The 57,671-nt window shown below is 53.1% G+C and carries 54 protein-coding genes and 2 tRNA genes (2 of these 56 cut by a window edge); 35 read left to right on the plus strand and 21 right to left on the minus strand.

What is annotated here, in order from left to right:
* From codB to gltB, 3 genes are all read right to left on the minus strand, one after another.
* A protein-coding gene (codB, locus tag OGV77_RS05300; protein ID WP_043017806.1) for a cytosine permease crosses the window boundary here: on the minus strand, positions 1–622 show its 5' portion. It extends 629 nt beyond the left edge of the window; only the first 622 of its 1,251 coding nucleotides appear in the window; its start codon is at positions 620–622; its stop codon lies beyond the left edge, outside the window.
* A gap of 271 nt (positions 623–893) precedes the next feature.
* Positions 894–2,312, minus strand: a complete 1,419-nt coding sequence (locus OGV77_RS05305; protein WP_003828781.1) for a glutamate synthase small subunit — start codon at positions 2,310–2,312, stop codon at positions 894–896.
* Positions 2,313–2,324: 12 nt separating this feature from the next.
* Positions 2,325–6,785 carry a glutamate synthase large subunit gene (gene gltB / locus OGV77_RS05310; protein ID WP_123915741.1) on the minus strand — a complete coding sequence of 1,487 codons (4,461 nt, stop codon included), beginning with the start codon at positions 6,783–6,785 and terminating at the stop codon, positions 2,325–2,327.
* Positions 6,786–7,469: 684 nt separating this feature from the next.
* On the opposite strand from gltB, the gene mnmL reads away from it, so the two are divergent.
* From mnmL to mtgA, 4 genes are all read left to right on the plus strand, one after another.
* Complete coding sequence (gene mnmL / locus OGV77_RS05315) at positions 7,470–8,399, plus strand: tRNA modification radical SAM protein MnmL/YtqA (RefSeq protein ID WP_100194892.1); 930 nt, start codon at positions 7,470–7,472, stop codon at positions 8,397–8,399.
* Positions 8,400–8,602: 203 nt separating this feature from the next.
* Entirely contained in the window at positions 8,603–10,939 is a 2,337-nt protein-coding gene (gene arcB / locus OGV77_RS05320; protein ID WP_043017804.1) for an aerobic respiration two-component sensor histidine kinase ArcB, read from the plus strand.
* Between the two features lie 230 nt (positions 10,940–11,169).
* Positions 11,170–11,823 (plus strand): isoprenoid biosynthesis glyoxalase ElbB, encoded by a 654-nt coding sequence (gene elbB, locus OGV77_RS05325; protein WP_043017803.1) that lies wholly within the window; start codon positions 11,170–11,172, stop codon positions 11,821–11,823.
* The gene (mtgA, locus tag OGV77_RS05330; protein WP_087051120.1) at positions 11,820–12,539 is read left to right on the plus strand and encodes a monofunctional biosynthetic peptidoglycan transglycosylase; all 720 of its coding nucleotides are present in this window, start codon (positions 11,820–11,822) and stop codon (positions 12,537–12,539) included. The genes elbB and mtgA overlap by 4 nt, the downstream gene beginning before the upstream one ends.
* A 66-nt stretch (positions 12,540–12,605) precedes the next feature.
* Here mtgA and npr read toward each other — a convergent pair whose 3' ends face one another.
* The 11 genes from npr to OGV77_RS05385 form a co-directional block, all read right to left on the minus strand.
* The gene (gene npr / locus OGV77_RS05335; RefSeq protein ID WP_003828770.1) at positions 12,606–12,878 is read right to left on the minus strand and encodes a PTS phosphocarrier protein NPr; all 273 of its coding nucleotides are present in this window, start codon (positions 12,876–12,878) and stop codon (positions 12,606–12,608) included.
* Complete coding sequence (rapZ, locus tag OGV77_RS05340) at positions 12,875–13,729, minus strand: RNase adapter RapZ (protein ID WP_003025085.1); 855 nt, start codon at positions 13,727–13,729, stop codon at positions 12,875–12,877. The genes npr and rapZ overlap by 4 nt, the downstream gene beginning before the upstream one ends.
* A gap of 45 nt (positions 13,730–13,774) precedes the next feature.
* Positions 13,775–14,266 (minus strand): PTS IIA-like nitrogen regulatory protein PtsN, encoded by a 492-nt coding sequence (gene ptsN / locus OGV77_RS05345; protein WP_006687857.1) that lies wholly within the window; start codon positions 14,264–14,266, stop codon positions 13,775–13,777.
* An 83-nt stretch (positions 14,267–14,349) separates the two neighbouring features.
* On the minus strand, positions 14,350–14,637 hold the full coding sequence (gene hpf / locus OGV77_RS05350; protein ID WP_003025078.1) for a ribosome hibernation promoting factor: 288 nt from the start codon (positions 14,635–14,637) through the stop codon (positions 14,350–14,352).
* 22 nt (positions 14,638–14,659) lie between these two features.
* Positions 14,660–16,093 (minus strand): RNA polymerase factor sigma-54, encoded by a 1,434-nt coding sequence (rpoN, locus tag OGV77_RS05355; RefSeq protein WP_043017801.1) that lies wholly within the window; start codon positions 16,091–16,093, stop codon positions 14,660–14,662.
* Positions 16,094–16,139: 46 nt separating this feature from the next.
* On the minus strand, positions 16,140–16,865 hold the full coding sequence (gene lptB, locus OGV77_RS05360) for an LPS export ABC transporter ATP-binding protein (protein ID WP_003828761.1): 726 nt from the start codon (positions 16,863–16,865) through the stop codon (positions 16,140–16,142).
* Positions 16,866–16,871: 6 nt separating this feature from the next.
* The gene (gene lptA / locus OGV77_RS05365; protein ID WP_032945118.1) at positions 16,872–17,420 is read right to left on the minus strand and encodes a lipopolysaccharide ABC transporter substrate-binding protein LptA; all 549 of its coding nucleotides are present in this window, start codon (positions 17,418–17,420) and stop codon (positions 16,872–16,874) included.
* Positions 17,389–17,964, minus strand: coding sequence for an LPS export ABC transporter periplasmic protein LptC (gene lptC, locus OGV77_RS05370; RefSeq protein ID WP_043017800.1), 576 nt, complete (start codon positions 17,962–17,964; stop codon positions 17,389–17,391). Before lptC ends, lptA begins: the two co-directional genes overlap by 32 nt.
* The gene (gene kdsC, locus OGV77_RS05375; protein ID WP_047408330.1) at positions 17,961–18,527 is read right to left on the minus strand and encodes a 3-deoxy-manno-octulosonate-8-phosphatase KdsC; all 567 of its coding nucleotides are present in this window, start codon (positions 18,525–18,527) and stop codon (positions 17,961–17,963) included. The genes lptC and kdsC overlap by 4 nt, the downstream gene beginning before the upstream one ends.
* A 20-nt stretch (positions 18,528–18,547) precedes the next feature.
* Entirely contained in the window at positions 18,548–19,534 is a 987-nt protein-coding gene (kdsD, locus tag OGV77_RS05380) for an arabinose-5-phosphate isomerase KdsD (protein WP_043017798.1), read from the minus strand.
* Between the two features lie 13 nt (positions 19,535–19,547).
* On the minus strand, positions 19,548–20,525 hold the full coding sequence (locus OGV77_RS05385; protein ID WP_043017797.1) for a calcium/sodium antiporter: 978 nt from the start codon (positions 20,523–20,525) through the stop codon (positions 19,548–19,550).
* A gap of 214 nt (positions 20,526–20,739) precedes the next feature.
* Here OGV77_RS05385 and mlaF point away from each other — a divergent pair, with 214 nt between their 5' ends.
* The 7 genes from mlaF (at position 20,740) to murA (ending at position 25,588) form a co-directional block, all read left to right on the plus strand.
* Positions 20,740–21,552 carry a phospholipid ABC transporter ATP-binding protein MlaF gene (mlaF, locus tag OGV77_RS05390; protein ID WP_006687865.1) on the plus strand — a complete coding sequence of 271 codons (813 nt, stop codon included), beginning with the start codon at positions 20,740–20,742 and terminating at the stop codon, positions 21,550–21,552.
* Positions 21,553–21,559: 7 nt separating this feature from the next.
* Complete coding sequence (gene mlaE, locus OGV77_RS05395) at positions 21,560–22,342, plus strand: lipid asymmetry maintenance ABC transporter permease subunit MlaE (protein ID WP_003025053.1); 783 nt, start codon at positions 21,560–21,562, stop codon at positions 22,340–22,342.
* Positions 22,343–22,346: 4 nt separating this feature from the next.
* Positions 22,347–22,904, plus strand: coding sequence for an outer membrane lipid asymmetry maintenance protein MlaD (mlaD, locus tag OGV77_RS05400; protein ID WP_003025050.1), 558 nt, complete (start codon positions 22,347–22,349; stop codon positions 22,902–22,904).
* Between the two features lie 18 nt (positions 22,905–22,922).
* The gene (gene mlaC, locus OGV77_RS05405) at positions 22,923–23,558 is read left to right on the plus strand and encodes a phospholipid-binding protein MlaC (protein ID WP_043017796.1); all 636 of its coding nucleotides are present in this window, start codon (positions 22,923–22,925) and stop codon (positions 23,556–23,558) included.
* Entirely contained in the window at positions 23,558–23,851 is a 294-nt protein-coding gene (gene mlaB / locus OGV77_RS05410) for a lipid asymmetry maintenance protein MlaB (protein ID WP_005121315.1), read from the plus strand. Before mlaC ends, mlaB begins: the two co-directional genes overlap by 1 nt.
* A 169-nt stretch (positions 23,852–24,020) precedes the next feature.
* Positions 24,021–24,275 (plus strand): BolA family iron metabolism protein IbaG, encoded by a 255-nt coding sequence (ibaG, locus tag OGV77_RS05415; RefSeq protein ID WP_003025040.1) that lies wholly within the window; start codon positions 24,021–24,023, stop codon positions 24,273–24,275.
* 53 nt (positions 24,276–24,328) lie between these two features.
* Positions 24,329–25,588, plus strand: a complete 1,260-nt coding sequence (gene murA / locus OGV77_RS05420) for a UDP-N-acetylglucosamine 1-carboxyvinyltransferase (protein WP_003839949.1) — start codon at positions 24,329–24,331, stop codon at positions 25,586–25,588.
* 59 nt (positions 25,589–25,647) lie between these two features.
* On the opposite strand, the gene sfsB is transcribed toward murA, so the two are convergent.
* Both sfsB and ispB read right to left on the minus strand, forming a co-directional pair.
* Complete coding sequence (gene sfsB / locus OGV77_RS05425) at positions 25,648–25,932, minus strand: DNA-binding transcriptional regulator SfsB (protein WP_043017795.1); 285 nt, start codon at positions 25,930–25,932, stop codon at positions 25,648–25,650.
* Positions 25,933–26,153: 221 nt separating this feature from the next.
* A complete protein-coding gene (ispB, locus tag OGV77_RS05430) occupies positions 26,154–27,125 on the minus strand; it encodes an octaprenyl diphosphate synthase (protein ID WP_043017794.1) in 972 nt (323 codons plus the stop codon).
* A 258-nt stretch (positions 27,126–27,383) separates the two neighbouring features.
* On the opposite strand from ispB, the gene rplU reads away from it, so the two are divergent.
* From rplU to cgtA, 4 genes are all read left to right on the plus strand, one after another.
* Positions 27,384–27,695 (plus strand): 50S ribosomal protein L21, encoded by a 312-nt coding sequence (gene rplU / locus OGV77_RS05435; protein ID WP_042325074.1) that lies wholly within the window; start codon positions 27,384–27,386, stop codon positions 27,693–27,695.
* Between the two features lie 19 nt (positions 27,696–27,714).
* The gene (gene rpmA, locus OGV77_RS05440; protein WP_003025030.1) at positions 27,715–27,972 is read left to right on the plus strand and encodes a 50S ribosomal protein L27; all 258 of its coding nucleotides are present in this window, start codon (positions 27,715–27,717) and stop codon (positions 27,970–27,972) included.
* Between the two features lie 127 nt (positions 27,973–28,099).
* Entirely contained in the window at positions 28,100–29,065 is a 966-nt protein-coding gene (locus OGV77_RS05445; RefSeq protein ID WP_043017793.1) for a DMT family transporter, read from the plus strand.
* A gap of 15 nt (positions 29,066–29,080) precedes the next feature.
* Positions 29,081–30,253, plus strand: a complete 1,173-nt coding sequence (gene cgtA, locus OGV77_RS05450) for an Obg family GTPase CgtA (RefSeq protein ID WP_043017792.1) — start codon at positions 29,081–29,083, stop codon at positions 30,251–30,253.
* A gap of 105 nt (positions 30,254–30,358) precedes the next feature.
* On the opposite strand, the gene dacB is transcribed toward cgtA, so the two are convergent.
* Complete coding sequence (gene dacB, locus OGV77_RS05455; RefSeq protein WP_087051123.1) at positions 30,359–31,792, minus strand: serine-type D-Ala-D-Ala carboxypeptidase; 1,434 nt, start codon at positions 31,790–31,792, stop codon at positions 30,359–30,361.
* Positions 31,793–32,040: 248 nt separating this feature from the next.
* On the opposite strand from dacB, the gene greA reads away from it, so the two are divergent.
* On the plus strand, positions 32,041–32,517 hold the full coding sequence (gene greA / locus OGV77_RS05460; RefSeq protein ID WP_016154674.1) for a transcription elongation factor GreA: 477 nt from the start codon (positions 32,041–32,043) through the stop codon (positions 32,515–32,517).
* 153 nt (positions 32,518–32,670) lie between these two features.
* Here greA and yhbY read toward each other — a convergent pair whose 3' ends face one another.
* Positions 32,671–32,964: a ribosome assembly RNA-binding protein YhbY gene (yhbY, locus tag OGV77_RS05465; protein ID WP_003025016.1), complete on the minus strand. Its 294-nt coding sequence runs from the start codon at positions 32,962–32,964 to the stop codon at positions 32,671–32,673.
* 125 nt (positions 32,965–33,089) lie between these two features.
* On the opposite strand from yhbY, the gene rlmE reads away from it, so the two are divergent.
* The 4 genes from rlmE (at position 33,090) to glmM (ending at position 38,030) form a co-directional block, all read left to right on the plus strand.
* Positions 33,090–33,719: a 23S rRNA (uridine(2552)-2'-O)-methyltransferase RlmE gene (gene rlmE / locus OGV77_RS05470; RefSeq protein ID WP_003025015.1), complete on the plus strand. Its 630-nt coding sequence runs from the start codon at positions 33,090–33,092 to the stop codon at positions 33,717–33,719.
* Between the two features lie 99 nt (positions 33,720–33,818).
* Entirely contained in the window at positions 33,819–35,753 is a 1,935-nt protein-coding gene (gene ftsH, locus OGV77_RS05475; RefSeq protein ID WP_043017790.1) for an ATP-dependent zinc metalloprotease FtsH, read from the plus strand.
* A 98-nt stretch (positions 35,754–35,851) separates the two neighbouring features.
* Positions 35,852–36,700, plus strand: a complete 849-nt coding sequence (gene folP, locus OGV77_RS05480) for a dihydropteroate synthase (RefSeq protein WP_005121305.1) — start codon at positions 35,852–35,854, stop codon at positions 36,698–36,700.
* Positions 36,693–38,030: a phosphoglucosamine mutase gene (gene glmM, locus OGV77_RS05485; RefSeq protein ID WP_043017789.1), complete on the plus strand. Its 1,338-nt coding sequence runs from the start codon at positions 36,693–36,695 to the stop codon at positions 38,028–38,030. The genes folP and glmM overlap by 8 nt, the downstream gene beginning before the upstream one ends.
* A 45-nt stretch (positions 38,031–38,075) precedes the next feature.
* Here the strand turns inward: glmM and dcuC are convergent, their stop codons facing one another.
* A complete protein-coding gene (gene dcuC, locus OGV77_RS05490) occupies positions 38,076–39,542 on the minus strand; it encodes a C4-dicarboxylate transporter DcuC (protein WP_043017788.1) in 1,467 nt (488 codons plus the stop codon).
* Positions 39,543–39,552: 10 nt separating this feature from the next.
* Positions 39,553–40,686, minus strand: a complete 1,134-nt coding sequence (gene iadA, locus OGV77_RS05495; protein ID WP_087051125.1) for a beta-aspartyl-peptidase — start codon at positions 40,684–40,686, stop codon at positions 39,553–39,555.
* Positions 40,687–40,834: 148 nt separating this feature from the next.
* Here iadA and OGV77_RS05500 point away from each other — a divergent pair, with 148 nt between their 5' ends.
* The 3 genes from OGV77_RS05500 to OGV77_RS05510 all read left to right on the plus strand — a co-directional run bounded on the left by OGV77_RS05500 (position 40,835) and on the right by OGV77_RS05510 (position 42,324).
* Positions 40,835–41,728, plus strand: coding sequence for a LysR family transcriptional regulator (locus OGV77_RS05500; protein ID WP_043017786.1), 894 nt, complete (start codon positions 40,835–40,837; stop codon positions 41,726–41,728).
* Between the two features lie 167 nt (positions 41,729–41,895).
* A complete protein-coding gene (gene secG / locus OGV77_RS05505) occupies positions 41,896–42,228 on the plus strand; it encodes a preprotein translocase subunit SecG (protein ID WP_003025000.1) in 333 nt (110 codons plus the stop codon).
* Positions 42,229–42,237: 9 nt separating this feature from the next.
* Positions 42,238–42,324: transfer RNA gene (locus tag OGV77_RS05510), tRNA-Leu, on the plus strand.
* A 197-nt stretch (positions 42,325–42,521) separates the two neighbouring features.
* On the opposite strand, the gene argG is transcribed toward OGV77_RS05510, so the two are convergent.
* Positions 42,522–43,865: an argininosuccinate synthase gene (gene argG, locus OGV77_RS05515; RefSeq protein WP_003024998.1), complete on the minus strand. Its 1,344-nt coding sequence runs from the start codon at positions 43,863–43,865 to the stop codon at positions 42,522–42,524.
* Between the two features lie 334 nt (positions 43,866–44,199).
* On the opposite strand from argG, the gene OGV77_RS05520 reads away from it, so the two are divergent.
* The 12 genes from OGV77_RS05520 to mtr form a co-directional block, all read left to right on the plus strand.
* A tRNA-Met gene (locus tag OGV77_RS05520) sits at positions 44,200–44,276 on the plus strand.
* Between the two features lie 207 nt (positions 44,277–44,483).
* Positions 44,484–44,936, plus strand: a complete 453-nt coding sequence (rimP, locus tag OGV77_RS05525; protein ID WP_003024996.1) for a ribosome maturation factor RimP — start codon at positions 44,484–44,486, stop codon at positions 44,934–44,936.
* Positions 44,937–44,964: 28 nt separating this feature from the next.
* Complete coding sequence (gene nusA, locus OGV77_RS05530) at positions 44,965–46,452, plus strand: transcription termination factor NusA (protein ID WP_043017784.1); 1,488 nt, start codon at positions 44,965–44,967, stop codon at positions 46,450–46,452.
* Between the two features lie 24 nt (positions 46,453–46,476).
* Complete coding sequence (infB, locus tag OGV77_RS05535; protein ID WP_032945099.1) at positions 46,477–49,167, plus strand: translation initiation factor IF-2; 2,691 nt, start codon at positions 46,477–46,479, stop codon at positions 49,165–49,167.
* A gap of 146 nt (positions 49,168–49,313) precedes the next feature.
* Positions 49,314–49,718 (plus strand): 30S ribosome-binding factor RbfA, encoded by a 405-nt coding sequence (gene rbfA, locus OGV77_RS05540; protein ID WP_003024988.1) that lies wholly within the window; start codon positions 49,314–49,316, stop codon positions 49,716–49,718.
* Complete coding sequence (truB, locus tag OGV77_RS05545) at positions 49,718–50,662, plus strand: tRNA pseudouridine(55) synthase TruB (RefSeq protein ID WP_087051126.1); 945 nt, start codon at positions 49,718–49,720, stop codon at positions 50,660–50,662. The genes rbfA and truB overlap by 1 nt, the downstream gene beginning before the upstream one ends.
* Before the next feature lie 273 nt (positions 50,663–50,935).
* Complete coding sequence (rpsO, locus tag OGV77_RS05550; RefSeq protein ID WP_000059465.1) at positions 50,936–51,205, plus strand: 30S ribosomal protein S15; 270 nt, start codon at positions 50,936–50,938, stop codon at positions 51,203–51,205.
* Positions 51,206–51,451: 246 nt separating this feature from the next.
* Positions 51,452–53,584 (plus strand): polyribonucleotide nucleotidyltransferase, encoded by a 2,133-nt coding sequence (gene pnp / locus OGV77_RS05555; protein WP_047408353.1) that lies wholly within the window; start codon positions 51,452–51,454, stop codon positions 53,582–53,584.
* Between the two features lie 109 nt (positions 53,585–53,693).
* Positions 53,694–54,578 carry a lipoprotein NlpI gene (gene nlpI, locus OGV77_RS05560; RefSeq protein ID WP_003024982.1) on the plus strand — a complete coding sequence of 295 codons (885 nt, stop codon included), beginning with the start codon at positions 53,694–53,696 and terminating at the stop codon, positions 54,576–54,578.
* Between the two features lie 106 nt (positions 54,579–54,684).
* Positions 54,685–54,765 carry a protein YrbN gene (yrbN, locus tag OGV77_RS05565; RefSeq protein ID WP_010723222.1) on the plus strand — a complete coding sequence of 27 codons (81 nt, stop codon included), beginning with the start codon at positions 54,685–54,687 and terminating at the stop codon, positions 54,763–54,765.
* Entirely contained in the window at positions 54,758–56,686 is a 1,929-nt protein-coding gene (locus tag OGV77_RS05570; RefSeq protein WP_003828643.1) for a DEAD/DEAH family ATP-dependent RNA helicase, read from the plus strand. Before yrbN ends, OGV77_RS05570 begins: the two co-directional genes overlap by 8 nt.
* A gap of 269 nt (positions 56,687–56,955) precedes the next feature.
* Positions 56,956–57,671, plus strand: the 5' portion of a protein-coding gene (gene mtr / locus OGV77_RS05575) for a tryptophan permease (RefSeq protein ID WP_043017782.1). It continues 529 nt past the right edge of the window; only the first 716 of its 1,245 coding nucleotides appear in the window; it begins with the start codon at positions 56,956–56,958; its stop codon lies off the right edge, out of view.

Raw genomic sequence — 57,671 nt, forward strand, 5'->3', positions numbered from 1 at the left:
CTGCGCTGACAAACGAGCCGACCACCAGCGCCAGCGCGGTGGAGAAATTAAGCGGTGTCTGCGGCACTATCGCTTTTAAATGATCTAAACCGCCAACATCGCTCACCGCCAGCCAGACGGAGTAGCTGCCAAGAATGACGATGGCAGGTACGGCGATGATAGATAAAACGGTCAGGGCCGAAATACCAAAAAAGATGGTCAGGGTCATCAACAGACCGGAAACCGCAATCAGGATATTGACGTCAAGCCCCGTCGCTTTGCCGACCGGGATAGCAAACATGGCTACACCCACGCCAAACCAGCCCACCTGTGTGCCGCCTAACAGCAGTGAAGGAAGCCATGAACCTTTCAAACCAAATGAGTAACGCGCCAGAAGGTGGGTTGAGAGCCCTGTTTTTGCGCCGATAAAGCCGAGAAATGCAGTGTAAATACCGAGGAGAAGATTACCGAAGAGAACTGCCAGGAAGAAATCATTATAAGAAAGACCGGTACCGAGTGTGCCACCGGTCCACATACTGGCTGAAAAAAATGTGAGCCCCAACATGACAAACGTTAGTGGAATCACGCCTTTCCGCGCCGCCAGAGGGACGGGGCCCTGGCTATAATTGTTGTCCTGCGACACAACGCCTCCATGAATTTTGCCCAAAAAATCCGCCGCATAATATACAGTTCTCAGAATAAAGCAAACGTTTACGTGTGGTATTTTCTTGATAATTATTCGTGGGGTTAATGGTTCGCTGGTTTTTCTCCGTCGTCAGTGAACCACCGCGTGCGAGTTGAGTTTCCAGTATGGTTTGCGAGCGGTTTTCGAAGAATGATTCCGCATGTATTTTGCAGAGAAATATTGGCTCCCCATCCATCAGCGTCAGGCTGTGGCAGGGGAGCCAGAAGTATTACACTTCCAGGTAGTTCAGGATACCGTCCGCCGCTTTTCGACCTTCGGCAATCGCGGTAACTACCAGATCCGAACCACGCACGATGTCGCCACCGGCGAAGATTTTCGGGTTGCTGGTCTGGAAGGCGTTATCGCTGCGTTCCGGCGCAATAATACGACCCTGAGAATCCAGTTCGACGCTGTGCTCTTTCAGCCACTCCATACTGTGCGGGCGGAAGCCAAACGCCAGTAGCACCGCATCAGCCGGAACAACGTGCTCGGAACCGGCGACGATCTCCGCGCGGCGACGGCCCTTCGCATCCGGTTCGCCCATTTCGGTACGCGCCATTTTCACGCCGCATACTTTACCGTTGGCATTCACTTCCACGCCTAACGGCTGGACGTTGAACTGGAACTCCACACCTTCTTCGCGCGCGTTTTTCACTTCGCGCTTAGAACCCGGCATGTTTTCTTCGTCACGACGATAGGCGCAGATGACGTGTGCTGCGTTCTGGCGAACCGAGGTCCGCACGCAGTCCATCGCGGTATCGCCACCGCCGAGAACGACGACGCGTTTGCCTTCCATGCTGATGTACGGCTCATCGCTGCTTTCGCCAAAGCCCATCAACTGTTTAGTATTGGCGATCAGGAACGGCAGGGCATCAAATACGCCGGAAGCGTCTTCGTTTTCCAGCCCACCGCGCATCGACTGATAGGTACCTACGCCAAGGAACACGGCGTCGTAATCCTTCAGCAGGGAGTCGAGCTGCACATCGCGGCCCACTTCCACGTTCAGTTTGAACTCGATGCCCATGTCGGTGAAGATTTCACGACGACGGGTCATGACCTCTTTTTCCAGCTTGAAGGCCGGGATACCGAAGGTCAGCAGGCCGCCGATTTCCGGGTGACGGTCAAATACCACCGCCTTCACGCCGTTGCGGGTCAACACGTCGGCACAGGCCAGACCCGCCGGACCCGCACCGATGATCGCTACGCGCTTGTCAGTCTGGCGCACGCCGGTCATATCCGGACGCCAGCCCATTTCGAACGCTTTATCGTTGATATAGCGCTCGATGTTGCCGATGGTCACTGCGCCGAACTCATCGTTCAGCGTACAGGATCCTTCGCACAGTCGGTCCTGCGGGCACACACGACCACAGACTTCCGGCAGGGTGTTGGTCTGGTGCGACAGTTCTGCCGCTTCAAAGATACGTCCCTCATTTGCCAGCTTCAGCCAGTTTGGGATGTAGTTATGCACCGGGCATTTCCACTCGCAGTACGGGTTGCCGCAAGACAGGCAGCGGTCTGCCTGTGCTTTGGCCTGACCTTCAGAAAAAGGCTCGTAGATCTCGATAAATTCGATCTTACGGATCTTCAGCGGCTTCTTCGGCGGATCAACACGCTGCAGGTCGATAAATTGGTATACGTTCTGACTCATTGCTGCTACCCCTTACTGCGCCTGCACACGCAGCTCTGCTGCGCTACGACTACGGTGACCCAACAGTGCTTTCACATCACTGGATTTTGGTTTTACCAGCGCGAATTTCGCAGAGAATGCTGGCCAGTTAGCCAGGATCTCTTCGCCGTGTGAAGAGCCGGTATGCTGGACGTGCTCGGTAATCAGACCGCGCAGGTGTTCCTCGTGAATAGCCAGCGAGTCCACGCTCAGCACTTCTACCAGTTCCGGGTTCACGCGTTTGCGGAATTCACCGTCTTCGTCGAGCACGTAGGCGAATCCGCCCGTCATACCCGCCCCGAAGTTGACGCCCGTTTTGCCGAGAATACAGACGATGCCGCCGGTCATATATTCGCAGCCGTTGTCGCCAATACCTTCAACCACGGTGATAGCCCCGGAGTTACGTACTGCAAAGCGCTCACCCGCACGACCCGCGGCAAACAGGCGGCCACCGGTGGCACCGTACAGACAGGTGTTACCAATGATGCTCGCCTCATGGCTACGGAAAGCGGAGCCAACCGGAGGACGCACTGCCAGCAGGCCGCCCGCCATGCCTTTACCGACATAGTCGTTGGCATCGCCGGTCAGATACAGCTCCACGCCGCCTGCGTTCCACACGCCGAAGCTCTGGCCTGCGGTACCGCTGAAGTGCGCTTTGATCGGGTCAGATGCCAGCCCCTGATCGCCATGCGTTTGAGCGATATAGCCCGACAGCGACGCGCCAACTGAACGGTCGGTGTTGCGGATATCGAACCAGAAGGTTTTACTCTGGCGCTCGTCGACATACGGTTTCGCCTGCTGTAACAGTTGGGCGTTCAGTACGCCGTTATCAAACGGCGGGTTGTTCTCGGTGCAATGCAGCGCTTTACCCGGATGTGGTTCAGCGGTTTCCAGCAGACGATACAGCTCCAGCTTCTGCTGTTTGGCGGTAAATCCTTCCAGCTCTTTGAGCAGGTCGGTACGACCAATAAGATCCACCAGACGTTTCACGCCCAGCTCGGCCATCAGCTCGCGCACTTCGCGGGCGATAAATTCAAAGTAGTTGGTCACTTTGAACGGTAGGCCGTGATAGTGGTTCTTACGCAGTTTGTCGTCCTGAGTCGCCACGCCGGTTGCACAGTTGTTCAGGTGGCAAATACGCAGGTATTTACAGCCCAACGCCACCATCGGACCGGTGCCGAAACCGAAGCTTTCCGCACCCAGAATCGCCGCTTTAATGATATCGACGCCGGTTTTCAGACCGCCATCGACCTGCAGACGAATCTTGTGACGCAGGCCGTTAGCCACCAGCGCCTGCTGGGTTTCCACCAGACCCAGTTCCCACGGGCAGCCCGCATATTTCACGGAGGAGAGCGGGCTTGCGCCGGTGCCGCCGTCGTAGCCAGCAATGGTGATAAGGTCCGCATAGGCTTTCGCCACGCCAGTGGCGATGGTGCCAACGCCCGGTTCGGAAACTAGCTTCACCGAGATCATCGCTTTCGGGTTGACCTGTTTGAGGTCGAAAATCAGCTGCGCTAAGTCCTCGATAGAGTAGATATCGTGGTGCGGCGGCGGGGAGATCAGCGTCACCCCCGGCACCGAATAGCGCAGTTTGGCGATGTACGGGGTGACTTTATCACCTGGTAACTGACCGCCTTCGCCAGGCTTCGCGCCCTGAGCGACTTTAATCTGAATAACATCGGCGTTGACCAGATACGCCGGGGTTACGCCAAAGCGACCAGAAGCAACCTGCTTAATCCGCGACACCTTGTTAGTGCCGTAGCGCGCCGGGTCTTCGCCGCCTTCACCGGAGTTCGAGTTACCGCCGATGCTGTTCATAGCTTCGGCCAGCGCTTCGTGTGCTTCCGGGCTTAATGCGCCGATGGACATGGCTGCGGTATCAAAGCGTTTAAACAGTTCGGTTGCAGGTTCGACTTCGTTAATGCTTACGGCTTCATCGCCAGGCGTAATCGCCAGCAGATCGCGCAGCGTGGCCGCTGGACGCTCATTGACCAGCCGGGCATATTCCTGATAGTCGCTGTATTCACCGCTTTGTACCGCCTGTTGCAGCGTGCGTACCACGTCCGGATTGTAGGCGTGGTATTCGCCCCCGTGGACGTATTTCAGCAAACCGCCCTGGCTGATGGGTTTACGCGCCAGCCATGCATGTTTGGAAAGATTCAGCAGATCCTGCTGGAAGTCGGTAAACCCTGCGCCGCTGATGCGGCTGACCACGCCCTGGAAACACAGCGCAACGACATCATCATGCAGACCAACGGCTTCAAACAGCTTCGAGCAGCGGTAAGAGGCGATGGTCGAGATGCCCATCTTGGACATGATTTTGTACAGACCTTTGTTGATGCCGTTACGGTAGTTCAGCATCACGGTCCGGTAATCTTTGGCAATCGCCTGAGTGTCGATCAACCGTCCCAGCGTTTCATACGCGAGATACGGATAAATGGCCGTCGCGCCAAAGCCGAGCAGGACGGCGAAGTGGTGCGGGTCGCGGGCACTGGCGGTTTCAACGATGATGTTGGCATCGCAACGCAGGCTTTGTTCAACCAGACGCGTTTGCACTGCGCCCACGGCCATCGGCGCCGGAACCGGCAGGCGGTTTTTGGCGATGTTACGGTCAGAGAGCACCAGCAGTACGGTGCCGTTACGCACCATCTGTTCGGCTTTATCACACAGGGCTTTGACGGTCTCTTCGAGCGTGGTTTCGGTCACGTCGAAGGTAATATCCAGGCGATCGGCGCGATAATGCTCCTCTTTCATGGTCGTCAGCTGGGTGAAATCGGAGTACAGCAGGATCGGCGATTTAAAGCTCAGGCGGTGTGCCTGACCTTCGGCTTCGCAGAAGACATTCATCTCACGACCGATGCTGGTGGCCAGCGACATAACGTGCGCTTCACGCAGCGGGTCGATCGGCGGGTTAGTCACCTGCGCGAACTGCTGGCGGAAGTAGTCATAAATGATGCGCGGCTGGCTGGAGAGCACGGCAAACGGGGTATCATCACCCATTGAACCGACCGCTTCCTGACCATTTTCGCCGAGCACGCGGATTACGGAATCCAGTTCTTCGGCGCTGTAGTTAAACTGTTTTTGGTAGCTGGCGAGGGTGTCATCGTCCAGTTCACGGCTGCCGACCTGATCGTCAGCCAGATCTTCGAACGGCACCAGACGGCGGACGTTCTTCTCCATCCACTCTTTGTACGGATGGCGACTTTTCAAATCGTCATCGGTTTCGGCAGAGTGCAGAATGCGCCCGCTGCGGGTATCGATAACCATCAGCTCGCCAGGGCCGACACGGCCTTTCTCAACCACTTCATCCGGTTGATAATCCCAGATCCCAACTTCAGAAGCGCAGGTAATCAGCTTGTCTTTGGTGATAACGTAGCGCGCCGGACGCAGGCCGTTTCGGTCGAGGTTACAGGCGGCAAAGCGACCGTCGGACATGACGATGCCAGCCGGGCCATCCCACGGCTCCATGTGCATGGAGTTAAAGTCAAAGAATGCGCGCAGCTCCGGATCCATATCCGGGTTGTTCTGCCAGGCCGGCGGCACCAGTAAGCGCATGGCACGGATGATGTCCATCCCGCCTGCCAGCAGCAGTTCCAGCATGTTATCCATTGAACTTGAGTCGGAGCCGGTTTCGTTAACGAACGGCGCAGCGTCGTGCAGATCCGGGATCAAAGGCGTCTGGAATTTATAGGTACGTGCGCGTGCCCACTGGCGGTTGCCGGTGATGGTGTTGATTTCACCGTTATGCGCCAGGTAGCGGAACGGCTGCGCCAGCGGCCAACGTGGTACGGTGTTAGTGGAGAAACGCTGGTGGAACAGGCAGATGGCCGATTCCAGACGCAGGTCCGCGAGGTCCAGGTAAAAGCGCGGCAGATCCGCCGGCATACACAGACCTTTATAGATATTGACCAGGTTCGACAAGCTACAGACGTAAAAGTCTTTATCTTCCTGGAGACGTTTTTCAATACGACGGCGCGCGATGAACAGGCGGCGTTCCATATCACGCGGGCGCCAGCCCGCAGGGGCGTTGACAAAAATTTGCTCGATACGAGGCAGGGAGGAGAGCGCAATTTCACCGAGAACACCTTCGTTGGTCGGCACGTCGCGCCAGCCGACAATCGACAGGGTCTCCTGCTGTAATTCTTCTTCAACAATGCGACGAGAAGCCGCGGCCAGCTCAGCGTCTTTATTTAAAAAGATCATGCCGACGGCGTAGTTTTTGGCTAAACGCCAGCCGCGCTCTTGCGCCACGATGCGGAAAAAGCGGTCCGGTTTTTGTAACAGCAGGCCGCAACCATCGCCGGTTTTTCCATCGGCAAGAATTGCGCCACGGTGCTGCATACGGGCCAGTGCGTGTATGGCGGTACGCACTACCTTGTGGCTAGGTTCGCCTTCTATGTGGGCGATCAGGCCGAAACCACAGTTATCCCTCTCAAGGGATTTATCGTACAACATATCAGTGAACCTCCCCAGGCTCTGCGGGATTCCCATCTGGACCGTTGCGCACGGGCACACCAAGAGCATGGCGACGGGGTTTGCGTGTCATACGCTTACCTCGCATTCGCCCTCTTTATCCTTTTCGCACAGGTCAAACAAGTTTGAGGACTTGCTTCAGAGGGAATCTCAATTACTGCATAAATATGATGAGCAGACTGCTCATCCAGAAAGCTTCCAGCGGATTTCCAAGTTATCGGGAATCCACACACAGGTCAAATGGCAATCTTATTTATGCAAAAATGTGCTATGGGGTAATTAAATTTATGAATTTATTGAAATAAAAGGGTTTTTTACATTGATTTAACCTGAGGGGAATGCCCTGGGAAGTGTGATCTGTCTCACTGTCAGAAAGGCCGGATATCTCTCGTCCTGCCTTTGTTTATCGAGATGCTTGGCATTTTATGCTGGTTTTTAAAGTTTTGGCGTCTTAAAGATACTGTTTTTACGCTGAGAGTATAAGAAGATAAAAAAAACTGCCGGATATAAGGAAAAGTAATTATATTTCGAGTGAATGAAATTCCGATTATTTTGATTTGTTATGCAATAAATAAAGGCTCGCCAGGGCGATTGATCCAGGTCATCGCCGACTGGGGTAAAAAATGGCAGGCTTTGGCCTCTTTTCAAGGCGCGGTCTACCAGATTATGCAGTTACAGAAATTAGTCAATATGTTTGGTGGGGATCTTTCTCGCCGTTATGGGCAAAAGGTTCATAAACTCACGCTACACGGCGGTTTTAGCTGTCCAAATCGCGATGGCACCATCGGTCGCGGCGGATGCACTTTCTGTAATGTGGCCTCATTTGCTGATGAAGCTCAGCAGCACCATTCCATTGCTGAGCAGCTTGAGCATCAGGCACATCTGGTCAATCGCGCGAAACGCTATTTGGCCTATTTCCAGGCCTATACCAGTACCTTTGCTGAAGTGCAGGTGCTGCGTTCGATGTATCAACAGGCGATCAGCCAGGCCAACATTGTCGGGTTATGCGTTGGCACACGTCCCGACTGCGTGCCGGATGCGGTACTCGACCTGCTTTGCGAGTATAAAGACCTCGGCTATGAGGTTTGGCTGGAGCTCGGTCTGCAAACTGCGCATGACAAAACCCTGCACCGCATTAACCGCGGCCATGATTTCGCTTGCTACCAGAACACCACGCGGCTGGCACGCGAGCGCGGGCTGAAGGTCTGCTCACACTTGATTGTTGGTCTGCCGGGAGAGGGGCAGGCGGAATGTCTGCAAACCATGGAGCGTGTGGTGGAGACGGGCGTTGACGGTATTAAGCTGCATCCGCTGCATATTGTGAAAGGCAGTACGATGGCGAAAGCCTGGGAGGCCGGGCGACTGAACGGAATTGAGCTGGACGACTATACGGTTACCGCCGGGGAGATGATCCGCCATACGCCGCCAGAGGTGATTTATCATCGCATTTCTGCCAGCGCGCGCCGCCCAACGCTGTTGGCGCCTCTCTGGTGCGAAAACCGTTGGACCGGGATGGTCGAACTGGACAAATACCTTAACGAGCATGGCGTGCAAGGCTCGGCGCTGGGTACGCCGTGGGTGCAGCCGGAGAGCTAATCTTCTGTAGGTCGGACGCCGGATAAGGCAAATCCGGCATCCGGCAATCTGCGTCTGCTTGCCTGATGGCGCTTCGCTTATCAGGCCTACGATGAACCACTCCCCGGTCATTTCACCGATAACCTCCGCATTTCTTGCACAATCTTCAACGTCACGCCGAGAATTGAGTATTATTGTGCCAAGTTGTCGTGAAGGAACTCTCTATGAAGCAAATCCGTATGCTGGCGCAATATTACGTCGACCTGATGATGAAGTTGGGTCTGGTGCGCTTTTCGCTGCTATTGGCGCTGGCTCTGGTCGTGTTGGCAATTGTGGTGCAGATGGCTGTCACCATGGTGCTGCATGGCCAGGTAGAAAGCATTGATGTTATCCGCTCTATCTTTTTTGGTCTGTTAATTACTCCCTGGGCCGTCTATTTCCTGTCAGTGGTGGTGGAGCAACTGGAAGAGTCCCGGCAGCGCCTGTCACGACTGGTACAAAAGCTGGAAGAGATGCGCGAGCGCGATCTCAAGCTCAATGTGCAGTTGAAAGACAATATTGCCCAGCTCAATCAGGAAATTGTTGAGCGCGAAAAAGCCGAAGCGGAGCGCCAGGAAACGTTCGAGCAGCTGAAGGTCGAAATTAAAGAGCGTGAGGAAGCGCAGATCCAGCTTGAGCAACAGTCTTCCTTCTTACGCTCTTTCCTCGATGCCTCGCCGGATCTGGTTTTTTATCGTAATGAAGATAAAGAATTTTCCGGCTGTAACCGCGCCATGGAGCTGCTGACCGGCAAAAGCGAAAAGCAATTGGTGAATTTAAAACCTGCTGATGTTTACTCCCCTGAGGCGGCTGAAAAGGTTATTGAAACCGACGAGAAGGTATTCCGTCATAACGTTTCGCTCACCTACGAACAGTGGCTGGACTACCCGGACGGACGCAAAGCCTGCTTTGAAATTCGCAAGGTGCCTTACTATGACCGCGTAGGTAAGCGACATGGCCTGATGGGCTTTGGGCGTGATATTACCGAGCGTAAGCGTTATCAGGACGCGCTTGAGCGCGCCAGCCGCGATAAGACCACCTTCATTTCTACTATCAGTCACGAGCTGCGCACCCCGCTTAACGGCATTGTCGGCTTAAGCCGGATCCTGTTGGATACGGACCTGACCGCTGAGCAGGAAAAATACCTGAAAACTATCCACGTCTCTGCCGTGACGCTGGGGAATATTTTCAACGATATTATCGATATGGATAAGATGGAGCGACGTAAAGTCCAGCTCGATAACCAGCCTGTTGATTTCACCAGTTTTATGGCGGATCTGGAAAACCTCTCTGGCCTGCAGGCGCAGCAAAAAGGGCTGCGTTTTGTGCTTGAACCAACGTTGCCGCTGCCGCATAAGGTCATTACCGACGGCACGCGTTTGCGCCAGATTCTGTGGAATCTTATCAGCAATGCCGTGAAGTTTACCCAGCAGGGGCAGGTGACCGTGCGCGCGCGCTATGACCAGGGGAACATGCTGCATTTCGAGGTTGAAGATTCCGGGATCGGCATTCCGCAGGATGAGCAGGATAAAATCTTCGCCATGTATTATCAGGTTAAGGACAGCAACGGCGGCAAACCGGCAACGGGAACCGGGATTGGGCTGGCCGTATCGAAGCGTCTGGCGAAAAACATGGGCGGTGATATTACGGTCTCAAGCCAGGCTGGCAAAGGTTCCATTTTTACGCTGACCGTGCATGCGCCTGCGGTAGCGGAAGAGATTGAAGACGCTTTTGAAGACGATGACATGCCGCTGCCCGCCCTGAATGTGCTGCTGGTGGAAGACATTGAACTGAACGTTATTGTCGCACGTTCAGTGCTGGAAAAACTGGGCAACAGCGTGGATGTCGCCATGACCGGGAAAGCCGCGCTGGAAATGTTCACGCCGGGCGAATATGACCTGGTGCTGCTGGATATTCAGCTACCGGATATGACCGGCCTGGATATCTCGCGCGAGCTGACGCAAAAATATGCCCGTGAGGACCTGCCGCCGCTGGTTGCGCTTACCGCCAACGTCCTGAAAGATAAGAAAGAGTATCTGGACGCGGGAATGGACGACGTGCTGAGTAAGCCGCTGTCGGTTCCAGCGTTAACCGCCATGATTAAAAAATACTGGGATACCCGAAACAAAGAGGAGAGCACTGTGACATCTGAAGAGAGCAGTAAATCGCAAGCGCTGTTAGATATTCCTATGTTGGAACAATACCTCGAGCTGGTGGGACCGAAGTTAATTACCGACGGGCTGGCGGTGTTTGAGAAGATGATGCCGGGATATTTGAGCGTGCTGGAGTCAAATCTGACCGCTCGGGACAAAAAAGGCGTTGTTGAGGAAGGCCATAAAATTAAAGGCGCGGCAGGTTCTGTTGGGCTGCGCCACCTGCAACAGTTAGGCCAGCAGATCCAGTCGCCGGATCTTCCTGCCTGGGAAGATAATGTTGCTGAATGGATTGAAGAGATGAAGCAGGAGTGGCAGCACGATGTGGCGGTATTGAAGGCCTGGGTGGCGAGCGTGGAAAAAAAATGACCCCGGCTTAACCGGGGTGCGCGAATACTGCGCCAACACCAGGGAAATCGTGGCTGCGCCGTAAATTATTATCATTATTTACAAGGGCGCAGCCCTAATTTTCAGGCCGCACGCAGTTAAGATAGCAAATCTTAAATAATTTGTTACATGAATCAGTTAAATGTGTGAAGCGTAGCATTTAAATCATAATAACTAATATGTTTCAGCCAGCTTAGAAAAGGAGTATCGCGATGAAAAAAGTGGGTGTAGTGCTCAGCGGATGCGGCGTGTATGACGGCGCAGAGATCCATGAAACGGTTCTCACGCTTCTGGCCATTGCCCGCAACGGCGCTCAGGCTGTCTGTTTCGCACCGGATAAACAACAAGCGGATGTGATTAATCATCTGACCGGCGAGCCGATGCAGGAAACGCGTAATGTGCTGATTGAAGCCGCACGTATTACACGCGGCGAGATTCGCCCACTGGCTCAGGCAGTCTCAACAGAACTGGACGCGTTGATAGTGCCTGGCGGGTTTGGCGCGGCTAAAAATCTGAGCAATTTTGCCAGTCAGGGCAGTGAATGCCGGGTTGACAGTGATTTAGCTGCGCTGGCGCTGGCTATGCATCAGGCGGGTAAGCCACTGGGATTTATGTGCATTGCGCCCGCCATGTTACCTAAAATTTTTGACTTTCCGCTGCGTCTGACCATCGGTACTGATATCGATACGGCAGAGGTGCTGGAAGAGATGGGCGCTGAGCATGTGCCTTGTCCGGTTGATGACATTGTCGTCGATGAAGACAACAAAATTGTCACTACGCCTGCCTATATGCTGGCGCAGGATATCGCTCAGGCTGCGAGTGGTATCGATAAACTGGTATCGCGTGTACTGGTGCTGGCTGAATGAGAAAAGGCGTTACCGCTTTTCTGCGGCGTATCTTTCTGCGGGCGGTCGTTGTCCTCGCTGTATTCTGGGGCGGGGGCATCGCACTTTTCAGCGTGATGCCGGTGCCGTTCTCGGCGGTAATGGTCGAGCGGCAACTGGGTGCATGGCTGTCTGGTGATTTCGGTTATGTGGCGCACTCGGACTGGGTGAGCATGGATGAGATCTCTGTGTGGATGGGGCTGGCGGTGATTGCCGCAGAGGACCAGAAGTTTCCCGAGCACTGGGGATTTGATGTCTCCGCCATAGAGAAAGCGCTGGCGCACAACGAACGTAATGAGAACCGTATTCGCGGGGCGTCGACGTTATCGCAACAGACGGCGAAAAACCTCTTTCTGTGGGATGGACGTAGCTGGGTGCGTAAGGGCCTTGAAGCCGGGCTAACGCTGGGTATGGAAACTGTCTGGAGCAAGAAACGTATTCTGACCGTCTATCTGAACGTTGCGGAGTTTGGCGATGGAATTTTTGGCGTGGAGGCCGCTGCGCAGCGCTATTTCCATAAGCCAGCCAGCCGGCTGAGTTTGTCTGAAGCGGCCTTGCTGGCGGCGGTGTTACCCAATCCTATGCGTTTTAAGGCGAATGCGCCTTCTGGTTATGTACGTAGCCGTCAGGCGTGGATTATGCGCCAAATGCGCCAGTTAGGCGGTGAGTCGTTTATGCGGGAACATAAGTTGTATTAGCTGAGTTATTGCCGGATGCGGCGTAAACGCCTTATCCGGCCTACTGGCTACGTTCTGTGTACTCGATTAATCTTCGTCAAAGCCTGAGTTAAACAGGGCAATTACCGCTGCCAGGGCTTCAACTTCCTGTGGACCCGTGGCTTCAACTTCTATCTGACGCCCTTTGGCGGAGTCCAGCATCAGCAGAGCGATAACGCTGTTGGCCTCAGCTTCCGTTCCTTCATCATTACGCAGCAACACTTCTGCTTCGAAGCCCTGCATCAATTCAAACAGTTTCATGGCTGGGCGGGCATGCATACCCAGCTTATTCGTGATTTCAACAGTTTGCTTCACGGTCATGATTTACGTTTTTCCAGCGTGCGATGGCGTGACTGCACGTTTTTACCGCGTGAGCGGAAGTAGTCAGCCAGCTGCTCTGCAATATACACCGAACGGTGCTTCCCGCCGGTACAGCCGATGGCTACGGTGAGGTAGCTGCGGTTGTTGGTCTCCAGCATGGGTAACCATAGCTCAAGATAGCTGCGAGTCTGGTAGATAAAATTGTGTACTTCTGTGTGCCTGTCGAGGAAGGCTGCGACGGGGCGGTCAAGACCGGTCATCGGGCGCAGCTTCGGATCCCAGTGCGGGTTAGGCAGGAAGCGCACGTCAAAGACGTAATCCGCGTCAATCGGGATACCGTGTTTGAAACCAAAGGATTCGAATACCATCGTCAATTCGCGTTCACGCTTGCCCAGCAGTCGGGTACGTAACATTTCCGCCAGTTCGTGCACGGACATTTCGGAGGTATCAACGATCAGGTCAGCACGAGAGCGCAGGGGCTCCAGCAAATCGCTTTCCTTATCGATAGCACTTTCCAGAGATAAGTTCTTGCTGGAAAGCGGATGCAGGCGACGGGTGTCGCTGTAGCGGCGAATCAGGGTGTTGCGATCGGCGTCAAGGAACAGCAACTGCGGTGAGAAGCCTTCAGGCAGGTTGTTCATCGCCTGCTCGAAAATTTCCGGGGACTCAGGCATGTTGCGCACATCAATGCTGACGGCCGCAGAAATCTGGCGATCGGCCAGAGTACGAGCCAGATCGGGCAACAGCACTACGGGAAGGTTATCCACGCAGTAAAAACCCATATCTTCCAGCGCACGCAGGGCGACAGATTTACCTGACCCCGAACGACCGCTGACGATCATCAGTACCATGTACTGTTTCTCCTCACAACGACAAAAAAGGATGCCATTGGGTTGTTATGCCTCATCCTGTCCACCTTCGGTGTCCGTGATGATTTGATACAACTCCTGGTCACTCTGTGCGGCGCGCAGGCGGCGGCAGATGGTTTTATCTGCCAGACGTTTGGCGACCAGTGACAACGTATGCAAATGCGTCTTGGTTTGGTCTGCCGGAACCAGTAGAGCAAAAAGCAGATCGACGGGTTGATTATCAATGGCGTCGAAAGCAATAGGCGTTTCAAGTTGCACAAACACGCCAACCGCGCGCATCGTGTCTTCTTCCAGCTTTCCGTGCGGAATAGCAATACCATTACCGATGCCGGTACTGCCCATTTTTTCACGCGTCAGAATGGCTTCAAATACCACCTGAGAGGGCAAGCTGAGCTGTTTTGCCGCCAGTTCACTGATGATTTCCAGTGCGCGTTTTTTGCTTTGGCAGTGAACGGCCGCGCGTGTACATTCCTGGTTAAGAACATTGCTCAGTTGTAGAGTCGTATCGTTATTTGTCATAATTTCACCTAAGCGCTAACTGTACAAATGGCCTGTTGTGCTACACAACAGGCCGTCCTGCACCCGCTAACTGCCCGGACAAGTTAGTGCTGTTTCAGTTTATCTTTATGTTTTGTTAACTGCCGAGCCAGTTTATCAATTAAACCGTCAATGGCGGCGTACATATCCTGACCTTCCGCGCTGGCATGAATTTCGCCACCGTTCACATGCAGTGTTGCGTCCGAGATATGTGTAACCTTCTCCACTTTCAACACAATATAGACCTGATTAATTCGGTCGAAATATTGTTCAAGCTTGGCGAATTTTGTATTCACAAAATCGCGCAGGGCTTCCGTGATTTCGACGTTGTTTCCAGTGATGTTGAGCTGCATAGTGTCTTCCTTATCGGTTGGGTCAGACCAGCTGTTTGCGCTGGTTAGACGGCGGAATGGATAAAGACTCTCGGTACTTCGCAACGGTGCGGCGTGCCACCATGATACCCTGTTCTGACAGCATAGAGGTTAACTTGCTGTCACTCAGCGGTTTCGCGGGGTTTTCCGCAGCAATTAATTTCTTCACCAGCGCACGGATAGCTGTGGACGAGGCTTCGCCTCCGCCTTCAGTGTTAACGTGACTGGAAAAGAAATACTTCAATTCAAAAATGCCGCGCGGACTGTGCAGATACTTTTGCGTGGTCACTCGGGAAATGGTCGATTCGTGCATCTCGACGGCCTGGGCGATATCCGCCAGCACCATCGGTTTCATAAACTCTTCGCCTTGCTCAAAGAAGGCTTGCTGCTGTTCAACGATGCAGCGACTGACGCGCAGCAGCGTATCATTGCGACTTTCCAGGCTTTTAATCAGCCACTTCGCATCCTGCAGATTGCTACGAATAAACTGGCTGTCAGCATCGTTGCGCGCGCTGTTGCACATGGCGGCGTAATGCTGGTTAATCTGCAGCCGTGGAATACTGTCGCCGTTGAGTTCGACCACCCAGCGATCGTTATGCTTACGCACCAGCACATCCGGGATGACGTATTCCGGTTCGCCGGTTTGGATCGACTGTCCTGGGCGGGGATCGAGCGACTGGATGAGGTTGACGGCTTCTTTCAGCACATCTTCTTTCAGCCGGGTCACGCGCATCAGCGTGCGGAAGTCATGATTGGCTAACAGATCGAGATGATCGCTGATGATCAGGCGCGCTTCTTCCAGCCACGGCGTGGCTTTATCAAACTGTGAAAGTTGAATCAGTAAGCAGTCGCGGAGATCTTTGGCCGCTACACCCACGGGATCAAAACGCTGAACGCGTTTAAGCACGGCTTCGATTTCGTCCATACCGACGTCGTCATCGCCCATGCTTTCGAGAATATCGTCCAGGGTTACGGTGAGATAACCGGTTTCGTCTACCGCATCAACGATGGATGTCGCAATGGCGCGATCGGTATCCGAGAACGGGGTCAGCTCCACTTGCCACATCAGGTAATCCTGCAGCGATTGCGTGGTCTCACCCTGGTACACAGGCAGTTCGTCGTCGATGTAATCTCCGCTGGTGCCAGAAGGCGTACCGGCGGTGTAAATTTCATCCCAACTGGCGTCAAGCGGTAGTTCCTCTGGCATCTCTTTTTGTTCGAGAGCATCTGCGGTGTCGAGGGATTCGCTGTCCTGTTTTTCCTGGGTATCAATTTCGTCGTGAAGATCGGTTTGCTCGAGCAGTGGGTTACTTTCCAGCGCTTGCTGAAGTTCTTGCTGAAGTTCCAGCGTGGACAGCTGCAACAGACGGATAGCCTGTTGTAGCTGAGGCGTCATCGCCAGTTGTTGGCTAAGCCTGAGTTGCAAACCTTGCTTCATGTTCAGAGTTGTTCTCTCCTGCGGTGACGTGAAGTCTTCTACCCTATCAGAGTCTGAAGTCTTCCCCAAGGTATACGCGCTTAACGTGCTCATCCTGCAGTATTTCTGTTGGCGTGCCGTGCGCGATCAGGTGGCCCTGACTCACGATATAGGCGCGCTCACACACTGCCAGCGTTTCGCGAACGTTATGGTCGGTAATCAGCACCCCAAGCCCGCTGTCGCGCAGGTGTTCGATGATCCGTTTGATATCAATAACGGAAATCGGGTCAACACCGGCAAACGGTTCATCCAGCAGGATAAATTTCGGATTAGCCGCCAGTGCCCGGGCGATCTCCACGCGGCGTCGTTCACCACCGGAGAGCGACTGACCTAAGCTGTCGCGCAGGTGTTCGATGTGGAATTCTTCCATCAGCTCGTTAGCGCGATCTTCGCGCTGCTCGCTGGTCAGATCGTCGCGAATTTGCAGCACCGCCATCAGGTTATCAAACACGCTCAGGCGACGGAAAATAGACGCTTCCTGCGGCAAATAGCCGATGCCGCGACGCGCGCGCGCATGCAGAGGCAGCAGGCTGATGTCTTCGTCATCAATGATAATGTTGCCCGCATCGCGCGGGACAATGCCGACTACCATGTAAAAGGTCGTTGTCTTACCCGCACCGTTAGGACCGAGCAAACCGACAATCTCCCCGGAGTTGACGGTCAGACTGACATCTTCCACTACACGGCGGCCCTTATAGGCTTTTGCAAGGTTCTTTGCAGTTAATGTTGCCATAACGAATCAGTTACCTTTTTTCTCTGCCGGAGCCTTGTTTTTGTCCTGCAACTGCGACGGAACCAGAACGGTGGTGACGCGTTTGCCTTTATCGCTGAAGGCCTGCATTTTCTGCTCTTTTACCAGATAGGTGATCTTATCGCCCGTGATGTTGCTATCGAGCTGTTCCAGGTAAGCCTTACCGGTAAGAACGACGAAGTCTTTTGCCAGTTCATAGTGCATGTGTGAGGCGCGGCCTTTCACCGGCTTACCGTTGTCCTGCATCTGGTAAAAGGTGGCGGGATCACCGTAACCATCAATCACTTCTTTACCGTCTTCACCGCCAGGGCGGGTTACGACGACTTTATCGGCGTTAATTTTAATGGTGCCCTGAGTCACAATCACGTTACCAGTAAACGTCACCACGTTGCCCTGCATATCCAGGGACTGCTGGTCCGACTCAATGTGAATCGGCTGCTCGGTATCGCCGGTAACGGCCAATGCCGGGATGCTGGCGGCCAGAAGTGAGCTGGCAAGCACAAGATTAAGGCTGAGTTTGTTTGTTTTGGATTTCATATGAGGTTCTAACCTTTTCAATCAGCTCGGCGTTCTTGCTGCGTAAGTTGCCGCGCATCTTCAGTCCGCTGGAGTTAAATGTTGTGCCATATAACGTGACGAGATCATCGGAAGTGACATCTTGTGTCACCAGGTTAATCTGCGCGTTATCGGTGGTAATTCTGCGTAGTTGAGAGTCGGGCACCAGGGCGTTGACCTCAACATGGCCGTACAGATACAGCATCCGATCGTTGGTCAATTTGGCTTTATCAGCCTTGATCGTCCAGGTCGGTACTTTATCTTTATCAAACGTGGTTAATACTGGTTGAGTAAACCACGAAACCGCTTGCTCCGAATAATATTCAACGTTTTGCGCGATCAAGTGATAGCTCAGTGCGCCTTCCGGACTATACACAACGGTATCAGTATGTTCGCTCTTATAGGTTGGCTCGTTGTTATTGACGACGACCTGAGCGGCGTCGTCTTTGTCAGCCAGATTAATACCAATCATCACAAGGACAGCCAGCGACAGTAGAATGATAACCCAACGTCTGGTTTTGCTCATATCGATTGCCCTTTGGCCTCGTCCAGTTTGCCCTGCGCCAGGAGTAATAAATCGCAGACTTCACGCACCGCGCCACGTCCCCCATCGATGCGGGTAACGTAATCGGCGCGCGGGATCAGCAGGGGATGCGCATCCGCCACCGCCACGCTTAATCCCACTTGCGCCATCACCGGCCAGTCGATCAGGTCATCACCAACGTACGCGACATTTTCAGGCGCGACTGCCAGTTTGCTAAGGAGATCGTTAAAGGCGACCAGTTTGTCTGACTGCCCCTGATACAAATGCGTGATCCCCAATGTGGCACAGCGATCTTCTACAAGTTTAGCCTTTCGTCCGGTAATAATGGCAACCTCGATACCGGAAGTGAGCGCACAGCGAATTCCGTAACCATCGCGGACGTTAAAAGCCTTCAGCTCTTCACCATTGTTGCCCATATAAATCAGACCATCAGACAGTACGCCATCCACATCCAGGATCAGCAAACGGATGTTCTCTGCCCGGGTGATAACGTCTGCGCTGACGGGTCCATAACAGGTCGCAAGCGACGCACCTGCTTTACTCATTTTCGTTATCCTTGAGTTTCTTACACTACACCTGCACGCAGCAGATCATGCATATGTAACACACCGAGTAACTGGTCGCCATCAGCAACCATTACCGAGGTGATATGGCGGGACTGCATTAAGTTCAGGGCATCGACGGCAAGAATACCCGGACGCACGCGAATGCCTCCAGGGGTCATCACATCGGCAATGCCTAACTGGCGTACATCAACGCCCATATCGAAGACGCGACGTAAATCGCCATCGGTGAAAATACCGTCAATCTTCATGGCATCATCGCAAATGACGGTCATGCCGAGATTTTTACGCGTGATCTCAAGTAAGGCGTCACGCAGGCTGGCGCTTTTAGTCACATGCGGGATCTCATCTCCCGTATGCATAATATCGTTAACGCGCAGCAAAAGCTTACGGCCCAGTGCGCCGCCGGGATGAGATAATGCAAAATCTTCCGCGGTAAAACCACGCGCTTTTAATAATGCCACGGCAAGCGCATCGCCCATTACCAGCGTGGCGGTTGTGCTGCTGGTCGGCGCCAGGCCTAACGGACAAGCTTCCTTGGGCACTTTAACACACAGATGCACATCTGCCGCACGCGCCATGCTGCTTTCCGGACGACCGGTCATGCAGATAAGCGGTACATGAAGACGTTTTAATACCGGGATCAACGCTGCTATCTCATTGGATTCACCGGAGTTAGAGATGGCGATAACCACATCCTGCGGCGAGACCATACCCAGATCGCCATGTGCGGCTTCGCCAGGATGTACGAAAAATGAGGGGGTACCGGTACTGGCAAATGTGGCCGCCATCTTCCGTCCTATATGTCCTGATTTCCCCATCCCCATCACCACGACTTTGCCCGGGCAGCTGAATATTTTTTCGCATGCGAGAGTAAAATTTTGGTTGATGTACTGATCAAGCTCCGCCAGGCCTTCACGTTCAATTGCCAGGACTTCCTTGCCTGCTTGCTGAAAGTCAAAACCCGGTTGCAACTCTAAGTGCGACATAATGCGTTTCCAGTTATCCAACGAGAAGTGGCGATAACCAATACAACATCGCCAGCCATATGATAAAACCGCCGGTCAGTAGCGCACCCGCGCCGCGACCAATCTGGCGCGGGCGTCGCCAGCAGAGTAGTGCAAAAATTACGCTCACCAACAGCATGACGCTATAGTCACGGGTGAAGGCCATCGGGTTGACTTCACCCGGCGTAATTAGCGCCGGTAGCCCGAGGACGATAACAATATTAAAAATGTTCGCGCCGATGATGTTTCCGACGGCAATATCGTTCTCACCTTTACGCAGACCCGCAATCGCCGTTGCCAGCTCCGGCAGGCTGGTACCAATGGCGACCACCGTTAGCCCGATGGTGAGTTCGCTCATGGCGAAGTAGTTCGCCAGTACGGTTGCGTTATCTACCACCATACGCGTTGCCATTGGCATAATAATCAGCGCAATGCCCAACCACAAAAATGCGACCGGTAACCCGCCTTCGCGCGGTAACTCCGCAATCTGCTCGCGGGTCAGGCTGTCGTTGCCTTGTCGCTCGGCCAGGCGGGCGATTTTAACAATGAATAGCAGCCATAGCACGGCCAGAAGCAGAAGAAAGAATCCATCGCTGCGGCTCAACTGCCCGTCATACAGGACAGATGCGGCTAAAATACTTACCAGCAACATTAGCGGTAATTCACGACGCAGAACATCAGAATGCACGGTAAAAGGATGAATCAGCGCCGACAGGCCTAAAATAAGCAGGATGTTGGTAATGTTAGAGCCGATGGCGGTACCGACGGCTAAATCGAGTTGTCCATTTATTGATGCGGCAACCGAGACAATTATCTCGGGTAACGATGTCCCCATGCTGACCACGGTCATCCCGATGATAATGGGGGGAATACCGAAGTTTCGACACAAAATGGATGCGGCGAACACCAGACGGTCGGCACCGTAGACCACCAGAAGTAAACCAATTATTAACAGCGCCGTCGCTAAAAGCATCTAAAGTCCTTTCTTCAGGTATACTCGCCGGTCCACTTGAAGGATTTCTGGAAGCCGTAACGAATTCTTAATTTTGACTTTATGCGGCTAAAAAGTAAAACAAATGCCAGCTTTCGCTAACCAGGACAGGCAATAATCTGTAAATATGTTGGGTTCAGGGCTAAATTGAGCGCCAAACTCTTCGATTAACGAGGCAATAGTAAAGGATGAATCAATGGGTCAGTCTGTGGCGAATCTAGTCGATATGCGCGATGTCAGCTTTTCCCGAGGCGACCGCTGCATCTTTGATAATATTTCCCTGACGGTGCCGCGCGGTAAGGTAACGGCGATCATGGGTCCATCAGGCATTGGCAAGACAACGCTGTTGCGTCTGATTGGCGGACAAATCTCCCCGGATAAGGGCGAGATCCTGTTTGACGGCGAAAACGTCCCCGCCATGTCCCGTTCGCGTTTATTTACCGTGCGTAAGCGCATGAGCATGCTGTTTCAGTCCGGTGCGCTGTTTACCGACATGAACGTGTTTGACAACGTCGCATACCCGTTGCGTGAGCATACAACGCTGCCTGCGCCGCTACTGAAAAGCACGGTAATGATGAAGCTTGAGGCCGTGGGCCTGCGGGGCGCGGCTAAATTAATGCCTTCTGAATTATCCGGTGGGATGGCGCGTCGCGCCGCGTTAGCTCGTGCTATCGCGCTGGAGCCAGACCTTATCATGTTTGATGAACCGTTCGTCGGCCAGGATCCCATCACCATGGGCGTGCTGGTGAAGCTGATTTCAGAACTGAACAGCGCGCTGGGCGTCACCTGCGTGGTCGTTTCCCATGACGTGCCAGAGGTGCTGAGTATTGCGGATTACGCCTATATTATGGCGGATAAAAAAATAGTGGCCTACGGTAGTGCTCAGGCGCTGCAAGAAAATGCCGATCCGCGAGTGCGTCAGTTCCTCGATGGTATTGCCGATGGGCCGGTTCCGTTCCGTTATCCGGCGGGCGACTACCACATCGATTTACTCAAAACAGGGAGTTAAGCCACCCATGTTGTTAAATGCGCTGGCATCACTCGGACATCGGGGAATAAAAACCCTCAGGACGTTCGGGCGAGCCGGATTAATGTTGTTCAATGCGGTTGTCGGCAAGCCGGAGTTTCGCAAACATGCGCCGCTGCTGATACGCCAGCTCTATAATGTCGGTGTCTTATCGATGCTGATCATTATAGTTTCTGGCGTGTTCATCGGTATGGTGCTGGGGTTGCAGGGGTACCTGGTGCTGACGACCTACAGCGCGGAAACCAGCCTCGGTATGCTGGTGGCACTGTCATTGTTACGTGAGCTAGGACCGGTTGTTGCGGCGCTGCTGTTTGCCGGGCGGGCGGGGTCGGCCTTAACCGCAGAGATTGGCTTGATGCGGGCGACCGAACAGCTTTCCAGCCTGGAAATGATGGCCGTCGATCCTCTGCGCCGGGTTATCTCCCCGCGTTTTTGGGCCGGTGTCATTTCTTTGCCGCTGCTGACGATTATATTCGTTGCGGTGGGGATCTGGGGTGGTTCGCTGGTTGGCGTAAGCTGGAAAGGTATTGATGCCGGCTTTTTCTGGTCGGCGATGCAAAATGCCGTCGACTGGCGTCTGGATCTGGTCAACTGTCTGATTAAGAGCGTGGTGTTCGCCATTACGGTCACCTGGATTGCATTGTTCAATGGTTATGATGCGATCCCGACCTCTGCCGGGATTAGCCGGGCAACGACACGCACCGTAGTGCACGCCTCTCTTGCCGTTCTGGGGCTGGATTTTGTGCTGACCGCACTGATGTTTGGGAATTGAGTTCATGCAAACGAAAAAAAATGAAATTTGGGTCGGGTTATTCCTGCTGGTTGCGCTGCTGGCTGCGCTGTTTGTCTGCCTGAAGGCGGCGAACGTTACCTCAATGCGTACTGAGCCGACTTATACGATTTATGCGACCTTTGATAATATCGGTGGCCTGAGAGAGCGTTCTCCGGTGCGGATTGGCGGGGTGGTAGTTGGACGCGTATCGGACATCTCGTTAGATCCGAAAACGTACCTGCCGCGCGTGACGCTGGAAATCGAATCGCGTTTTAACCATATTCCTGACACCAGTTCTCTGAGCATTCGTACGTCCGGTCTGCTGGGCGAACAGTATCTGGCGCTGAATGTGGGTTTTGAAGATCCTGAGCTGGGAACGTCTATCCTCAAAGATGGCGGTACGATTCAGGACACGAAATCCGCGATGGTGCTGGAAGACATGATTGGTCAGTTCCTTTACAACAGCAACAGTAAAGGTGATGACAATAAGAATTCTGGCGATGCGCCAGCCGCAACGGAAGGCAATAATGAAGCCACTACGCCTGCGGGCGCAACGAAATAATCTCAGGAGAATCGACGTATGTTTAAACGATTGATGATGGTGGCTATGCTGGTGATTGCCCCACTTAGCGCGGCAACCGCAGCCGACCAGACGAACCCGTACAAACTGATGAATGAGGCGGCGCAGAAGACCTTTGACCGTCTGAAGAACGAGCAACCCAAAATCCGTTCCAATCCGGATTATCTGCGTCAGGTGGTCGATCAGGAACTGCTGCCTTATGTGCAGGTTAAGTATGCCGGTGCGCTGGTGCTCGGCCGTTACTACAAAGATGCGACACCGGCTCAGCGTGACGCCTATTTCGCTGCCTTCCGTGAATATCTGAAGCAGGCTTACGGTCAGGCGCTGGCGATGTACCACGGGCAGACCTATCAGATTGCCCCTGAGCAGCCGCTGGGTGATGCGACCATCGTGCCTATCCGCGTAACCATCATCGATCCAAACGGTCGTCCTCCGGTACGTCTGGATTTCCAGTGGCGTAAAAACTCCCAGACCGGTAACTGGCAGGCGTATGACATGATTGCCGAAGGCGTAAGTATGATCACCACTAAACAGAATGAGTGGAGCGACCTGCTGCGTACGAAAGGTATTGATGGCCTGACGGCACAGCTGAAATCTATTTCTCAGCAGAAAATCACCCTGGAAGAGAAAAAATAATGACGCAGTCACTCACCTGGACGCGTGAAGGCGACAAGCTGGTGTTGGTGGGAGAACTGGATCAGGACGTGTTAAACCCATTATGGGATGCGCGAGTTGAGGCGATGAAAGGGGTATCCTGCATCGACCTGAACCAGGTATCCCGGGTGGACACCGGTGGTCTGGCATTACTGCTGCACCTGATTAACCAGGGCAAGCAGCAGGGGAACAGCGTTTCGCTCGCTGGCGTTAACGATAAAGTGTATACGCTGGCGCAGCTTTACAATTTGCCTGACGACGTTCTTCCGCGTTAATTTTTGTAAGCCGGATAAGGTCTTGTAATGCTATCCGGCAACCCCTTTGCGGGGTATCTGCCACTAAAGCCTTGTCTGATTTATCAGCGGGGCTTTTTGCTTATTTATGACAGCGCCACTTTGCTCTAAGATGTTGGGCTGTTTTCACTATCTGACGAATGAAGATCCCATGGAAAATAATGAAATTCAGAGCGTGCTGATGAATGCACTCTCCCTCCAGGAAGTCCACGTTTCTGGCGACGGCAGTCACTTTCAGGTTATTGCCGTGGGTGAGATGTTTGAAGGCATGAGCCGGGTCAAGAAGCAGCAATCGGTCTATGGCCCGTTGATGGAGTACATTGCGGACAACCGCATTCATGCCGTGTCGATTAAGGCGTTTACCCCAGCGGAATGGGCACGCGATCGCAAACTTAACGGTTTTTGAGCTACGGGTGACGTGCCGGTAGCGAAGATAAATTCTTAACAGAGAACAGAATAATGGATAAATTTCGTGTTCAGGGGCCAACCAAGCTCCAGGGCGAAGTCACAATTTCAGGCGCTAAAAACGCCGCACTGCCGATCCTTTTCGCGGCGCTGCTGGCTGAAGAACCTGTAGAGATCCAAAACGTCCCGAAACTGAAGGACGTTGACACCTCAATGAAGCTGCTGAGCCAGCTGGGTGCGAAAGTTGAGCGTAATGGTTCCGTGCACATTGATGCGCGTGACGTGAACGTCTTCTGTGCGCCGTACGATCTGGTGAAAACCATGCGTGCGTCCATCTGGGCGCTCGGGCCGCTGGTTGCCCGCTTTGGTCAGGGCCAGGTTTCACTGCCGGGTGGCTGTACCATTGGCGCGCGTCCGGTTGACCTGCACATTACCGGTCTGGAGCAGTTAGGCGCGACAATTAAGCTGGAAGAAGGCTATGTGAAGGCGTCCGTTGATGGCCGTCTGAAAGGTGCGCATATCGTCATGGACAAAGTGAGCGTCGGCGCGACGGTCACTATCATGTGCGCAGCAACGCTTGCCGAAGGCACTACCATCATCGAAAACGCCGCGCGCGAGCCGGAGATCGTGGATACCGCGAACTTCCTGATTGCGCTGGGCGCAAAAATCACGGGGCAGGGTACCGATCGTATTACCATCGAAGGCGTTGAGCGCCTCGGCGGCGGTGTCTATCGCGTTCTGCCAGACCGTATCGAAACCGGTACTTTCCTGGTCGCAGCGGCAATTTCTCGCGGTAAAATTATCTGCCGTAATGCACAGCCAGATACGCTGGATGCCGTTCTGGCGAAGCTGCGTGATGCGGGTGCGGATATCGAAGTCGGCGACGACTGGATTAGCCTCGACATGCACGGCAAACGTCCGAAAGCGGTCAATGTGCGCACTGCGCCGCACCCGGCGTTCCCGACCGATATGCAGGCCCAGTTCACGCTGCTGAACCTGGTGGCAGAAGGGACGGGCTTCATCACGGAAACCGTGTTTGAGAACCGCTTTATGCATGTGCCTGAGCTGAGCCGTATGGGCGCTCATGCAGAAATCGAAAGCAATACCGTGATTTGTCACGGTGTGGAAACGCTCTCTGGCGCACAGGTTATGGCGACCGATCTGCGCGCATCCGCAAGCCTGGTGCTGGCAGGGTGTATTGCTGAAGGTACGACGGTAGTCGACCGTATTTATCACATCGATCGCGGCTATGAGCGCATCGAAGATAAACTGCGCGCGCTGGGCGCAAACATTGAGCGCGTGAAAGGCGAGTAACCGTCAACATCGCTTGTAACCCCCAGTTCTGTGGGCTGGGGGTTACTCCTCATCGGTGTTCATTCAGAACTCTGTTTCTCTCTGCGTCCTCGCATCATTCGTGTTCTGTCGATGAATTCATGCGTTTTTGCGTCATGGTAGCGTGACGGCCAAATCACCCAGGGATCGGTTCCCAGCGCCCGGGCGATAATCAATTCCCCTTTTGGCCATGGTCGGGTTAACGCATTGGCCAGCGTTGATGAACTTAATCCATTTTTGCGTGATTCAGCGGCCATTGAGGTCCCTTTCTTGCGTAGTCCGGCGATGATATCGGCCGGATGCCAGTCAATCAGCTTGCTTTCCATACACTCATCTCTCCTTTGGTTAACGACGTACGGTTCCACGATAGGTTGTGGCGACACTATAACGCCCGGAGAACGAATGTTCTAAAATGTTCACGTAAAGTGTTAGTATATTCAGAATATGCCAAGGTTATGGCTTGTTTGTGGGAAATTTGAAAGTTGTTATTGGAGCTTATAAGAACATCCCGTGCAGAGCACGGGATGAGGGAGGACGCTGAAAGGAATTAACGGTCGCGCTGTACGGCGATATGCGCCAGACCAATCAGCGCTTCTCGCCATGGCGTATCAGGCAGCACCTGCAGCGCAGCGATGGCCTTATCAGCCTCTTCTTCTGCACGTTGGCGAGTCCACTCCAGGGAACCACAGGCGTTCATTGCATCCAGAACTGGCTCCAGAAGGTGACGCCCATTACCTTGCTCAATGGCCTGGCGGATCATTTGCGCTTGCTCCGGCGAGCCGTGGCGCATGGCATGCAGCAGCGGCAGCGTTGGTTTACCTTCGTTGAGGTCATCGCCGACGTTTTTACCCAGTTGTTCGCCATCAGCGCTGTAATCCAGCAAATCGTCAATTAACTGGAAAGCGGTACCGAGATAACGGCCATAATCCTGCAACCCTTTCTCTTGTTCTTCGCTGCAACCTGCCAGAATGCCAGAACATTGGGCCGCCGCTTCAAACAAACGCGCGGTCTTACTGTAGATAACGCGCATATAGTTTTCTTCGGTGATGTCCGGATCGTTGACGTTCATCAACTGCAAGACTTCACCTTCGGCGATGACGTTGACCGCTTTCGACATGACTTCCAGTACTTTCAGCGAACCGAGGCTGGTCATCATTTGAAAAGCGCGGGTATAGATAAAATCGCCGACCAGCACGCTGGCCGCATTGCCAAAGGCTGCATTCGCCGTGGCTTTCCCGCGGCGCATGTCGGACTCATCCACAACATCGTCGTGCAACAGGGTCGCGGTGTGGATAAACTCGATGAGAGCCGCAATCGTAACGTGCGCATTATCCTGGTAACCAACGGCACGCGCTGCGAGTACGGCGATCATTGGGCGAATGCGTTTGCCGCCGCCGCTAACGATGTAGTACCCCAGTTGATTGATCAACTGAACGTCGGAATTGAGCTGTTCAAGGATTGTCGCATTGACCCCCGCCATATCTTGCGCGGTTAACTCATTGATTTTTTCTAAATTCATCGCAAAAGCCGGGCTTCTCGCCCCGATTACCTTACTGTATGAGAAGGTAACGTCGGGTTTAGGGTTATAAATATATGCTGATTGTACTGAAAAAACGCCGTAGATAAACGTTACCGTACATGTTGTGTTTTTTTTCTTCATGTATTGACGGTAGCACTTGTCAAAGGCTCGCGTTTTGCGTAATATTCGCGCCCTATTGTGAATATTTATAGCGCACTCTGAATCATCAAAAAGGTGTGCGCGGAAGCGGAGTTTTTTATGTACGCGGTTTTCCAAAGTGGTGGTAAACAACACCGAGTAAGCGAAGGTCAGACCGTTCGCCTGGAAAAGCTGGACATCGCAACTGGCGAATCTATTGAATTCGCTGAAGTTCTGATGATCGCAAACGGTGAAGAAGTCAAAATCGGCGTTCCTTTCGTTGATGGCGGCGTTATCAAAGCTGAAGTTGTTGCTCACGGTCGTGGCGAGAAAGTTAAAATTGTTAAGTTTCGTCGTCGTAAACACTACCGTAAGCAGCAGGGCCATCGTCAGTGGTTCACTGATGTGAAAATCACTGGCATCAGCGCTTAAGTTAAGGGGAGCAGATTAAATGGCACATAAAAAGGCTGGCGGCTCGACTCGTAACGGTCGCGATTCAGAAGCTAAACGTCTGGGCGTAAAACGCTTCGGCGGTGAAACAGTTCTGGCTGGTAGCATCATCGTTCGTCAACGTGGTACTAAATTCCACGCTGGCTCCAACGTTGGTTGCGGCAAAGACCACACTCTGTTTGCTAAAGCAGACGGTAAAGTGAAATTTGAAGTGAAAGGCCCGAAAAACCGTAAGTTCATCAGCATCGTTGCTGAATAAGTTTTTCGCGTCCCGGTAACGGATAAAAGCCCCGCAACACGTTGCGGGGCTTTTTACATTCGACGGCCGGTAAATACGCTCGTCGCGCCGTGACAACCCGGAAACGAGCCCTTGCAGGGAATACGGCATGAAGCAGCAGGCAGGCATTGGTATTCTGTTAGCACTCACAACGGCAGTGTGTTGGGGCGCTTTGCCAATAGCAATGAAGCAAGTGCTGGAGGTGATGGAGCCTCCTACCGTGGTGTTCTACCGTTTTTTAATGGCAAGTATTGGCCTTGGCGCTATTCTTGCGGTTAAAAAAAAGCTCCCTCCGTTGCGTATTTTTCGCAAAGCGCGTTGGTTGATACTGTTGGCTATCGCTACCGGTGGGCTGTTCGGTAACTTCATTCTGTTTAGTTCATCCTTGCAATACTTGAGCCCAACGGCTTCGCAGGTTATCGGTCAGCTGTCACCGGTTGGTATGATGGTAGCCAGCGTCTTTATCCTGAAAGAAAAGATGCGCGGCACGCAGGTTATTGGCGCCGTTATGCTTCTGAGCGGTCTGGTTCTGTTTTTTAATACCAGTCTGATCGAAATTTTTACCCGACTCACCGATTACACCTGGGGCGTTATCTTTGGTGTTGGTGCGGCGATGGTCTGGGTGAGCTATGGGGTCGCGCAAAAGGTGTTATTGCGCCGACTGGCATCACCGCAGATCCTGTTTTTACTGTACACTTTATGTACGATTGCGTTGTTGCCGCTGGCAAAACCCGGTGTCATCACGCAGCTCAGCGACTGGCAGTTGGCATGCCTGGTATTCTGCGGCCTGAATACGCTGGTAGGATACGGCGCTCTCGCGGAAGCGATGGCGCGTTGGCAGGCGGCGCAGGTGAGCGCCATTATCACGCTCACACCGCTGTTTACGTTGTTATTTTCAGATTTATTATCACTGGCCTGGCCCGATTTCTTCGCCAGACCGATGCTAAACCTATTAGGTTATCTCGGTGCGTTTATCGTGGTTGCGGGCGCGATGTATTCCGCCATTGGTCATCGAATTTGGGGCGGTTTACGTAAGCATGAAACGGTGGTTTCGCAACCCCGCTCAGGCGAATGATTTACGGAGAGTAAAATGAAGTTTGTTGATGAAGCATCGATTCTGGTCGTTGCAGGTGATGGCGGTAATGGTTGCGTCAGCTTCCGCCGCGAAAAGTACATCCCAAAAGGCGGTCCGGACGGTGGTGACGGTGGTGATGGTGGTGACGTTTGGCTGGAAGCCGACGAAAACCTGAACACGCTGATCGATTACCGTTTTGAAAAATCATTCCGTGCGGAACGTGGTCAGAATGGCGCAAGCCGTGATTGCACCGGCAAGCGTGGTAAAGACGTCACGATTAAAGTGCCTGTCGGTACGCGTGTTATCGATCAGGGCACGGGCGAAACCATGGGCGACATGACCAAGCACGGTCAGCGTCTGATGGTCGCTAAAGGTGGCTGGCACGGTCTGGGTAACACCCGTTTTAAATCCTCGGTCAACCGTACTCCGCGTCAGAAAACGATGGGTACGCCGGGCGATAAGCGCGATCTGATGCTGGAGCTGATGCTGCTGGCGGACGTGGGTATGCTGGGCATGCCAAACGCCGGTAAATCGACCTTTATTCGTGCAGTGTCCGCGGCGAAGCCGAAAGTCGCTGATTATCCGTTTACCACTCTGGTACCGAGCCTGGGTGTGGTGCGTATGGACAACGAAAAGAGCTTCGTTGTTGCCGACATTCCAGGACTGATTGAAGGCGCGGCTGAAGGCGCAGGCCTGGGTATCCGCTTCCTGAAACACCTGGAACGTTGCCGCGTGCTGCTGCACCTCATTGATATCGATCCGATTGACGGTTCCGATCCGGTAGAAAACGCCCGTATCATTATTGGCGAACTGGAAAAATACAGTCAGGATCTGGCATCTAAACCGCGCTGGTTAGTGTTCAACAAAATTGATTTGCTGGACAAGGCTGAAGCGGAAGAGAAAGCGAAAGCGATCGCCGAAGCGTTGGGTTGGGAAGGTAAATATTACCTGATTTCCGCCGCCAGCCAGTTGGGCGTGAAAGATCTCTGCTGGGATGTGATGACCTTTATCATCGAGAACCCGATTGTTCAGGCTGAAGAAGCGAAGCAGCCAGAGAAAGTTGAGTTTATGTGGGATGATTATCACCGCCAGCAGCTCGCTGAAGTCGAAGACGAAGCGGAAGATGACTGGGATGACGATTGGGATGAAGAAGACGACGAAGGCGTTGAGTTCATCTACAAGCGTTAATCGCATTAAAAACCCCGGCCATGTTGCCGGGGTTGTTGTTTCCAGGTCTCTCTATAGGCCAGATAAGGCACGTTAGTGCCGCCATCCGGCAATCAAACACCCCATCTAATTGTTCTGATAAATATCCTTGTACAACCGGCTCTCGAAGCGTACCAGAGGAATACGGCGATTACGCTGGTCAGCCGGCTCTACCGCATAACCAGACAAATACTGCACAAATGCCATGCGTTGGCCGCTTGCCGTGGTGATGAAGCCAGCAAGGTTATAGACCCCCTGCAGCGAGCCTGTCTTCGCCGATACTTTGCCATCCACACCAGCCTGATGCAGACCCGCACGGTATTGCAGGGAGCCGTCGTGGCCCGCCAGCGGCAGCATAGTGATAAAGTTCAGCTCGTTATCGTGCTGAGCGATGTATTGCAGCACCTGCATCATGGTCGCCGGGGCAATCAGGTTATGGCGGGAGAGACCAGAACCGTCGGCAATAATGGTGTTGCCGATATCAACGCCTGCCTGCTGACGCAAAATCTGGCGCACAGCATCAGAACCTGCTCGCCATGTGCCTGGCACGTTAAATCGCGCATGGCCAATCATACGGAAAACGGTATCGGCAATCATATTGTCCGATTTTTTCAGCATAATCTTAAGCAGATCATGCAGCGGTGCCGACTGCTTACTGGCGACTATGGTTCCCGGCTCGTTCACCAGCGTCTGGCGCAGCAGAGTACCGCTGTAAGTTATACCTGCTTGTTTTAGCTCATCTTTAATAATCGCCCCGGCATAGCTGGCGCCATCCTGAATGGCGAACGCCAGCGGCAGGGGATCGGCACGTTGGGGTAGGCATCCGGTCAGCGTATAGCGGTTGAGATCGCCGGGAACCACATCCAGTTCACAATATTGCGCTTCGGCAGAGCCACGCGCGAGAGTACGCACCTGGCTGAACATGGTGACCGGGTAGTAAGATGCCACGCGGATAAAAGCGAGATCGTTGGGTTTTTGCGCGCTGTAAAGTGACACTGAGAAACAGTTACGATCGACAATGGCCGCTGCGGGCGGTGCGCTAAAACACTGCGTCATGTCGTTCCAGGGCCAACCTGGCGCTTTATCATGACTGGCAAAAATAGAGGTGTCGATCAGAACATTTCCGGCAATTTGCGTCACGCCTGATTTTTTCAGGGTCGCCACCATATTGCGAATATCCTGGCGTTTTAGCGTTGGATCGGCACCAAATCGCGCCACTAAGTCACCTTTCAATACTCCGCCTTCCACGATGCCTTTAGTCTCAAGCGTGGTGATAAAACGAAAGTCAGGCCCGAGCTGAATCAATGCCGCCAGCGCGGTGATCACTTTCTGGGTACTGGCCGGCAGCGCCATCTGCTGGCTATGAAAATCAATAGCGGGTGCAGGTGCGCCAACCTTCTGTACCATAAGGGCGAGGTTGGCCCCGGCAGGGAGCTGATTGATATACTCGTCGACGTTCGCAGCCTGAACGCTGAACGCTATACTGGCAGTTAATCCGATGGTAAATCTGGAAAATCGCATAATCTCGCGCTAACAACCTGGAAACAGGCCGTCATACTACGGCGCAACGCCCCAAAAAGTAAACGATGACCCATAGGGAACTCCAGGGTAAAATGATCATCAAATAGAGAATTGTAGCTGACCTGGGACCCTGAGCCCCGGGTCGGTATTTTTTTGCTTCTGACTCTGGCATGGCGTATGCCAGAGTGGGCTTAGCAGCCGGGGTGAGAGCAACCACCCCCTACAGGAATGTTCAAGAGGTATAACAAATGCAAGCTATCCCGATGACCTTACGTGGTGCTGAAAAACTGCGCGAAGAGCTGGATTTTCTGAAATCTGTGCGCCGTCCTGAAATTATTGCCGCTATCGCAGATGCGCGCGAGCATGGTGACCTGAAAGAAAATGCGGAGTACCACGCGGCGCGCGAACAGCAGGGTTTCTGCGAAGGACGCATTAAAGATATTGAAGCTAAACTGTCCAACGCGCAGGTTATCGACGTCACTAAAATGCCAAACAATGGTCGTGTAGTTTTCGGCGCGACGGTGACCGTGCTGAATCTCGATAACGACGAAGAGCAGACCTGGCGTATTGTCGGTGATGATGAAGCCGATTTTAAACAGAACCTGATTTCGGTGAATTCGCCTATCGCTCGTGGCCTGATCGGTAAAGAGCAGGATGATGTGGTGGTTATTAAAACTCCGGGCGGCGAAGTGGAATATGAAGTAACGAAGGTAGAATACCTGTAATTCGCATCTTGGTTAAGATGTTGATACATTGTAAAGAAAGGAAAAAGGCCGCATAGCGGCCTTTTATCAACGAAGAGAGCGTGGCATTTTGCTCTCCTGCTAGCGGAAAATCCCGCGTTTTACACAAACTTCGTGTGCAACTTTGGGATATTCTTAGCGCGGCAGCGAGATTTTACGTTCTTTAGTCGGGCGATACAGTACCAGCGTTTTGCCGATGACCTGTACATTACAGGCGCCGGTTTCGCGTACGATAGCTTCCACGATCAAGGTTTTAGTATCGCGATCTTCCGAGGCGATTTTCACCTTGATAAGTTCATGGTGCTCTAACGCTTGTTCAATCTCGGCCAGTACCCCTTCGGTCAAACCATTATTGCCAAGCATAACTACAGGCTTGAGCGGATGTGCCAGACCTTTCAGGTGCTGTTTTTGTTTAGTACTCAGATTCATCGTATATTTTTGCTTACGTTGGGATTGAAAACGGGTCATTCTACCGCCATCTCCCATATATCACCAAATAGCTGTGTAGAAATTTACACCATTGGTTACGATGAACTGCCCTTTGGGAATGTGAAATGACAGGTAAAAAGCGTTCTGCCAGCTCGAGTCGCTGGCTTCAGGAACACTTTAGCGATAAATATGTTCAACAGGCGCAGAAAAAGGGGTTACGTTCCCGTGCCTGGTTTAAACTTGATGAAATACAGCAAAGTGACAAAATTTTTAAACCGGGGATGACGATTGTTGATCTCGGTGCTGCACCCGGTGGTTGGTCGCAATATGCGGTTACGCAGATCGGCAACACTGGCCGCATTATCGCTTGCGATCTTTTACCTATGGATCCAATCGTTGGTGTGGACTTCCTTCAGGGCGACTTTCGTGATGAATTAGTCCTGAAAGCGTTACTTGAGCGCGTAGGTGACAGTAAAGTACAAGTTGTCATGTCTGATATGGCGCCAAATATGTGTGGAACACCGGCGGTGGATATTCCCCGGGCCATGTATCTGGTAGAGCTGGCGCTTGGAATGGCTCGTGATGTATTAGCGCCAGGTGGTAGTTTTGTAGTGAAGGTGTTCCAGGGCGAAGGCTTCGATGAGTATCTAAGAGAGATTCGCTCCCTGTTTACGAAGGTCAAAGTTCGTAAGCCGGACTCTTCTCGCGCCCGTTCGCGTGAAGTGTATATTGTAGCGACCGGGCGTAAACCATAACCGGTAGATTTCAAACGAAAGTTTGAAAGAAACTGGATATAGAGTATCCTGACGCTGTTTTTAACACAGTTGTAATATGAGGTTAATCCCTTGAGTGACATGGCGAAAAACCTAATTCTCTGGCTGGTCATTGCCGTTGTGCTGATGTCAGTATTCCAGAGCTTTGGGCCCAGCGAGTCTAATGGCCGTAAGGTTGATTACTCTACCTTCCTGCAAGAGGTCAATCAGGACCAGGTTCGTGAAGCGAAGATCAACGGACGTGAGATTAACGTTACCAAGAAAGATAGTAACCGTTACACGACCTACATTCCGGTTAACGATCCGAAGCTGCTTGATAACCTGCTGACCAAAAACGTCAAGGTTGTTGGCGAGCCGCCTGAAGAGCCGAGCCTGCTGGCTTCTATCTTCATTTCCTGGTTCCCAATGCTGCTGCTGATTGGTGTCTGGATCTTCTTCATGCGTCAAATGCAGGGCGGTGGTGGCAAAGGTGCCATGTCGTTCGGTAAGAGCAAAGCGCGCATGCTGACGGAAGATCAGATCAAAACCACTTTTGCTGACGTCGCCGGTTGCGACGAAGCAAAAGAAGAAGTTGCTGAACTGGTTGAGTATCTTCGCGAACCGAGCCGTTTCCAGAAGCTGGGCGGTAAAATCCCGAAAGGCGTCCTGATGGTCGGTCCTCCGGGTACGGGTAAAACCCTGTTGGCGAAAGCTATTGCAGGTGAAGCGAAGGTTCCTTTCTTCACAATTTCCGGTTCTGATTTCGTGGAAATGTTCGTAGGTGTTGGTGCATCTCGTGTGCGTGACATGTTCGAACAAGCCAAGAAAGCGGCACCGTGCATCATCTTCATCGATGAAATCGACGCCGTAGGCCGCCAGCGTGGCGCTGGTCTGGGTGGTGGTCACGATGAACGTGAGCAAACGCTGAACCAGATGCTGGTTGAGATGGACGGCTTTGAAGGTAACGAAGGTATTATCGTTATCGCAGCAACTAACCGTCCGGACGTTCTTGACCCTGCGCTGTTGCGTCCAGGCCGTTTTGACCGCCAGGTTGTGGTTGGCCTGCCGGACGTTCGCGGTCGTGAACAGATCCTGAAAGTGCATATGCGTCGCGTACCGCTGTCTCCGGATATCGATGCGGCAATCATTGCACGTGGTACGCCTGGCTTCTCCGGTGCGGATCTCGCGAACCTGGTGAACGAAGCGGCGCTGTTTGCTGCTCGCGGCAACAAGCGCGTGGTATCGATGGTTGAGTTTGAGAAGGCGAAAGACAAAATCATGATGGGTGCGGAACGTCGCTCCATGGTGATGACGGAAGCGCAGAAAGAATCTACCGCGTATCACGAAGCAGGCCACGCGATTATCGGTCGCCTGGTGCCGGAACACGATCCGGTGCATAAAGTGACGATTATCCCACGCGGTCGTGCGCTGGGTGTGACCTTCTTCCTGCCTGAAGGCGACGCAATCAGCGCCAGCCGTCAGAAACTGGAAAGTCAGATCTCCACGCTGTACGGCGGTCGTCTGGCTGAAGAGATCATCTACGGTGTTGAACATGTTTCTACCGGTGCGTCGAATGACATTAAAGTCGCGACTAACCTGGCGCGCAACATGGTTACTCAGTGGGGCTTCTCCGAGAAACTCGGTCCGTTGCTGTACGCTGAAGAAGAAGGCGAAGTGTTCCTGGGACGTTCTGTGGCGAAAGCTAAACATATGTCCGACGAAACGGCTCGCATTATCGATCAGGAAGTTAAACTGCTGATTGAGCGTAACTATGATCGTGCACGTCGTCTGCTGAACGAAAACATGGACATTCTGCACTCGATGAAAGATGCGCTCATGAAATATGAGACCATTGATGCGCCGCAGATTGACGATCTGATGGCTCGCCGCGACGTGCGTCCACCTGCGGGTTGGGAAGAACCGGGTTCTTCTAACAACAACTCTGGCAGCACCGGCAAGCCGAGCGCGCCGCGTCCGGTTGATGAACCGCGTGCGCCGGACTCTGGCACCATGTCAGAGCAACTGGGCGACAAATAAGTTATCGTTGATGATGACCGTGTTCTAATTGAAAACCCTGGGGCTTGCTCCGGGGTTTTTCTTATCTGCATATTCAAGATTTTACCAGGGATAAAACTATGAAACTCTTTGCTCAGGGTTCTTCACTGGATCTCAGCCATCCACACGTCATGGGGATTTTGAACGTCACGCCAGACTCTTTTTCCGATGGCGGGGCGCACAACTCTCTGGTTGAGGCGGTAAAACACGCAAACCTGATGATTAACGCCGGGGCGACTATCATTGATGTGGGTGGTGAATCCACGCGCCCAGGCGCGGCCGATGTGAGCGTGGAAGAAGAGTTGCAGCGAGTGATCCCGGTGGTGGAGGCGATTGCTCAGCGCTTTGAAGTGTGGATTTCGGTCGATACCTCAAAACCAGAAGTGATTCGCGAATGCGCGAGAGTCGGCGCACATATCATTAATGACATTCGCTCACTCTCGGAGCCTGGGGCGCTGGAAGCCGCCGCGGAAACCGGACTGCCGGTTTGTCTGATGCATATGCAGGGGCAACCGAAAACCATGCAGGAAGCGCCAAAGTACGAGGATGTGTTCGCTGAGGTAAATCGTTACTTTGTTGAGCAAATAGCACGCTGCGAGCGGGCAGGAATCACAAAAGATAAATTGTTGCTCGACCCCGGATTCGGATTCGGTAAAAATCTCACTCACAACTATACATTACTGGCACGCCTGGCTGAGTTTCATCATTTTAATCTGCCACTGTTGGTTGGGATGTCACGAAAATCAATGGTTGGTCAGTTGCTGAATGTGGGGCCATCCGAACGCCTGAGCGGTAGCCTTGCGTGTGCGGTCATTGCCGCAATGCAGGGGGCGCAGATCGTTCGTGTCCATGACGTCAAAGAAACCGTAGAAGCGATGCGTGTGGTGGAAGCCACATTGTCTGCAAAGGAAAATAAACGCTATGAGTAATCGTAAATATTTTGGCACCGATGGGATCCGTGGTCGCGTAGGCGACGCCCCAATTACCCCTGATTTTGTGCTCAAGCTGGGTTGGGCGGCAGGTAAAGTGCTGGCACGTCATGGTTCACGTAAAATTATTATTGGTAAAGATACGCGTATTTCCGGCTATATGCTGGAGTCCGCGTTGGAAGCGGGTCTGGCTGCAGCCGGACTGTCGGCTTCTTTTACGGGCCCAATGCCAACACCCGCCGTTGCGTATCTGACGCGCGCCTTCCGCGCTGAAGCTGGGATTGTTATCTCCGCCTCGCACAACCCGTACTATGACAATGGGATTAAATTCTTCTCCATCGACGGGACCAAACTGCCGGATGCGGTTGAAGAAGCTATCGAAGCCGAAATGGAAAAAGCGATTACCTGCGTGGACTCGGCGGAACTGGGTAAGGCTACCCGTATCGTTGATGCTGCCGGTCGCTATATCGAGTTTTGCAAAGGCACTTTCCCGAATGAGTTAAGCCTGAGCGAGCTTAAAATCGTAGTGGATTGTGCTAACGGCGCGACCTACCACATTGCGCCAAATGTACTGCGTGAGCTGGGCGCAAACGTGATTGCCATTGGCTGTGAGCCAAACGGCGTGAACATCAATGAAGAAGTCGGCGCCACAGACGTCCGTGCCCTGCAGGCCCGCGTAATCGCAGAAAAAGCCGATCTGGGTATTGCGCTGGACGGCGACGGCGACCGCGTCATTATGGTTGACCACGAAGGCAATAAGGTCGATGGCGATCAGATAATGTACATCATCGCCCGTGAAGCCCTGCGTCAGGGGCAGCTGCGCGGTGGCGCGGTAGGTACGCTGATGAGCAACATGGGCCTCGAGCTGGCGCTGAAACAGCTGGGTATTCCGTTTGCCCGTGCAAAAGTTGGCGACCGCTATGTCCTGGAAAAAATGCAGGAAAAAGGCTGGCGTATCGGTGCCGAAAACTCTGGTCATGTGATCCTGCTGGACAAAACCACCACCGGTGACGGCATCGTGGCAGGTCTGCAGGTACTGGCGGCGATGGTGCGCAATCATATGAGTTTGCACGACCTGTGCAGCGGCATGAAAATGTTCCCACAGCTGTTGGTTAACGTACGTTATACCGCAGGTAGCGGCGATCCGCTGGAACATGAAAACGTGAAGGCGGTGATGGCTGAGGTTGAAGCGGCGCTGGGTAACCGTGGACGCGTTCTGCTGCGTAAGTCTGGTACCGAACCGTTAATTCGCGTGATGGTTGAAGGTGAAGATGAAGCGCAGGTGACTGAATTCGCTCACCGTATTGCCGATGCCGTGAAAGCGGTGTAATCACCTTAGACAGTGAAAGCCGGAGTCTGAGACTCCGGCTTTTTTTTACTGTACGGCAAGCGGCTGTTTACGTCGGCGCTGCCAGACGTAACCGCCGACCATCAGTAGTACAAGGACTGCCAGCCACGGCAGAACCGCCAGCAGATGCCCAGACCGGGCAAAGGTCAGCGCAATCATCAGTAACCAACCGCCCAGCATCGGAATCGCGGTACGCTTAACAATATCCACAGGCGAGACGCCTGCAATTCCCGCGATAGCAATGATGACGCCAGCAATGGGCGATAACGTACGACCAATACCCGCCGAGATCTGGATAGGCAGCATCATGACTGCGATATCGCTTCCGATATGACGACTGATGTCCGGCACCATTGGGGCGAAGGAGAAAAAGGCCGCGTTCCCGGAGCCCATTAGTGCTGAAATTGCAAAGGTGATAAGCGTCATCAGCAAGATAATCGAGGCGGCGCTGAGGCCAAATTCACCGGAAAGCGACAGCAGCGCGTCAACGGCGCCAATGGCTTTCAGTCCGGCGGAAAAGACTTCACCGGCGATAATCAACGTCACGACGGTGGCAAAAACGCTACCCATGCTGTCGAAGACTTTTTGTACGCCAGCCATCACCTCGCGCGCCTTACGATGACGGCAGTATTCACATACAAGGGTAATGGCAAGGCTTATCAGTACGGCGGTATCCAGCGTAATCTTGAGTGAACTGAATACTAAATCACTGCACACCAGCATCAACACCAGCGGCAGCATGGGTAAAAACAGCCAGGCGATAGGTGCGTCGGCTTCATCGGTAGACGTTAATGTCTGCATCTGCTGAGCCACATTGTCACCACTTTCCCGACGGTCGAAAAAGCGTTGCACAACAATATGCAGCAGGGCGATGAACAGAATGACGGGCACGACGATCGGCAATTGATCCTGCACGAAATAGTTCACCACCTCGATACCTGCGGTTTTAGCGGCGAGAACCGAGTTACCAGAACCCGGGCCGAATTCAACCGCACAGGTGCTGGCGATAACGGCGGCAACGGCGGCACGGCTACAGCCAAGGCGGGTTAGCAGCGGGTACAGCGTCGCCATCAACAGCAGACCTAACCCGGTGGCGCTGCTGATAAACAGCGACAGGAATTGCCCCAGCAACAGCGCCAGCCCCAGCAGTAGATACGGTGAGTTCAGGCGTTGCAAAGGGCGAGACGTCACCCGAACCAGCACCTGGCTTGCGCCAATGGCCGACATATACGTGGCGAAACCACCAATCAGCATAATTTGCAGTCCGAGGCCGCCGAGACGCACGCTCAGGGTATCGCGAATAAACTCAAAGACGTCAAAAGGGCCAAATCCGGTGCTCTTTTTCACCAGGCCACTGAGTGAGGTCATCCCGCTAAAATGTGCGATAAGCAACAGCACAATCCCGGTCAATAACAGTACCGATTGGGGGTGATATTTTTTGAGGATCAGACGTCCGGCAAAAATGATGGCGAGTAGCGCCAGTAATAATGACATTTTGGCCCCCTTACTCGAAGTTGCCGGTAACCAGGCATTCGCCATCTCGCAGCAACGGCTTACCCGCAGCAAACAGATGGGCCAGCGAGAGGTCATCATTGAGTACACAGATATCGGCACGTTCCCCGGCGCAGAGCACGCCGCCGGAAATACCCAACGAGCGCGCCACGTTTGCCGTCAACATCGCAATCGCCTGTGGCACCGGAATACCAACATCAATAAGGTGAGGAAGCAGATTAAGGTTACCTGCGACCGGTGCCGCGCTTAGGCCTTCCACAATCCCCTGAGCGTTAAAGCGCGGAACGCTGCCATTACCATCAGAGCTTATCGTGATGCGATCGGCCGGAACCTGGGCTTCCAGGGCGTGGAGGATCGCCTGCTCCTGAGGCATAAAGCGACTACCACCAGACGTAACGTCGATATGGCCCCCACGATGAGCGAAAGCAATTGCCTGTTCGAACAAGGACTCTGTTCTCGCAACGTGGGTCGGTGAAATGTGGTGGATCGGAATGCCTGCATCACACAGCTCAAAAAGCGGCGACATCCCTTCCGGTAGATTCCCCAGGTGGACATGCAGCAACCCTTTTTTCCCTGCCAGCAGGGAAGACACGCGGATATCGCTGACTATTCGCAGCAATTCCTGGAAAGAGGGGTAAGAACCACGGTGATCGGCGAGGGCTATTTTTACGCCAAGGATCGCCGGAATGAAGGCCATATCATCGCGGATGGATCGCGTAATGGTTGGGCTGGGAACGGCGTAGGCTCCCGTATGCATAAACGCGCGCAATCCCTCAAGATTGAGAGACTGCATTTTGGCGTAGAGATCTTTGGGCGAACGAGAGATGGCATCGGTGCCTAATACGCCGACAACTGTAGTAATGCCTGCCTGAATCAGATCGCGCAGTTTGACGGCTGGCGTTCGGCTGGCAAACCCGGCTTCGCCACCGCCACCGGTAAGATGCACATGCTGATCGATGATGCCTGGGATAACCCATTTGCCACGACAATCGATAACCTCGTCGACGCCATCAAACAGAGAAATATCTTTTTCTACCGCCACAATTCGGTCGGCATGAATGAGCAGGGAGCAGAGGCCTAAATCCTCAGGAGAAAAAACACGGGCATTGGTCAATAAAGTAAACATATCGGTCCTGTCAAACGTCGAGGGTGAGAGTCGGCAGGTGAAACGGAATATTGTTGTTATGATGGTCACCATAAAGCCATTACTATAATTATGACTATTACCGATTTGTTATTGGAGGATGCGGTTATGGCATGGTGGAGAATTCAACGTGGATTGTAAGTGGTTGGAGGACTTTCTGGCATTGAGCCAGCATGGAAACTACTCCCTGGCGGCTGCGCAGCGGCATATTACTCAACCAGCACTCAGTCGGCGTATAAAGGCGCTGGAAGAGGTGCTGGGGGTGCCGCTGTTTGACAGGACCACGACCCCCGTTACGCTGACGCGCTATGGTGAACGCTTTGAACCCTATGCCCGACACGTCCTCAGTACGTTAACAGAGGCGCGCCACGAATTATCGGCGATGACGCCAGCAACGGATAACACGCTGGTGATGGTCAGCCTGCATACGCTGTCGGTGAATATCCTGCCGGATATGATCAGCTATCTGCGACAAAGTGAACCGCAGCTAAATTTTACGGTAAATGCCAGTATTCAGGGGATAGACAACCATTTTAACGCCCTGATAGACCGGCAAATCGATCTGCTGGTGACCTACGATTTACCCTCTGCGCAGCCGGGGTTGGAGATAGCCGGAGGGTTGAAACGTTCACTATGGCGGTATGAGCGATTTATACCGGTTATTTCTGCCCAACTGGCTGATGCGCTTACCGATCCGCATGCGCCGATTCCGTGGCTATGCTACAGCGACTACACCTTTGTCAGACGCATTATTGAGACGGCAGAACAACGCGTCCGCCCGCGTCTGAAAAAAGTGTTTGAGAGTGGTTTAAGCGAAACGATACGAGAAATGGTGCTGCGCCATATGGGAATGGCGTGGTTACCCGAATCGATGGTGGCGGAAGAGCTGGTGAACCAGCAAATTATTCATTGCTGGCCAGAAAACACAGACCTGATTTGTGAAATCCCCGTAGTGGTATGGGCGAATCTTGAAGATCAACGTGCCGTTATGCAGAGATGCTGGGAGAAGTTGCTGCGTTTTTGATTGATATGGCGATTTTTTCCGCAGTTGATACAATGCTAACAAATTGCCCTTGCGAAGGTTATTCGCTTTGGTTAGTATTCACACCCGCTTCAGTGGGAAACAGTAAATATTCCCGCTTTAATGGTCGAAGCATTGTACGCGGCAACTCCGCAAGGAACAGGTTGATTATGCACGAAGCTCTTTTAGTAGTTTTCCTTATTGTGGCAATTGGCCTGGTAGGCTTGATCATGCTGCAGCAAGGCAAAGGCGCTGATATGGGAGCCTCTTTTGGCGCAGGCGCTTCTGGTACTCTGTTTGGTTCAAGTGGTTCTGGTAACTTCATGACCCGTATGACAGCTGTATTGGGAACCTTGTTCTTCATCATCAGTCTGGTGCTGGGTAACATGAACAGCAACAAGACCAATAAAGGAAGTGAGTGGGAAAATCTGAGCGCACCGGCAAAAACCGAGCAAACTCAGCCAGCTGCTCCGGCTCAGCCGACCAGCGATATCCCACGCTAAGTATTCTGTACCGAGGTGGTGGAATTGGTAGACACGCTACCTTGAGGTGGTAGTGCCCTAACGGGCTTGTGGGTTCGAGTCCCATCCTCGGTACCAAATTCCAAAAAAAAGACGCTGCAAAGCGTCTTTTTTTTCGTCTGTTATTTGTGGCTATCCTGTAGGTCGGATAAGGCGTTAACGCCGCCATCCGACATTATTACAACGCCTGATGGCGCTACGCTTATCAGGCCTACAGACACCTTATATTCCGCGCATAAAAAAGGCCGCTTTCGCGGCCTTAAAATGGTGAATGTTTACTTCGCTTTGTTTTCCAGATTCTCAACCTGCGGCAGGCCGGTTGTGGAAGAGGCGGTCAGCAGGCCAGACTGCGCATAGCCGAACAGCTTCTCGCGGGTATCGGTAATGTCCAGATTACGCATGGTCAACTGACCGATACGGTCGTCCGGAGAGAATACGGAATCGCCTTTTTCCATCGTCAGACGTTCTGGTTTATAAGTCAGATTGTCAGACACGGTGTTGAGGATTGAGTAGTCATTACCGCGACGCAGTTCCAGCGTCACTTCACCGGTGATCTGGCTGGCAACCCAGCGCTGCAAACCGTCACGCAGCATCAGTGCCTGAGAGTCGAACCAACGGCCCTGATACAGCAGACGACCCAGCTGGCGACCGTGCGCGTGATACTGCTCGATGGTGTCTTCGTTATGAATACCGGTCAGCAGACGCTCATAGGCGATATGCAGCAATGCCATCCCCGGGGCTTCGTAGATGCCACGGCTCTTTGCTTCAATGATACGGTTTTCAATCTGATCGCTCATACCCAAACCGTGACGGCCGCCGATACGGTTGGCTTCCAGCATCATCTCAACGTCGTCGCTGAAGGTTTTACCGTTCAGCGCAACCGGATGACCCTGCTCAAAACGCACGGTAACTTCTTCTGCCGGGATCTTCACGCTCTCATCCCAGAATTTCACGCCCATAATCGGGTTGACGATTTTGACGCTGGAGTTCAGGAACTCGAGGTCTTTAGCTTCGTGGGTCGCGCCGAGCATATTGGAGTCTGTGGAGTACGCTTTCTCAACGGACATTTTGTAGTCGAAACCACAGGCAATCATAAATTCGGACATCTCATGGCGACCGCCGAGTTCATCGATAAAATCGGTATCCAGCCATGGTTTGTAAATCTGCAATTCGGCGTTGGTCAGCAGACCGTAACGATAAAAACGTTCAATATCGTTACCTTTGTAGGTGCTACCGTCACCCCAGATGTTCACGCCATCTTCTTTCATGGCGGCAACCAGCATGGTGCCGGTGACTGCACGGCCCAACGGGGTGGTATTGAAGTAGGTTAGCCCGCCGGTGGTATTGTGGAATGCACCGCACTGAATGGCAGCGATCCCTTCGGCAACCAGCTGCTTACGGCAATCTACCAGGCGAGCATTCTCAGCACCATATTCCATTGCACGGCGAGGAATGGCGTCATAGTCATCCTCATCCGGCTGGCCCAAATTCGCAGTATATGCATATGGGACAGCCCCTTTTTGTCGCATCCACAGCAGTGCTGCACTGGTGTCCAGGCCGCCGGAAAAAGCGATACCAATACGTTGACCTACCGGGAGATGCTTGAGAATCGTCGTCATAAAATAAAACCCTGCTTGATAGACTGGTGAAGAGGTCGGCTTATTATGCTAATTGCATTTTTATGCAAAATAAATGAGTTTTCATTTAATCATCTTTTCTGGATGACAGGAAGAGTTTAGTGATAATTTCGTTAAATAACGGCGTGGGTGGCACATTTATCTTGCTGAACAAGCGCTGGTCAGCATTCATTGATTTGCATAGTCGTAACAAGGTTGACATAACGCATAGTGAATCAATATACTGTGCGCAGATTTTACGTCCCGTCCTCGGTACCAAATCCCAGCAGTATTTGCATTTTTTACCCAAAACGAGTAAAATTTGCCACGTTTCAGGCGCGGGGTGGAGCAGCCTGGTAGCTCGTCGGGCTCATAACCCGAAGGTCGTCGGTTCAAATCCGGCCCCCGCAACCACTTTCCCTTAGAGTTCTTTTTCAAATATACTGTGAAGACTTAGGCCTTCGTAGCTGGATTTGAAAAAAATTCTTTCGGAAGGTTCTCCGAACCGCAGGTGCGGTTATAGGGTTCAGTTATCTAAAGCCCCGATTTATCGGGGTTTTTTGTTATCTGACTACAGAATAACTGGGCTTTAGGCCCTTTTTTTATGTCTTGGGGGTGGGCTTGTCCACATTAGAGCAAAAATTAACAGAGATGATTACAGCGCCAGTTGAAGCCCTGGGCTACGAATTGGTCGGCATCGAATTTATTCGTGGTCGCACATCCACACTGCGCATCTATATTGATAGTGAAGATGGCATCAATGTTGATGATTGTGCTGATGTGAGCCATCAGGTAAGCGCCGTGATGGATGTCGAAGACCCAATCACCGTTGCCTATAACCTGGAAGTTTCCTCTCCGGGTCTCGACCGTCCTCTGTTCACAGCTGAACACTACGTGCGTTTCCTGGGTGAAGAAGTCACGCTGGTTCTTCGTATGGCGGTACAAAACCGTCGTAAATGGCAGGGCGTTATCAAAGCGGTGGACGGTGAGATGATCACGGTCACAGTCGAAGGCAAAGATGAAGTGTTCGCGCTGAGTAATATCCAGAAGGCGAACCTGGTTCCCCACTTTTAACAGTCTGGATTGAGGTGAAAAGCCCGCGATGAACAAAGAAATTTTGGCTGTTGTTGAAGCCGTATCCAACGAAAAAGCGCTGCCACGCGAGAAAATTTTTGAAGCGCTGGAAAGTGCGCTGGCTACAGCAACAAAGAAAAAATATGAGCAAGAGATCGACGTTCGCGTAGAAATCGATCGTAAAAGCGGTGATTTCGATACCTTCCGTCGTTGGGTAATCGTAGAAGAAGTTACTCAGCCGACCAAAGAAATTACCCTGGAAGCGGCACGCTTCGAAGACGAAAGCCTGAACGTGGGCGAATATGTTGAAGATCAGATTGAATCTGTCACCTTCGACCGTATCACCACCCAGACCGCGAAGCAGGTTATCGTACAGAAAGTACGTGAAGCTGAACGCGCAATGGTTGTTGATCAGTTCCGCGAACACGAAGGTGAAATCGTCACCGGTGTGGTGAAGAAAGTAAACCGCGACAACATCTCTCTGGATCTGGGCAGCAATGCTGAAGCCGTGATCCTGCGTGAAGACATGCTGCCGCGTGAAAACTTCCGTCCAGGCGACCGTATTCGTGGCGTTCTGTATTCTGTTCGCCCGGAAGCGCGCGGTGCGCAGCTGTTCGTAACCCGTTCCAAACCGGAAATGCTGGTTGAGCTGTTCCGCATCGAAGTGCCGGAAATTGGCGAAGAAGTGATCGAAATTAAAGCGGCTGCTCGCGATCCGGGATCGCGTGCGAAAATCGCCGTTAAGACCAACGACAAGCGTATTGATCCGGTCGGCGCGTGTGTGGGTATGCGCGGTGCGCGCGTTCAGGCGGTTTCTACCGAACTGGGCGGCGAGCGTATCGATATCGTCCTGTGGGATGATAACCCGGCGCAGTTCGTGATTAACGCAATGGCGCCAGCAGACGTCGCTTCTATCGTGGTGGATGAAGACAAACACACCATGGATATCGCGGTTGAAGCCGGTAACCTGGCTCAGGCGATTGGACGTAATGGTCAGAACGTCCGTCTGGCTTCACAACTGAGCGGTTGGGAACTCAACGTAATGACCGTTGATGACCTGCAGGCGAAGCATCAGGCTGAAGCACATGCAGCCATTGATACCTTCACCAAATATCTCGATATCGATGAAGATTTCGCGACAGTTCTGGTTGAAGAAGGTTTTGCGACGCTGGAAGAACTGGCCTACGTGCCAATGAAAGAGCTGCTGGAAATTGACGGCCTGGATGAACAGACCGTTGAAGCGCTGCGCGAGCGTGCTAAAAACGCACTGACCACTCTGGCACTGGCCCAGGAAGAAAGCCTCGGTGATAACAAACCGGCTGACGATCTGCTGAATCTGGAAGGATTGGATCGTGAGATGGCCTTCAAACTGGCTGCCCGTGGTGTTTGTACGCTGGAAGATCTCGCTGAACAGGGCATTGATGATCTGGCTGATATCGAAGGGTTGACCGACGAAAAAGCCGGTGAGCTGATTATGGCTGCCCGTAATATTTGCTGGTTCGGCGACGAAGCGTAATAAACTGTAGCAGGAAGGAACAGTATGACAGATGTAACCGTAAAAACGCTGGCTGCAGAGATACAGACCTCCGTGGATCGCCTGGTACAGCAATTTGCTGATGCTGGTATCCCGAAGTCTGCTGACGACTCTGTGTCCGCACAAGAGAAACAAACCTTACTGGCGCATCTGAACCGTGAGAACGGCTCAGCACCGGATAAGTTGACATTGCAGCGTAAAACGCGCAGTACTCTCAATATTCCAGGTACCGGTGGAAAAAGTAAATCGGTACAAATCGAAGTCCGCAAGACACGCACCTTTGTGAAACGCGATCCGCAAGAGGCTGAACGCCTTGCCGCGGAAGAGCAGGCGCAGCGTGAAGCGGAAGAGCAAGCCCGTCGTGAGGCAGAAGAAGCTGCCAAACGCGAGGCGCAACAAAAAGCCGAACGTGAGGCCGCAGAACAAGCTAAGCGTGAAGCCGCTGATAAAGCGAAACGTGAAGCTGCGGAAAAAGACAAAGTGAGCAATCAACAGACCGACGATATGACTAAAACCGCCCAGGCCGAAAAAGCCCGCCGTGAAAATGAAGCCGCAGAACTGAAGCGTAAAGCGGAAGAAGAAGCACGTCGCAAGCTTGAAGAAGAAGCGCGCCGCGTAGCGGAAGAAGCTCGCCGTATGGCGGAAGAAAACGAGAAAAATGGTGTGAATAACGCTGAACCTGTTGAAGATACCAGCGATTATCACGTCACCACTTCCCAGCATGCTCGCCAGGCTGAAGACGAAAACGATCGTGAAGTCGAAGGCGGCCGTGGTCGTACTCGCAGCACGAAAGCCGCGCGTCCGGCGAAGAAAGGCAACAAACACGCTGAATCTAAAGCTGACCGTGAAGAAGCGCGTGCAGCGGTTCGCGGTGGTAAAGGCGGTAAGCAGCGTAAAGGTTCCGCTCTGCAGCAGGGCTTCCAGAAGCCAGCTCAGGCCGTTAACCGTGACGTTGTGATCGGCGAAACCATCACCGTTGGCGATCTGGCGAACAAGATGGCGGTCAAAGGCTCTCAGGTCATCAAAGCGATGATGAAACTGGGCGCAATGGCGACCATCAACCAGGTCATCGACCAGGAAACCGCGCAGCTGGTTGCCGAAGAGATGGGCCACAAAGTTATCCTGCGTCGTGAAAACGAGCTGGAAGAAGCGGTAATGAGCGACCGTGACACCGGCGCTGCGGCTGAACCGCGCGCACCGGTAGTGACCATCATGGGTCACGTTGACCACGGTAAAACGTCTCTGCTGGACTACATTCGTTCAACGAAAGTGGCCTCTGGTGAAGCGGGCGGCATTACTCAGCACATCGGTGCGTACCACGTTGAAACTGACAACGGTATGATCACCTTCCTGGACACCCCGGGTCACGCCGCGTTTACCTCCATGCGTGCTCGTGGTGCTCAGGCAACGGATATCGTTGTTCTGGTTGTTGCAGCAGACGACGGCGTGATGCCGCAGACTATCGAAGCTATCCAGCACGCGAAAGCGGCAGGTGTGCCGGTCGTTGTTGCAGTCAACAAAATCGATAAACCGGAAGCGGATCCAGATCGCGTTAAAAACGAACTGTCCCAGTACGGCATCATGCCGGAAGAGTGGGGCGGCGAGAGCCAGTTCGTTCACGTTTCTGCGAAAGCGGGTACCGGTATCGACGAACTGCTGGATGCTATCCTGCTGCAGGCCGAAGTACTGGAACTGAAAGCTATCCGTAAAGGTATGGCGAGCGGCGCGGTTATCGAATCCTTCCTGGATAAAGGTCGTGGCCCGGTTGCTACCGTCCTGGTTCGCGAAGGTACCCTGAACAAGGGCGATATCGTTCTGTGTGGTTTCGAATACGGCCGCGTTCGTGCGATGCGTAACGAACTGGGTCAGGAAGTACTGGAAGCGGGTCCGTCCATTCCGGTGGAAATCCTCGGTCTGTCCGGTGTTCCGGCTGCGGGTGACGAAGTTACCGTTGTTCGTGACGAGAAGAAAGCCCGTGAAGTTGCACTGTACCGTCAGGGCAAATTCCGTGAAGTTAAACTGGCTCGTCAGCAGAAATCTAAACTCGAGAACATGTTCGCTAACATGACCGAAGGCGAAGTTCACGAAGTGAACATCGTCCTGAAGGCCGACGTTCAGGGTTCTGTAGAAGCGATTTCCGACTCTTTACTGAAACTGTCTACCGACGAAGTAAAAGTGAAGATCATCGGTTCTGGCGTAGGTGGTATCACCGAAACCGACGCGACCCTGGCTGCGGCATCCAACGCGATTCTGGTTGGCTTCAACGTACGTGCTGATGCCTCTGCACGTAAAGTTATCGAATCAGAAAGCCTGGATCTGCGTTACTACTCCGTCATCTATCATCTGATCGACGAAGTGAAAGCAGCGATGAGCGGCATGCTGTCTCCGGAACTGAAACAGCAGATCATTGGTCTGGCTGAAGTTCGTGATGTGTTCAAATCACCGAAATTCGGCGCTATCGCAGGCTGTATGGTTACCGAAGGCACGATTAAACGTCACAACCCAATCCGCGTACTGCGCGACAACGTGGTTATCTATGAAGGCGAGCTGGAATCCCTGCGCCGCTTCAAAGATGACGTCAACGAAGTCCGTAACGGTATGGAATGTGGTATCGGCGTGAAGAACTACAACGACGTTCGCGTTGGCGATATGATCGAAGTGTTCGAGATCATCGAGATCAAACGTACCATCGCTTAATCTTCGTCGTCTTTTGGGCCGCAATTTGCAGCCCAAAATCCTTAAAAGATGATTAGGTGTAGGCCGGGTAAGCGAAGCGCCACCCGGCAAGAAATTTAAAAAGGGGCTTATGGCCCCTTTTTTGTCTTTATTCTGGAGAATTTATTATGGCGAAAGAATTTGGTCGCCCGCAGCGTGTCGCGCAAGAGATGCAGAAAGAGATCGCACTTATCCTGCAACGCGAAATCAAAGACCCGCGTGTTGGTATGATGACCACCGTATCGGGCGTTGAGATGTCCCGTGACCTGGCTTATGCCAAAGTATTCGTGACTTTCCTGAACGATCAGGACGAAGCTGCCGTGAAAAACGGCATTAAGGCACTGCAGGAAGCCTCTGGTTTTATCCGCTCTCTGCTGGGTAAAGCAATGCGCCTGCGCATCGTGCCTGAGCTGACCTTCTTCTACGACAACTCGTTGGTTGAAGGGATGCGCATGTCCAATCTGGTGACCAGCGTGGTGAAACATGACGATGAGCGTCGTGTGAACCCAGCGGACGACAGCAAGGAGGACTGATGAGTCGTCCTCGTCGTCGTGGTCGCGATATTCACGGAGTTCTGCTGCTGGATAAACCGCAGGGCATGTCCAGCAATGATGTACTGCAAAAAGTAAAGCGCATCTACAATGCCAACCGCGCGGGACATACCGGCGCGTTGGATCCGCTGGCGACAGGCATGCTGCCTATCTGCCTCGGTGAAGCGACTAAGTTTTCACAGTATTTACTGGATTCCGACAAACGCTATCGTGTGGTTGCCCGTCTGGGCCAGCGTACTGATACCTCCGATGCCGATGGGCAAATCGTGCAGGAGCGCCCGGTAACCTTCACCGCAGAGCAGCTTGCAAACGCGCTGGAGACTTTCCGCGGCGATATCGAGCAGATTCCGTCGATGTATTCGGCGCTGAAGTATCAGGGTAAGAAGCTGTACGAATATGCGCGTCAGGGCATTGAAGTGCCGCGTGAAGCGCGCCCGATTACCGTCTATGAGCTGCTGTTTATTCGCCATGAAGGTAACGAACTGGAACTGGAAGTTCACTGTTCCAAAGGCACCTATATTCGTACCATCATTGACGATCTCGGTGAGAAGTTGGGCTGCGGCGCGCACGTCACGTATCTGCGTCGTTTGACGGTCAGCAAGTATCCGGTGGATCGAATGGTGACGCTGGAACATCTGCGTGACCTGGTTGAACAGGCCGAGCAGCAGAACATTCCGGCGGCACAGCTGCTTGATCCTTTGCTGATGCCAATGGACAGTCCAGCATCGGACTATCCTGTTGTTAATTTGCCTTTAACATCCTCGGTTTACTTTAAAAATGGTAACCCGGTACGGACGTCAGGCGCGCCGCTGGAAGGACTGGTGCGCGTGACGGAAGGCGATGACGGCAAGTTTATCGGCATGGGGGAGATGGACGATGAAGGTCGTGTCGCCCCCCGTCGCCTGGTGGTTGAGTATCCTGCATAGCGCTCTCTGTCTTGCGATAAAAGGGCGCTGCGAGTAGAATACTGCCGCTTAACGTCGCGTAAATTGTTTAACAATCTACGCGACGTATACACAAAATCATTCGAGCTGCATCAAGGCGGCAAGTCTGAGAATCCTCAGGAGCTTACTTAGGTAAGTGACTGAGGTGAGCGGACGCAGCCAACGCAGAGTCAGTTTGAAGGATAAAGTGTATACACTGGGATAGCTGAATTAGAGATCGGCATCCTTTCATTCTTAACACTTTGGAGTTTTAAAATGTCTCTAAGTACTGAAGCTACCGCTAAAATCGTTTCTGAGTTTGGTCGTGATGCAAACGACACCGGTTCTACCGATGTTCAGGTTGCACTGTTGACTGCACAGATTAACCACCTGCAGGGCCACTTTGCAGAGCACAAAAAAGATCACCACAGCCGTCGTGGTCTGCTGCGCATGGTTTCTCAGCGTCGTAAACTGCTCGACTACCTGAAACGTAAAGATGTTGCACGTTACACCGCGCTGATCGAGCGTCTGGGTCTGCGTCGCTAATTCTTTCGAGTTTCAGAAAGAGGGGGCCTTCATGGCCCCTTTTTTCCAGCAGATGGCAGCAATTCGCTGGAAACTAATGTATTGTTGCTATGAATGATCTTCCGTTGCAGAGGTTCGCGCGGCTAATGAGAGGCTTTACTCATGCTTATGGGTTAGGGTTGTCATTAGTCGCGAGGATGCGCAGAAGATCGGGTATTAACGATGGCGCAAAATGTGCCGTCAAAAAAATAGAGAAAGGATATTATTTTGCTTAATCCGATCGTTCGTAAATTCCAGTACGGTCAGCATACCGTTACGCTGGAAACCGGCATGATGGCGCGTCAGGCGACTGCCGCTGTTATGGTTAGCATGGATGACACCGCGGTATTCGTTACCGTTGTTGGCCAGAAAAAAGCGAAACCAGGCCAGGACTTTTTCCCGCTGACCGTTAACTATCAGGAGCGTACCTACGCTGCTGGCCGTATCCCGGGTAGCTTCTTCCGTCGTGAAGGCCGTCCGAGCGAAGGCGAAACCCTGATCGCGCGTCTGATTGACCGCCCGGTTCGCCCGCTGTTCCCTGAAGGTTTCGTTAACGAAGTTCAGGTTATCGCGACCGTTGTTTCCGTTAACCCGCAGGTTAACCCGGACATCGTAGCAATGATTGGCGCATCTGCTGCGCTGACTCTGTCTGGTATCCCATTCAACGGCCCGATCGGTGCTGCACGTGTTGGTTACATCAATGACCAGTACGTACTGAACCCGACTCAGGACGAACTGAAAGAAAGCAAGCTGGACCTGGTTGTTGCGGGTACTGAAGCTGCCGTACTGATGGTTGAATCCGAAGCTGAACTGCTGAGCGAAGACCAGATGCTGGGCGCTGTAGTATTCGGTCACGAACAGCAGCAGGTTGTTATTCAGGCTATCAACGAGCTGGCGAAAGAAGCCGGCAAACCGCGTTGGGACTGGCAGCCAGAAGCCGTCAACGAAGCGCTGAATGCTCGCGTTGCCGCACTGGCAGAAGCTCGCCTGAGCGATGCTTACCGTATCACCGACAAACAAGAGCGTTATGCTCAGGTTGACGTGATCAAATCTGAAACCATCGCGACTCTGGTGGCTGAAGACGAAACCCTGGACGCTAACGAACTGGGTGAAATCCTGCACGCTATCGAGAAAAATGTTGTTCGTAGCCGCGTACTGGCAGGCGAGCCGCGCATCGATGGCCGTGAAAAAGACATGATCCGTGGCCTGGACGTGCGTACTGGCGTTCTGCCGCGTACCCACGGTTCCGCGCTGTTCACCCGTGGCGAAACTCAGGCGCTGGTTACTGCGACCCTGGGCACCACGCGTGATGCACAGAACCTCGACGAACTGATGGGCGAGCGTACTGACAACTTCCTGTTCCACTACAACTTCCCTCCGTACTGCGTAGGCGAAACCGGTATGGTCGGTTCTCCGAAGCGTCGTGAGATTGGTCACGGTCGTCTGGCGAAGCGTGGCGTGCTGGCAGTGATGCCGGAACTGGATAAATTCCCGTACACCGTGCGTGTGGTTTCTGAAATCACCGAATCTAACGGTTCTTCTTCCATGGCTTCCGTATGCGGCGCTTCCCTGGCGCTGATGGACGCAGGCGTGCCGATCAAAGCGGCCGTTGCGGGCATCGCGATGGGTCTGGTGAAAGAAGGCGACAACTATGTTGTTCTGTCTGACATCCTGGGTGACGAAGACCACCTGGGCGATATGGACTTCAAAGTGGCGGGTTCCCGCGACGGTATCTCTGCACTGCAGATGGATATCAAAATTGAAGGTATCACCAAAGAGATCATGCAGGTTGCTCTGAACCAGGCTAAAGGTGCGCGTCTGCACATCCTGGGTGTGATGGAACAGGCGATTAACGCGCCGCGTGGCGATATCTCTGAATTCGCGCCACGTATCCACACTATCAAGATCAGCCCGGACAAGATCAAAGACGTTATCGGTAAAGGCGGTTCTGTTATCCGTGCTCTGACCGAAGAAACCGGCACCACCATTGAAATCGAAGATGATGGTACTGTGAAGATTGCTGCGACCGACGGCGAGAAAGCGAAATATGCTATCCGTCGTATCGAAGAAATCACCGCAGAGATCGAAGTAGGCCGTATCTACAATGGTAAAGTGACCCGTATCGTTGACTTTGGCGCATTCGTTGCCATCGGTGGCGGTAAAGAAGGTCTGGTACACATCTCTCAGATCGCTGACAAGCGCGTAGAGAAAGTGACTGACTACCTGCAGATGGGTCAGGAAGTACCGGTCAAAGTTCTGGAAGTTGATCGCCAGGGCCGTGTACGTCTGAGCATTAAAGAAGCAACTGAGCAGTCTCAGCCTGCAGGCGAACCGGAAGCTCCGGCAAGCCAGGGCGAGTAAGGTTGCCATTGCCCTCCGTGAAAGCGGAGGGCTTTTAACCCGGCAGGATGCCTTGTTAGCAACCGGGGAACCTGGACGTTCATTCAATCGTTGTCTTCGGGAGTGGGAAATGAAGCCTTTTTTGCGCTGGTGTTTCGTTGCGACAGCACTCACGCTGGCTGGATGCAGTAATTCCGCCTGGCGTAAGAGTGAAGTCCTCGCAGTACCATTGCAACCGACTTTGCAGCAGGAAGTGATTCTGGCACGTATGGAACAAATTCTTGCCAGTCGGGCTTTAACCGATGATGAACGCGCACAGCTTTTATATGAGCGCGGAGTGTTGTATGATAGTCTCGGTCTGAGGGCACTGGCGCGAAATGATTTTTCACAAGCGCTGGCAATCCGACCAGATATGCCTGAAGTATTCAATTACTTAGGTATATATTTAACGCAGGCAGGCAATTTTGATGCTGCCTATGAAGCGTTTGATTCTGTACTTGAGCTTGATCCAACTTACAACTACGCGCACTTAAATCGCGGTATCGCATTGTATTACGGCGGTCGCGACAAGTTAGCGCAAGATGATCTGCTAGCGTTTTATCAAGACGATCCCAATGATCCTTTCCGTAGTCTGTGGCTTTATCTTGCCGAGCAGAAGCTCGATGAGAAGCAGGCTAAAGAAGCGTTGAAGCAACGCTTTGAGAAATCGGATAAAGAGCAATGGGGATGGAACATTGTCGAGTTCTACCTGGGCAACATTAGCGAAGCAACGCTGATGGAACGCCTGAAGGCGGACGCAACGGATAACACCTCGCTCGCTGAGCATCTCAGTGAAACCAACTTCTATTTAGGTAAGTACTACCTAAGTCTGGGGGATTTGGACAACGCTACGGCATTGTTCAAACTGGCGGTGGCTAACAACGTTCATAACTTTGTTGAGCACCGATACGCATTGTTGGAATTATCGCTCCTGGGCCAGGACCAAGATGACCTGGCAGAATCGGACCAGCAATAGCTGACGTACACATCAGCCCGTAATCTTTTTTGATTGCCATCACCTTCACGGGTGAGGGCGTTGTTGTTCGTTAATACACCTACTTTGAGCCGGTTCACACTTTTCAATGAAAATTGCAGATCAATTTCATGATGAGTTATGTAGACTGGCCGCCATTAATTTTGAGGCACACGTACTACATGGCTGAATTCGAAACCACTTTTGCAGATCTGGGCCTGAAGGCTCCTATCCTTGAAGCCCTTAACGATCTGGGTTACGAAAAACCATCTCCAATCCAGGCAGAGTGCATTCCGCATCTGCTGGGCGGCCGCGATGTTCTGGGTATGGCCCAGACGGGTAGCGGCAAAACTGCAGCGTTCTCTTTACCGCTGCTCAACAATCTTGATCCTGAGCTGAAGGCACCTCAGATTCTGGTGCTGGCACCGACCCGCGAACTGGCGGTTCAGGTTGCAGAAGCCATGACGGATTTCTCTAAACACATGCGCGGCGTGAACGTGGTTGCCCTGTACGGCGGCCAGCGTTATGACGTGCAATTACGTGCCCTGCGTCAGGGGCCACAGATCGTCGTCGGTACGCCGGGTCGTCTGCTGGATCACCTGAAGCGCGGTACTCTGGACCTCTCCAAACTGAGCGGTCTGGTGCTGGACGAAGCTGACGAAATGCTGCGTATGGGCTTCATCGAAGACGTTGAAACCATCATGGCGCAGATCCCGGAAGGTCATCAGACCGCTCTGTTCTCCGCGACTATGCCGGAAGCGATTCGTCGTATTACCCGCCGCTTTATGAAAGAGCCGCAGGAAGTACGCATCCAGTCCAGCGTTACTACCCGTCCTGACATCAGCCAGAGCTACTGGACTGTATGGGGCATGCGTAAAAATGAAGCGCTGGTGCGTTTCCTGGAAGCAGAAGATTTTGATGCGGCGATTATCTTCGTTCGTACCAAAAATGCGACCCTGGAAGTGGCAGAAGCGCTGGAGCGTAGCGGTTATAGCAGCGCTGCACTGAACGGCGACATGAACCAGTCTCTGCGTGAGCAGACTCTGGAGCGTCTGAAAGATGGCCGTCTGGATATTCTGATTGCAACCGACGTTGCGGCCCGTGGCCTGGACGTTGAGCGTATCAGCCTGGTTGTTAACTACGACATCCCGATGGATTCCGAGTCTTACGTTCACCGTATCGGCCGTACCGGTCGTGCGGGTCGTGCGGGTCGTGCGCTGCTGTTCGTTGAGAACCGCGAGCGTCGTCTGCTGCGTAACATCGAACGCACCATGAAGCTGACTATTCCGGAAGTAGAACTGCCGAACGCAGACCTGCTGGGCAAACGCCGTCTGGAAAAATTCGCTGCTAAAGTACAGCAGCAGCTGGAAAGCAGCGATCTGGATCAGTACCGTGCTCTGCTGGCGAAAATGCAGCCGGAAGAAGAGCTGGATATCGAAACCCTGGCAGCAGCACTGCTGAAGATGGCTCAGGGCGAACGTCCGCTGATCCTGCCGCCAGATGCGCCGATGCGTCCGAAACGCGAATTCCGCGACCGTGATGACCGTGGCCCGCGTGACCGCAACGATCGTGGCCCGCGTGACCGTAATGACCGTGGTGGTGAAGACCGTCCGCGTCGTGAACGTCGTGACGTTGGCGATATGCAGCTGTACCGCATTGAAGTGGGTCGTGATGACGGTGTTGAAGTTCGTCATATCGTTGGTGCGATTGCTAACGAAGGCGATATCAGCAGCCGTTACATCGGTAACATCAAGCTGTTTGCTTCCCACTCCACCATCGAACTGCCGAAAGGTATGCCGGGCGACGTGCTGCAGCACTTTACCCGTACTCGCATCCTGAACAAGCCGATGAATATGCAGCTGGTTGGCGATGCAGTTCCGCACACCGGTGGCGAGCGTCGTGGCGGTGGCCGTTTCAGCGGTGAGCGTCGTGAAGGCGGTCGCGGTGAAGGTCGTAACTTTAGCGGCGAACGTCGTGAAGGCGGTCGTGGCGATGGTCGTCGTTTCAGCGGCGAACGTCGTGAAGGCAACCGTGGCCCGCGTCGTGACGATTCTTCTGCTCCGCGTCGTGATGACTCTGCTGGTCGTCGTCGTTTCGGCGGTGACGCATAAACCTCACGGTTTAACAGCGTAAATTAATATATACAGCCCCGATCGAAATGATTGGGGCTTTTTTTATTTCATTTGTACTCGTGTACTGGTACAGTGCAGCACATTAAACTGTATTAGCTAATTGTTACCCTAAATAATTCGAGTTGTAGGAAGGCGGCAAACGAGGACATTCCGGGAGCTTACTTAAGTAAGTGACTGGGATGGCGGAGTGCAGCCAACGCATCTACAGCTTGAAATATGACGGGGAAATACACTGGAGAGATGGCTAAATGGCAACACTAACCACCACCCAAACGTCACCTTCGCTGCTCGGCGGCGTGGTGATCATCGGCGGCACCATTATTGGCGCGGGGATGTTTTCTCTGCCTGTGGTCATGTCCGGGGCGTGGTTCTTCTGGTCAATGGCGGCACTGATCTTCACCTGGTTCTGCATGCTGCACTCCGGGCTGATGATCCTCGAAGCTAACCTCAATTACCGCATTGGTTCGAGCTTCGACACCATCACGAAAGATCTGCTGGGCAAAGGCTGGAACGTTGTGAACGGCATCTCGATCGCCTTCGTTCTCTATATCCTGACCTACGCGTATATCTCGGCGAGCGGATCGATTCTGCACCACACCTTCTCGGAGCTGTCGTTGAACGTTCCGGCGCGTGCGGCAGGTCTTGGCTTCGCGCTGCTGGTGGCGTTTGTGGTGTGGTTAAGTACCAAAGCGGTTAGCCGCATGACGGCAATTGTGCTGGGCGCGAAGGTGATTACCTTTTTCCTGACCTTCGGCAGTCTGCTGGGGCACGTGCAGCCCGCAACATTGTTTAATGTGGCGCAGAGCAACGCTTCGTATACGCCGTACTTGCTGATGACGCTGCCGTTCTGTCTGGCCTCATTCGGCTATCACGGCAACGTCCCGAGCCTGATGAAGTACTACGGCAAAGATCCGAAGACCATCGTTAAGTGTCTGGTGTACGGCACGCTGCTGGCGCTGGTGCT

The sequence above is a fragment of the Citrobacter sp. Ce129 genome (assembly GCF_030334545.1).
Taxonomy (GTDB): Bacteria; Pseudomonadota; Gammaproteobacteria; order Enterobacterales; family Enterobacteriaceae; genus Citrobacter; species Citrobacter europaeus.

Excerpts from the sequence above, each read along its gene's own strand:
- ptsN (WP_006687857.1), bottom strand. The coding sequence starts at position 14,266 with ATGACAAATAACGATACGACTCTACAACTGAGCAATGTTCTTAACCAG.
- rpsO (WP_000059465.1), top strand. The coding sequence starts at position 50,936 with ATGTCTCTAAGTACTGAAGCTACCGCTAAAATCGTTTCTGAGTTTGGT.
- infB (WP_032945099.1), top strand. The coding sequence starts at position 46,477 with ATGACAGATGTAACCGTAAAAACGCTGGCTGCAGAGATACAGACCTCC.
- OGV77_RS05445 (WP_043017793.1), top strand. The coding sequence starts at position 28,100 with ATGAAGCAGCAGGCAGGCATTGGTATTCTGTTAGCACTCACAACGGCA.
- cgtA (WP_043017792.1), top strand. The coding sequence starts at position 29,081 with ATGAAGTTTGTTGATGAAGCATCGATTCTGGTCGTTGCAGGTGATGGC.
- dcuC (WP_043017788.1), bottom strand. The coding sequence starts at position 39,542 with ATGTCATTATTACTGGCGCTACTCGCCATCATTTTTGCCGGACGTCTG.
- rlmE (WP_003025015.1), top strand. The coding sequence starts at position 33,090 with ATGACAGGTAAAAAGCGTTCTGCCAGCTCGAGTCGCTGGCTTCAGGAA.
- mlaC (WP_043017796.1), top strand. The coding sequence starts at position 22,923 with ATGTTTAAACGATTGATGATGGTGGCTATGCTGGTGATTGCCCCACTT.
- glmM (WP_043017789.1), top strand. The coding sequence starts at position 36,693 with ATGAGTAATCGTAAATATTTTGGCACCGATGGGATCCGTGGTCGCGTA.
- rapZ (WP_003025085.1), bottom strand. The coding sequence starts at position 13,729 with ATGGTACTGATGATCGTCAGCGGTCGTTCGGGGTCAGGTAAATCTGTC.
- lptC (WP_043017800.1), bottom strand. The coding sequence starts at position 17,964 with ATGAGCAAAACCAGACGTTGGGTTATCATTCTACTGTCGCTGGCTGTC.
- npr (WP_003828770.1), bottom strand. The coding sequence starts at position 12,878 with ATGACCGTGAAGCAAACTGTTGAAATCACGAATAAGCTGGGTATGCAT.
- lptB (WP_003828761.1), bottom strand. The coding sequence starts at position 16,865 with ATGGCAACATTAACTGCAAAGAACCTTGCAAAAGCCTATAAGGGCCGC.
- elbB (WP_043017803.1), top strand. The coding sequence starts at position 11,170 with ATGAAAAAAGTGGGTGTAGTGCTCAGCGGATGCGGCGTGTATGACGGC.
- dacB (WP_087051123.1), bottom strand. The coding sequence starts at position 31,792 with ATGCGATTTTCCAGATTTACCATCGGATTAACTGCCAGTATAGCGTTC.
- rpoN (WP_043017801.1), bottom strand. The coding sequence starts at position 16,093 with ATGAAGCAAGGTTTGCAACTCAGGCTTAGCCAACAACTGGCGATGACG.
- kdsC (WP_047408330.1), bottom strand. The coding sequence starts at position 18,527 with ATGAGTAAAGCAGGTGCGTCGCTTGCGACCTGTTATGGACCCGTCAGC.
- OGV77_RS05305 (WP_003828781.1), bottom strand. The coding sequence starts at position 2,312 with ATGAGTCAGAACGTATACCAATTTATCGACCTGCAGCGTGTTGATCCG.
- argG (WP_003024998.1), bottom strand. The coding sequence starts at position 43,865 with ATGACGACGATTCTCAAGCATCTCCCGGTAGGTCAACGTATTGGTATC.
- nlpI (WP_003024982.1), top strand. The coding sequence starts at position 53,694 with ATGAAGCCTTTTTTGCGCTGGTGTTTCGTTGCGACAGCACTCACGCTG.
- ftsH (WP_043017790.1), top strand. The coding sequence starts at position 33,819 with ATGGCGAAAAACCTAATTCTCTGGCTGGTCATTGCCGTTGTGCTGATG.
- mlaB (WP_005121315.1), top strand. The coding sequence starts at position 23,558 with ATGACGCAGTCACTCACCTGGACGCGTGAAGGCGACAAGCTGGTGTTG.
- nusA (WP_043017784.1), top strand. The coding sequence starts at position 44,965 with ATGAACAAAGAAATTTTGGCTGTTGTTGAAGCCGTATCCAACGAAAAA.
- secG (WP_003025000.1), top strand. The coding sequence starts at position 41,896 with ATGCACGAAGCTCTTTTAGTAGTTTTCCTTATTGTGGCAATTGGCCTG.
- folP (WP_005121305.1), top strand. The coding sequence starts at position 35,852 with ATGAAACTCTTTGCTCAGGGTTCTTCACTGGATCTCAGCCATCCACAC.
- OGV77_RS05385 (WP_043017797.1), bottom strand. The coding sequence starts at position 20,525 with ATGCTTTTAGCGACGGCGCTGTTAATAATTGGTTTACTTCTGGTGGTC.
- gltB (WP_123915741.1), bottom strand. The coding sequence starts at position 6,785 with ATGTTGTACGATAAATCCCTTGAGAGGGATAACTGTGGTTTCGGCCTG.
- lptA (WP_032945118.1), bottom strand. The coding sequence starts at position 17,420 with ATGAAATCCAAAACAAACAAACTCAGCCTTAATCTTGTGCTTGCCAGC.
- rplU (WP_042325074.1), top strand. The coding sequence starts at position 27,384 with ATGTACGCGGTTTTCCAAAGTGGTGGTAAACAACACCGAGTAAGCGAA.
- kdsD (WP_043017798.1), bottom strand. The coding sequence starts at position 19,534 with ATGTCGCACTTAGAGTTGCAACCGGGTTTTGACTTTCAGCAAGCAGGC.
- murA (WP_003839949.1), top strand. The coding sequence starts at position 24,329 with ATGGATAAATTTCGTGTTCAGGGGCCAACCAAGCTCCAGGGCGAAGTC.
- mlaF (WP_006687865.1), top strand. The coding sequence starts at position 20,740 with ATGGGTCAGTCTGTGGCGAATCTAGTCGATATGCGCGATGTCAGCTTT.
- arcB (WP_043017804.1), top strand. The coding sequence starts at position 8,603 with ATGAAGCAAATCCGTATGCTGGCGCAATATTACGTCGACCTGATGATG.
- truB (WP_087051126.1), top strand. The coding sequence starts at position 49,718 with ATGAGTCGTCCTCGTCGTCGTGGTCGCGATATTCACGGAGTTCTGCTG.
- greA (WP_016154674.1), top strand. The coding sequence starts at position 32,041 with ATGCAAGCTATCCCGATGACCTTACGTGGTGCTGAAAAACTGCGCGAA.
- mlaD (WP_003025050.1), top strand. The coding sequence starts at position 22,347 with ATGCAAACGAAAAAAAATGAAATTTGGGTCGGGTTATTCCTGCTGGTT.
- mnmL (WP_100194892.1), top strand. The coding sequence starts at position 7,470 with ATGCAGTTACAGAAATTAGTCAATATGTTTGGTGGGGATCTTTCTCGC.
- rbfA (WP_003024988.1), top strand. The coding sequence starts at position 49,314 with ATGGCGAAAGAATTTGGTCGCCCGCAGCGTGTCGCGCAAGAGATGCAG.
- ispB (WP_043017794.1), bottom strand. The coding sequence starts at position 27,125 with ATGAATTTAGAAAAAATCAATGAGTTAACCGCGCAAGATATGGCGGGG.
- OGV77_RS05570 (WP_003828643.1), top strand. The coding sequence starts at position 54,758 with ATGGCTGAATTCGAAACCACTTTTGCAGATCTGGGCCTGAAGGCTCCT.
- yhbY (WP_003025016.1), bottom strand. The coding sequence starts at position 32,964 with ATGAATCTGAGTACTAAACAAAAACAGCACCTGAAAGGTCTGGCACAT.
- mtgA (WP_087051120.1), top strand. The coding sequence starts at position 11,820 with ATGAGAAAAGGCGTTACCGCTTTTCTGCGGCGTATCTTTCTGCGGGCG.
- ibaG (WP_003025040.1), top strand. The coding sequence starts at position 24,021 with ATGGAAAATAATGAAATTCAGAGCGTGCTGATGAATGCACTCTCCCTC.
- yrbN (WP_010723222.1), top strand. The coding sequence starts at position 54,685 with ATGAAAATTGCAGATCAATTTCATGATGAGTTATGTAGACTGGCCGCC.
- sfsB (WP_043017795.1), bottom strand. The coding sequence starts at position 25,932 with ATGGAAAGCAAGCTGATTGACTGGCATCCGGCCGATATCATCGCCGGA.
- iadA (WP_087051125.1), bottom strand. The coding sequence starts at position 40,686 with ATGTTTACTTTATTGACCAATGCCCGTGTTTTTTCTCCTGAGGATTTA.
- rpmA (WP_003025030.1), top strand. The coding sequence starts at position 27,715 with ATGGCACATAAAAAGGCTGGCGGCTCGACTCGTAACGGTCGCGATTCA.
- hpf (WP_003025078.1), bottom strand. The coding sequence starts at position 14,637 with ATGCAGCTCAACATCACTGGAAACAACGTCGAAATCACGGAAGCCCTG.
- mlaE (WP_003025053.1), top strand. The coding sequence starts at position 21,560 with ATGTTGTTAAATGCGCTGGCATCACTCGGACATCGGGGAATAAAAACC.